The 57671-nt window shown below is 38.6% G+C and carries 44 protein-coding genes (2 of these 44 only partly in view); 28 read left to right on the forward strand and 16 right to left on the reverse strand.

Annotated elements, in window-relative coordinates; translation table 11 throughout:
- On the reverse strand, nucleotides 1-450 hold the 5' portion of the coding sequence (locus A6749_RS14830) for an OsmC family protein (RefSeq protein WP_066390974.1). It extends 3 nt beyond the left edge of the window; 450 of the gene's 453 nt are visible here — the first part of the coding sequence; it begins with the start codon at nucleotides 448-450; the stop codon falls past the left edge of the window.
- A gap of 145 nt (nucleotides 451-595) precedes the next feature.
- Between A6749_RS14830 and A6749_RS14835 the strand changes: the two genes are divergently transcribed.
- The gene (locus tag A6749_RS14835) at nucleotides 596-952 is read left to right on the forward strand and encodes a cupin domain-containing protein (RefSeq protein ID WP_066390975.1); all 357 of its coding nucleotides are present in this window, start codon (nucleotides 596-598) and stop codon (nucleotides 950-952) included.
- Between the two features lie 75 nt (nucleotides 953-1027).
- Here the strand turns inward: A6749_RS14835 and A6749_RS14840 are convergent, their stop codons facing one another.
- The gene (locus tag A6749_RS14840; RefSeq protein ID WP_066390977.1) at nucleotides 1028-1276 is read right to left on the reverse strand and encodes a hypothetical protein; all 249 of its coding nucleotides are present in this window, start codon (nucleotides 1274-1276) and stop codon (nucleotides 1028-1030) included.
- 47 nt (nucleotides 1277-1323) lie between these two features.
- Nucleotides 1324-1644: an ArsR/SmtB family transcription factor gene (locus tag A6749_RS14845; protein ID WP_066390978.1), complete on the reverse strand. Its 321-nt coding sequence runs from the start codon at nucleotides 1642-1644 to the stop codon at nucleotides 1324-1326.
- A 162-nt stretch (nucleotides 1645-1806) separates the two neighbouring features.
- On the opposite strand from A6749_RS14845, the gene gatC reads away from it, so the two are divergent.
- The 3 genes from gatC to gatB are packed head-to-tail and all read left to right on the forward strand — an operon-like array spanning nucleotide 1807 to nucleotide 5009.
- A complete protein-coding gene (gene gatC, locus A6749_RS14850) occupies nucleotides 1807-2100 on the forward strand; it encodes an Asp-tRNA(Asn)/Glu-tRNA(Gln) amidotransferase subunit GatC (RefSeq protein ID WP_066390980.1) in 294 nt (97 codons plus the stop codon).
- A gap of 11 nt (nucleotides 2101-2111) precedes the next feature.
- Entirely contained in the window at nucleotides 2112-3569 is a 1458-nt protein-coding gene (gene gatA, locus A6749_RS14855) for an Asp-tRNA(Asn)/Glu-tRNA(Gln) amidotransferase subunit GatA (protein ID WP_066390982.1), read from the forward strand.
- 12 nt (nucleotides 3570-3581) lie between these two features.
- Nucleotides 3582-5009: an Asp-tRNA(Asn)/Glu-tRNA(Gln) amidotransferase subunit GatB gene (gatB, locus tag A6749_RS14860; protein ID WP_066390985.1), complete on the forward strand. Its 1428-nt coding sequence runs from the start codon at nucleotides 3582-3584 to the stop codon at nucleotides 5007-5009.
- 506 nt (nucleotides 5010-5515) lie between these two features.
- Here gatB and putP read toward each other — a convergent pair.
- On the reverse strand, nucleotides 5516-7012 hold the full coding sequence (gene putP, locus A6749_RS14865) for a sodium/proline symporter PutP (protein ID WP_066390995.1): 1497 nt from the start codon (nucleotides 7010-7012) through the stop codon (nucleotides 5516-5518).
- A 225-nt stretch (nucleotides 7013-7237) separates the two neighbouring features.
- On the opposite strand from putP, the gene A6749_RS14870 reads away from it, so the two are divergent.
- Entirely contained in the window at nucleotides 7238-7792 is a 555-nt protein-coding gene (locus A6749_RS14870; RefSeq protein ID WP_066390997.1) for a thioredoxin family protein, read from the forward strand.
- Nucleotides 7793-8665: 873 nt separating this feature from the next.
- Here the strand turns inward: A6749_RS14870 and plsY are convergent.
- On the reverse strand, nucleotides 8666-9292 hold the full coding sequence (gene plsY, locus A6749_RS14875; protein ID WP_066390998.1) for a glycerol-3-phosphate 1-O-acyltransferase PlsY: 627 nt from the start codon (nucleotides 9290-9292) through the stop codon (nucleotides 8666-8668).
- 107 nt (nucleotides 9293-9399) lie between these two features.
- Here plsY and A6749_RS14880 point away from each other — a divergent pair, with 107 nt between their 5' ends.
- Entirely contained in the window at nucleotides 9400-10182 is a 783-nt protein-coding gene (locus tag A6749_RS14880) for a class I SAM-dependent methyltransferase (RefSeq protein WP_066391000.1), read from the forward strand.
- A 40-nt stretch (nucleotides 10183-10222) separates the two neighbouring features.
- On the opposite strand, the gene ehuA is transcribed toward A6749_RS14880, so the two are convergent.
- From ehuA to ehuB, 4 genes are all read right to left on the reverse strand, one after another.
- Complete coding sequence (ehuA, locus tag A6749_RS14885; protein WP_236719797.1) at nucleotides 10223-11005, reverse strand: ectoine/hydroxyectoine ABC transporter ATP-binding protein EhuA; 783 nt, start codon at nucleotides 11003-11005, stop codon at nucleotides 10223-10225.
- A gap of 76 nt (nucleotides 11006-11081) precedes the next feature.
- Nucleotides 11082-11792, reverse strand: coding sequence for an ectoine/hydroxyectoine ABC transporter permease subunit EhuD (gene ehuD, locus A6749_RS14890; protein ID WP_066391004.1), 711 nt, complete (start codon nucleotides 11790-11792; stop codon nucleotides 11082-11084).
- Nucleotides 11789-12445, reverse strand: coding sequence for an ectoine/hydroxyectoine ABC transporter permease subunit EhuC (ehuC, locus tag A6749_RS14895; RefSeq protein WP_066391006.1), 657 nt, complete (start codon nucleotides 12443-12445; stop codon nucleotides 11789-11791). Before ehuC ends, ehuD begins: the two co-directional genes overlap by 4 nt.
- Nucleotides 12446-12528: 83 nt before the next feature.
- A complete protein-coding gene (gene ehuB, locus A6749_RS14900) occupies nucleotides 12529-13398 on the reverse strand; it encodes an ectoine/hydroxyectoine ABC transporter substrate-binding protein EhuB (protein ID WP_066391008.1) in 870 nt (289 codons plus the stop codon).
- 432 nt (nucleotides 13399-13830) lie between these two features.
- Between ehuB and A6749_RS14905 the strand changes: the two genes are divergently transcribed.
- The 7 genes from A6749_RS14905 (at nucleotide 13831) to A6749_RS14935 (ending at nucleotide 20303) form a co-directional block, all read left to right on the forward strand.
- A complete protein-coding gene (locus tag A6749_RS14905) occupies nucleotides 13831-14376 on the forward strand; it encodes an RNA polymerase sigma factor (protein WP_236719798.1) in 546 nt (181 codons plus the stop codon).
- The gene (locus A6749_RS14910; protein WP_066391009.1) at nucleotides 14373-14882 is read left to right on the forward strand and encodes an anti-sigma factor family protein; all 510 of its coding nucleotides are present in this window, start codon (nucleotides 14373-14375) and stop codon (nucleotides 14880-14882) included. The genes A6749_RS14905 and A6749_RS14910 overlap by 4 nt, the downstream gene beginning before the upstream one ends.
- A complete protein-coding gene (locus A6749_RS14915) occupies nucleotides 14879-15955 on the forward strand; it encodes a hypothetical protein (RefSeq protein ID WP_066391015.1) in 1077 nt (358 codons plus the stop codon). The genes A6749_RS14910 and A6749_RS14915 overlap by 4 nt, the downstream gene beginning before the upstream one ends.
- A gap of 88 nt (nucleotides 15956-16043) precedes the next feature.
- Nucleotides 16044-16949, forward strand: a complete 906-nt coding sequence (locus tag A6749_RS14920) for an ECF transporter S component family protein (protein WP_066391017.1) — start codon at nucleotides 16044-16046, stop codon at nucleotides 16947-16949.
- 152 nt (nucleotides 16950-17101) lie between these two features.
- Nucleotides 17102-18043, forward strand: a complete 942-nt coding sequence (locus tag A6749_RS14925) for a diacylglycerol kinase (RefSeq protein ID WP_066391018.1) — start codon at nucleotides 17102-17104, stop codon at nucleotides 18041-18043.
- 187 nt (nucleotides 18044-18230) lie between these two features.
- Complete coding sequence (locus tag A6749_RS14930) at nucleotides 18231-18776, forward strand: cysteine hydrolase family protein (RefSeq protein WP_066391020.1); 546 nt, start codon at nucleotides 18231-18233, stop codon at nucleotides 18774-18776.
- A gap of 63 nt (nucleotides 18777-18839) precedes the next feature.
- Nucleotides 18840-20303 (forward strand): nicotinate phosphoribosyltransferase, encoded by a 1464-nt coding sequence (locus A6749_RS14935; protein ID WP_066391025.1) that lies wholly within the window; start codon nucleotides 18840-18842, stop codon nucleotides 20301-20303.
- Nucleotides 20304-20638: 335 nt separating this feature from the next.
- On the opposite strand, the gene A6749_RS14940 is transcribed toward A6749_RS14935, so the two are convergent.
- Complete coding sequence (locus A6749_RS14940; RefSeq protein ID WP_066391027.1) at nucleotides 20639-21979, reverse strand: sodium-dependent transporter; 1341 nt, start codon at nucleotides 21977-21979, stop codon at nucleotides 20639-20641.
- A gap of 361 nt (nucleotides 21980-22340) precedes the next feature.
- Nucleotides 22341-22661: a hypothetical protein gene (locus A6749_RS14945; RefSeq protein ID WP_066391029.1), complete on the reverse strand. Its 321-nt coding sequence runs from the start codon at nucleotides 22659-22661 to the stop codon at nucleotides 22341-22343.
- A 360-nt stretch (nucleotides 22662-23021) separates the two neighbouring features.
- Between A6749_RS14945 and A6749_RS14950 the strand changes: the two genes are divergently transcribed.
- The gene (locus tag A6749_RS14950; protein ID WP_066391031.1) at nucleotides 23022-25388 is read left to right on the forward strand and encodes a bifunctional YncE family protein/alkaline phosphatase family protein; all 2367 of its coding nucleotides are present in this window, start codon (nucleotides 23022-23024) and stop codon (nucleotides 25386-25388) included.
- 774 nt (nucleotides 25389-26162) lie between these two features.
- The gene (locus tag A6749_RS14955) at nucleotides 26163-29294 is read left to right on the forward strand and encodes an efflux RND transporter permease subunit (RefSeq protein WP_066391032.1); all 3132 of its coding nucleotides are present in this window, start codon (nucleotides 26163-26165) and stop codon (nucleotides 29292-29294) included.
- Nucleotides 29295-29565: 271 nt separating this feature from the next.
- On the opposite strand, the gene A6749_RS14960 is transcribed toward A6749_RS14955, so the two are convergent.
- Complete coding sequence (locus A6749_RS14960) at nucleotides 29566-30033, reverse strand: cupin domain-containing protein (protein ID WP_161487147.1); 468 nt, start codon at nucleotides 30031-30033, stop codon at nucleotides 29566-29568.
- Nucleotides 30034-30275: 242 nt separating this feature from the next.
- On the opposite strand from A6749_RS14960, the gene rlmD reads away from it, so the two are divergent.
- The 3 genes from rlmD to A6749_RS14975 all read left to right on the forward strand — a co-directional run bounded on the left by rlmD (nucleotide 30276) and on the right by A6749_RS14975 (nucleotide 34511).
- Complete coding sequence (gene rlmD, locus A6749_RS14965; RefSeq protein ID WP_066391039.1) at nucleotides 30276-31649, forward strand: 23S rRNA (uracil(1939)-C(5))-methyltransferase RlmD; 1374 nt, start codon at nucleotides 30276-30278, stop codon at nucleotides 31647-31649.
- 368 nt (nucleotides 31650-32017) lie between these two features.
- Nucleotides 32018-33325: a hypothetical protein gene (locus A6749_RS14970; RefSeq protein ID WP_066391040.1), complete on the forward strand. Its 1308-nt coding sequence runs from the start codon at nucleotides 32018-32020 to the stop codon at nucleotides 33323-33325.
- The gene (locus A6749_RS14975) at nucleotides 33282-34511 is read left to right on the forward strand and encodes an SIR2 family protein (protein WP_066391041.1); all 1230 of its coding nucleotides are present in this window, start codon (nucleotides 33282-33284) and stop codon (nucleotides 34509-34511) included. Before A6749_RS14970 ends, A6749_RS14975 begins: the two co-directional genes overlap by 44 nt.
- 730 nt (nucleotides 34512-35241) lie before the next feature.
- Here the strand turns inward: A6749_RS14975 and A6749_RS28430 are convergent.
- The gene (locus A6749_RS28430) at nucleotides 35242-35403 is read right to left on the reverse strand and encodes a hypothetical protein (RefSeq protein WP_161487148.1); all 162 of its coding nucleotides are present in this window, start codon (nucleotides 35401-35403) and stop codon (nucleotides 35242-35244) included.
- A 98-nt stretch (nucleotides 35404-35501) separates the two neighbouring features.
- Nucleotides 35502-36290, reverse strand: a complete 789-nt coding sequence (locus A6749_RS14980; protein ID WP_066391043.1) for a hypothetical protein — start codon at nucleotides 36288-36290, stop codon at nucleotides 35502-35504.
- Between the two features lie 594 nt (nucleotides 36291-36884).
- Between A6749_RS14980 and avs4 the strand changes: the two genes are divergently transcribed.
- From avs4 to A6749_RS15015, 6 genes are all read left to right on the forward strand, one after another.
- Complete coding sequence (avs4, locus tag A6749_RS14985) at nucleotides 36885-41591, forward strand: AVAST type 4 anti-phage nuclease Avs4 (protein WP_066391044.1); 4707 nt, start codon at nucleotides 36885-36887, stop codon at nucleotides 41589-41591.
- A gap of 740 nt (nucleotides 41592-42331) precedes the next feature.
- Nucleotides 42332-42937, forward strand: coding sequence for a hypothetical protein (locus A6749_RS14990; protein WP_066391045.1), 606 nt, complete (start codon nucleotides 42332-42334; stop codon nucleotides 42935-42937).
- 623 nt (nucleotides 42938-43560) lie between these two features.
- Complete coding sequence (locus A6749_RS15000; protein ID WP_066391047.1) at nucleotides 43561-44829, forward strand: mechanosensitive ion channel family protein; 1269 nt, start codon at nucleotides 43561-43563, stop codon at nucleotides 44827-44829.
- Nucleotides 44830-45082: 253 nt separating this feature from the next.
- Nucleotides 45083-47362: an ATP-binding cassette domain-containing protein gene (locus tag A6749_RS15005; RefSeq protein ID WP_066391048.1), complete on the forward strand. Its 2280-nt coding sequence runs from the start codon at nucleotides 45083-45085 to the stop codon at nucleotides 47360-47362.
- Between the two features lie 834 nt (nucleotides 47363-48196).
- Nucleotides 48197-50482, forward strand: coding sequence for a M6 family metalloprotease domain-containing protein (locus A6749_RS15010; protein WP_066391050.1), 2286 nt, complete (start codon nucleotides 48197-48199; stop codon nucleotides 50480-50482).
- 124 nt (nucleotides 50483-50606) lie between these two features.
- Nucleotides 50607-51506 (forward strand): peptidylprolyl isomerase, encoded by a 900-nt coding sequence (locus tag A6749_RS15015; RefSeq protein ID WP_066391052.1) that lies wholly within the window; start codon nucleotides 50607-50609, stop codon nucleotides 51504-51506.
- A gap of 128 nt (nucleotides 51507-51634) precedes the next feature.
- Here the strand turns inward: A6749_RS15015 and A6749_RS15020 are convergent, their stop codons facing one another.
- A complete protein-coding gene (locus tag A6749_RS15020) occupies nucleotides 51635-52177 on the reverse strand; it encodes an ECF transporter S component (protein WP_066391055.1) in 543 nt (180 codons plus the stop codon).
- A 185-nt stretch (nucleotides 52178-52362) separates the two neighbouring features.
- On the opposite strand from A6749_RS15020, the gene A6749_RS15025 reads away from it, so the two are divergent.
- On the forward strand, nucleotides 52363-53211 hold the full coding sequence (locus tag A6749_RS15025) for a pyridoxamine kinase (RefSeq protein ID WP_066391057.1): 849 nt from the start codon (nucleotides 52363-52365) through the stop codon (nucleotides 53209-53211).
- 115 nt (nucleotides 53212-53326) lie between these two features.
- On the opposite strand, the gene A6749_RS15030 is transcribed toward A6749_RS15025, so the two are convergent.
- A complete protein-coding gene (locus A6749_RS15030) occupies nucleotides 53327-54769 on the reverse strand; it encodes a L,D-transpeptidase family protein (RefSeq protein WP_084797841.1) in 1443 nt (480 codons plus the stop codon).
- Nucleotides 54770-55098: 329 nt separating this feature from the next.
- Between A6749_RS15030 and A6749_RS15035 the strand changes: the two genes are divergently transcribed.
- The 3 genes from A6749_RS15035 to A6749_RS15045 all read left to right on the forward strand — a co-directional run.
- A complete protein-coding gene (locus A6749_RS15035) occupies nucleotides 55099-56082 on the forward strand; it encodes a tRNA dihydrouridine synthase (RefSeq protein WP_066391070.1) in 984 nt (327 codons plus the stop codon).
- Nucleotides 56083-56567: 485 nt separating this feature from the next.
- On the forward strand, nucleotides 56568-57023 hold the full coding sequence (locus A6749_RS15040; protein WP_066391072.1) for a GNAT family N-acetyltransferase: 456 nt from the start codon (nucleotides 56568-56570) through the stop codon (nucleotides 57021-57023).
- Between the two features lie 216 nt (nucleotides 57024-57239).
- Nucleotides 57240-57671, forward strand: the 5' portion of a protein-coding gene (locus tag A6749_RS15045) for a GNAT family N-acetyltransferase (protein WP_066391077.1). It continues 345 nt past the right edge of the window; only the first 432 of its 777 coding nucleotides appear in the window; the start codon lies at nucleotides 57240-57242; the stop codon falls past the right edge of the window.

Below are 57671 nucleotides of genomic sequence, written 5' to 3' on the forward strand. Positions count from 1 at the left end.
GTTAAGCCCTGCTGAAACAGTGGCCTGCAGTTCGATTGCTACGTTGCCCTGAATCGCTCTGCTGATCATGCAGGAGGTTTCGGCCTTCTTGGCAAGCCGATGGGCAAGCTGAATATCCCGTTCAGTGGCATCTGGTTTCAAAACAATATGAGGACGGTGGATAATTTTTTTATAAGTAAATACACCTTTGGTAACGTCAACGATGCCGTCTGATTCCATGGTTAAGCTTTCTTTTTCAAGACCGCTGCGCTGCATCATTGCCGCGAGTGTGATGATATAGCAGGTTGCTGCCGCCCCAAGCAGCATCTCATCCGGATTGGTGCCGACCCCTGGACCATCCATTTCCGGAGGGATGGAGATTTTCGTTTTCAAATTTCCAGCCTCAATCTCACCGACATCATTTCGTAAACCAGGCCAGTTTGCTGTTAAATGAAAAATATGTTCAGCCATGCTCATCCTCCCTTACGTATTCATCTATTTTTTGAAAAATATGGTATAGTTAGTTTAATAGATGTTCGGAAACGTCATCGGCTTTATTTTACCATTGTTAACTGGCAGGTTCCAAAAACTTATTAGTATTTGGGGAGGTAAATAAATGAAGTTTTTTCATTTTGGTCGTGAAGTGAGAAGGGAGATTACTGCATTTAATAGTATAAATGTTGGAATAACACCCATTGTTAAAAATGAAGCCCCCTCATCGATGGGCTGCATGTATTTGGATGAGGAAAGTGTTGTAGGAATGCATCCGGCTACGGTACCGCAGCTTTTTCTAGTAATAGAGGGTGAAGGATGGGTTCAGGTGGAAGGCGGCGAAAAAATAAAGGTTTCCAAAGGAACAGCTGTCTTCTGGGAAGACGGTGAGCAGCATGAGTCAGGAAGCAAAACTGGAATGACGGCTATTATTATTGAAAGTCCAAGCCTGAATCCGGAACAGTTTTTAAAAAGTATTTAAATAATAAAAATAGTGCATCCCAACTAGAGAGGATGCACTTGTAATTTTATTGTGGTCTGTCTATTTTGATTGATGCTAATCTACTTCTTTAAGCATTTTCTCAATATTTGTTAAACGCGCATTAAGATCATTAATGGCGTTCATTTGCTGTTTTAGCATGATTGAATTTTCCCTATCCAATTTTAGTCGTTCCTCCGCACGCCGCTCCGTACGGCGAACAATTCGAACGACAAAAATAATAAGAACAATAAGTAGGATAAGGGGAAGAAAAGCAACACCTAACCCAAACAATTGAAATAAAATATCCCCTGTATTTAAACCCATAAAATTGATCTCTCCTTTAATGTTTCCTGGTATAAAAAGATAAAGTATTACTCCTTCCTATTTTTTAAAGTTAAACTTTCTGCTAAATCGGCTATTAGCTGAGCATTAAGCGTGATGTTAAAAGAATTTAGCTCGTAGAATTTCATTGCTTTGCCATTCTCAGAAATTTCGTGATGACCTTTTATTAATTCCACGTCCTCTAATTTTTGCAGATGCAAATAAAGTAACGGCCTGCTGATACCTAACTCGCGAGCCAATTGGCTGACGTATTGTCTTTCTTGATGCAGGATGGCGATAATCCTGAGCCGATAGGGATTAGACAATGCTTCTAAAATCTTTAGTAACTCATTTCCATTTATATCTTTCATATGTAATAATTTTATTACAGGTATAATGAAATCACAACAATAAAATAAGAAAAATCTTAAAACTCATATAACTTGTCCATACTGAAGAAGGAATCATTGCGGTAAAGCGAAAAAGTTTGGTATTATCAATAGTAAAATAAGATTGGATCGGGGGGGACCGAAATGTCACGAATTTCAACAGAGCAGGTAAAGCATGTGTCCAATTTGGCAAGGCTTGCGATTACAGAAGAAGAGGCTGAAAAGTTTACAAAGCAGCTTGATTCCATCATCGCCTTTGCGGAGCAGTTAAATGAACTGGATACCGAGAATGTTAAACCTACATATCATGTGCTCGATATGAAAAATGTCTTGCGTGAGGACATTCCAAAGCCGGGATTACCGCAGGAAGAAGTATTGAAGAATGCGCCTGAACACAAAGATGGTCAATTTAAAGTGCCGTCGATTTTAGCGGAGTAGGAGGAAATATTGTGAGTTTATTTGATCATAAAGTATCAGATCTTCATGAGCTTTTACATAAAAAAGAGCTGAAAGTATCTGACCTTGTCGACGAATCGTATAAACGAATCGCTGAAGTAGACAACAAGGTCCAGGCCTTTTTAACATTAGATGAAGAACGGGCACGGCAGACAGCACAAGCCCTAGATGAAAAATTCAGCACCGATGCGGCCAAGGGGCTGCTGTTTGGCATGCCTATCGGAGTGAAAGACAACATTGTCACAAAAGGCTTAAGGACAACCTGTGCCAGCAAAATTCTTGAAAACTTTGACCCGATTTACGATGCGACTGTCGTACAAAAGCTAGCTCAAGCTGAAACAGTGACCATCGGGAAATTAAATATGGACGAGTTCGCGATGGGATCTTCAAATGAAAATTCCGGCTTCCAGAAAACACACAATCCATGGAATTTAGAGCGAGTTCCGGGTGGCTCTTCAGGCGGTTCTGCTGCTGCAGTGGCTGCGGGTGAAGTGCTATTTTCCCTTGGTTCTGATACAGGCGGTTCGATTCGTCAGCCGGCTGCTTTTTGTGGCGTCGTTGGTTTAAAACCAACATATGGCCGTGTTTCCCGTTTCGGACTCGTAGCATTTGCTTCCTCCCTTGATCAAATCGGGCCAATCACGAGAACGGTTGAAGACAACGCGTATTTGCTGCAAGCAATTTCGGGACTTGATCCAATGGACTCAACGTCTGCCAATGTAGACGTTCCTAATTTCACCGGCAGTTTAACTGGTGATGTCAAAGGTTTGAAAATCGCGGTTCCGAAAGAGTACCTTGGCGAAGGTGTTAGTGAATCTGTACGTCAATCCGTTATGGATGCATTAAAGGTATTAGAAGGTCTTGGAGCGGTTTGGGAAGAAGTGTCGCTGCCGCATTCTAAATATGCGCTGGCCACTTATTACCTATTATCATCATCCGAAGCATCAGCAAACCTTGCCCGCTTTGACGGCGTGCGCTACGGTTACCGGACACCAAATGCCGACAACCTTTTAGATTTATATAAAAATACGAGAGCAGAAGGCTTTGGTGATGAAGTCAAGCGCCGTATTATGCTCGGTACTTTTGCGTTAAGTTCAGGTTATTATGATGCTTACTATAAAAAGGCGCAAAAAGTACGTACTTTAATTAAGCAAGACTTTGAAAATGTGTTTGAAAAATATGATGTCATTGTTGGACCGACTACACCGACACCAGCGTTCAAAATTGGGGAAAATATCGAGGATCCAATGACAATGTACGTCAATGATATTTTAACGATTCCAGTAAACCTAGCCGGTGTACCGGGAATTTCAGTGCCATGCGGTTTTGATGGCGGACTTCCTCTTGGTCTGCAAATTATCGGCAAGCATTTTGATGAAGCAACGATTTATCGCGTTGCGCATGCGTTCGAGCAGGCAACAGACTATCATAAACAGAAGCCACAATTGTAGGGGGTGAATAGAATGGAATTTGAAACAGTGATTGGACTTGAAGTCCACGTAGAGTTAAAAACCGATTCGAAAATTTTCTCGTCCAGCCCAAACCATTTTGGTGCGGAGCCGAACACAAATACAACCGTAATTGATCTGGGTTATCCAGGCGTGCTTCCGGTTTTAAACAGGAAGGTCGTTGATTACGGAATGAAAGCAGCAATGGCGTTGAATTGTGAAATCGCAACGCACACAAAATTTGACCGTAAGAACTATTTTTATCCAGATAATCCAAAGGCCTATCAGATTTCGCAGTTTGACCAGCCGATTGGTGAACATGGCTGGATTGAAATTGAAGTAAATGGTTACACGAAAAAGATTGGAATTACCCGCATCCATTTAGAAGAAGATGCCGGTAAGCTAAATCATGAAAAAGGCTATTCATTGGTGGACATTAACCGTCAGGGAACACCGCTGATTGAAATCGTATCGGAACCCGATATACGCACACCGGATGAAGCCTATGCTTATTTGGAAAAATTAAAATCGATTGTTCAGTATACTGGTGTATCCGATTGTAAGATGGAGGAGGGGTCATTGCGCTGCGATGCCAATATTTCCATACGTCCTGTGGGACAAGAAGAATTTGGTACGAAAACCGAGTTAAAGAACTTAAACTCATTCAACTTTGTCCGAAAAGGTCTTGAGTTTGAAGAGAAGCGTCAAAGAGAAGTTGTATCTGCTGGCGGAAAAATCGAGCAGGAAACACGCCGCTTTGATGAAGCAACCGGTGCTACAATCCTGATGCGGGTAAAGGAAGGTTCTGATGATTACCGTTACTTCCCTGAGCCAGACTTACTTGAGCTTTATATTGATGAGGATTGGAAGGCTCGTATCCGTGCAGAGATTCCAGAGCTTCCGGATGAACGTCAAAAGCGCTATGTAGAAGATCTGGGGCTGCCATTGTATGATGCCAAGGTGCTGACGGTCATCAAAGAAACAGCTGACTTCTTTGAAGCGACCGTTAATGCCGGTGCTGATGCTAAACAGGCTTCCAATTGGATCATGGGTGAAGTTTCCGCTTATTTAAATGCCGAAGGAAAAGAACTGCACGAGGTTGCATTAACCCCGGAAGGTCTTGCCGGCATGATTAAATTGATTGAAAATGGCACTATTTCTTCAAAAATCGCTAAGACTGTTTTTAAAGAGTTAATCGAAAATGGTGGGGATGCTGAGAAGATTGTGAAAGAAAAAGGACTTGTCCAGATTTCAGATGAAGGTACACTTCTAAAAATCATTTCTGAGGTTTTGGATGCAAATCCAAAATCGATTGAGGACTTCAAAGGCGGTAAAGCAAAGGCTGCCGGCGCCCTAGTTGGTCAGATTATGAAAGCTACAAAGGGACAGGCCAATCCGCAAGTAGTAAACAAACTATTGCAGCAGGAATTACAAAAACGCTAAGATGATGGCTGGCAGAAGACTTTCTGCCGGCTGTTTTTATGCTAAGGATGTCGATGCGGGTTTCGACATCCTTTTTGCTATTTCCCGGGAAAAATCCTTTTGCAGTTGTGGGTTTATTGAGTTTTCAACTAAACGTTTGTTTGATATGGAAATATAGGAGTGTTTGTCGAATGGTGCTGGATGCGGGAGAGAAGGTTGTTTTTCAACAAATTACATGGGGAAATGAAATATTTCCTGGTACATAATCGACAATGTTTTACCGGATTTTGTGTGAGAAGCCTTATCATAATAGGTATTAGAGGGAATCTATTCAAACGTTTGAGTGAAAGTCATATTATGACAAAATTCAGTGGTGTTTTAAGGGGAGAAGCTTGATTTTTACAGGGAAATGTCTTTTTTTAATCAAACGTTTGTATGACGTAGAAATGTCGGAATAACACTAAGGAAATTTTTCGAAAATAAAAACACCCGAACGGGAGTAATAATCCCCGTCCAGGTGTTTTTGATTAGTTTTCTTCTTTTAACAAACGGATACTTTCATCAAACTCTTTTTCAATCTCTTCGTTTTTCTTATAGGTGATCAAGCTGACTACCACAGCAACGATGAGGTTGAAGACGAATCCCGGAACGATTTCATATAACGATTGCCCAAAGAATACTTTTCCAAGGTCGGCATTTTTCCAGACGATAACGGTAATGGCACCGACGATCATTCCGGATAATGCGCCCCAGTTCGTAATCTTTTTCCAGAATAAGCTTAAGAGAATAATTGGACCGAAGGAAGCGCCAAAGCCTGCCCATGCATAAGCAACAAGGTTTAAGATCGTGTTATCTTGCTTAAAAGCAAGTAAGGCGGCAATTACTGCAACTAGGAGCACGGCCATTCTTCCTAAGAAAACAAGACGGCGATCTGTCGCGTTTTTATTCATAACTACTTTATATAAGTCCTCAACAAGCGCACTGGACGTTACGATTAACTGTGATGAAATCGTACTCATGATGGCAGCAAGTATCGCTGCTAAAGCAAATCCCGCAAATAAGGGATGGAAGAAAATTTGGCTCAATGAAATGAACACTGCTTCCGCATTATTTAGGGTATGAGCTGTATTATTGTGGAAATAAGCAATACCGATTAAGGCCGTAAAGATTGTACCGATTAATGAGAAAATCATCCAGCCCATTCCAATACGGCGGGCGCTTTTTGTTTCTTTTACGGTTTTAATGGCCATAAAGCGGACAATGATATGCGGCTGGCCAAAGTAACCAAGTCCCCAGGCAGCGGCAGATACGATGCCGATAAAGGTTGTGCCTTTAAACAAGTCTAATAGAGTTGGGTCGATTGCCCGGATGGTATCAAATGTCTCAGCAGGGCCTCCAGTTTTGAAAATACCAATTGCCGGAACAAGGAGAAGGGCAATCAGCATCATCAATCCTTGAATAAAGTCCGTATAGCTGACGGCAAGGAAACCGCCGAACAGAGTGTAGGCAACAACAACGCCGCCGACAATGAGTAATCCAGTATGATAGCTGGTTCCAAATGAGTTTTCGAAAAAGACTGCGCCGGAAACCATTCCGGAAGAAACGTAGAAAGTAAAGAATAACAGGATAACAATACCAGAAACAATCCGTAATAACTTTGAATTGTCTTTAAAGCGGTTTTCTAAAAAACTAGGAATGGTAATGGAATCATTTGCAACTTTCGTGTAAGAACGTAAGCGCGGTGCAACAAACAGCCAGTTCAGATAAGCACCGATTGTTAACCCGATAGCAATCCACGCCTCAGCTAAACCGCTTACATAAATAGCTCCCGGCAGTCCCATTAACAGCCATCCGCTCATGTCAGCCGCACCGGCACTTAAGGCGGTTACTGCAGGCCCTAACGAACGGCCGCCAAGCATGTAATCTGTAAGATTGCTAGTTTTTCGATAAGCATACCAGCCAATCAAAAGCATCCCAACAATATAGATGATGATGGACACAAGCTGTAAAGTTTGATGTGACATATAAATCCCCCTTTTTTCAAAATTCAAATAATAATTGCAATAATATTTCCCCTTTGCTTAATATTCTATCAATTAGGCGCTCTTAATTCTAGTGGTAAAAATTATTTTTTTACGATAGTAAAATATATTTGTAAGATAGTTTTGGAACTATTTGTAAGCACCATCATTGTATGCTGTTCATAAAAGATTTATTATATAAACAAGTTGAAAGGAGTGGAAAGTTAAATGGATTTAAATAGTTGGTTTCAAAAGGGAATGACGGTTGATGAGTACATAATTGGTATGACCAGGAATAAGGAGGAAATGCAGTCAATTTACGAGCAGTTTACTTTAAAGGATGATGATCGGAGTAAGCTGGAGGCATTGAAGGGGAAGGGATTACGAGTAATCGTTTTATCTGAAGATTGGTGCGGGGATGCGCTGCTGAATAATCCTGTTTTACTTCGGGTGGCTGAAGGTGCTGATATCGATGTTCGTTTCCTGCTTCGCGATCAAAATCTTGAACTGATGGACCAGTATTTAACAAATGGCACATCGCGGGCGATTCCAATTTTTGTTTTTATTGATCAGGACGGGAATGAGATTGGCGTATGGGGTCCGCGCGCACCTGAAATGCAGGCACTAGTGGAAAAAGAGCGGGCTACGTTGCCTGATAAGGATGCTGCGGACTTCCAGGAAAAGCAAATGGCATTGTACAAAGGCCTTGCGAAAAGGTATCAAACGGAACCCGAAATTTGGCAGACGGTAGCGGCTAGTATTATTGCTACGTTATTAAAATAGGCTGGGATTTGGATGAAGGACAAAATTGGCTGTGTGCCATGTGAAAATGTCCTTCATAAGCGGTATGAAGGCCAAAAAAGGCTGTGGCTGGAGAGAAAATGGTCTTCATAAGCGGAATGAAGGCCAAAAAAGGTTGTGGCTCGAGTGAAAATGGTCTTCATAAGCGGAATGAAGGCCAAAATCGGTTGTGGCTGGAGAGAAAATGGTCTTCATAGGCTGAATGAAGGCCAAAATTAGTTGTGGCTGGAGAGAAAATGGTCTTCATAAGTGGAATGAAGGCCAAAAAAGGCTGTGACTCGAGTGAAAATGGTCTTCATAAGCGGAATGAAGACCAAAAAAGGCTGTGGCACGAGTGGAAATGGTCTTCATAAGCGGAATGAAGACCAAAAAAGGCTGTGGCACGAGTGGAAATGGTCTTCATAAGCGGAATGAAGACCAAAAACGGTTGTGGCTGGGGAGAAAATGGTCTTCACAAGCGGAATGAAGACCAAAAAAGGCTGTGACACGAGAGAAATGGTCTTCATAAGCGGAATGAAGACCAAAAACGGTTGTGGGGCCATCTCACAATGTCCTTCTTAACCAAGATAAAAGACAAAATTGCTCCAAAACCAAGCAAAATGTCTTTCATTAATGCTGTTTTGTAAAATTTGCTGTTTTCACTTTAGTTTGGACGCAAAAAAATGGTAACCCTTGGCGTAAAATTACACTTTTAAAATAAACTTCAAAATTTATCAGCGATTTTTTGAACGATATCAGCGAATCTAGGCTTTATCGGCGATTCAGCCAGTCTATCGGCGAATCACAAAACAACAATTCTTTAGAATAGAGCTTTCATTAAAAAGAGGGCGCATTTAGAATGCTGGCCCTCTTTTCTTACACCTTAAATCCGCTGCCCTTTGGCGGGATCAGGTCATTTTTTAAATTTTTATCATTAATTTTCGGCTCGATTCCTAGGATGAAGTTTCTGATATTGGAACGGTGAAGATAGATTAAAAAGAATGAAAATAATAAAAAGATTAGTTCAAAGTTAAAGTTAGCAGAATAGAAATCATAGATAAACATACTGAATCCAACAGAAATAGATCCTAAGAATACATATTTAGTTAAAAAGATGACCAGAAAGAAGATCAGATAAGCAATAATTAATAACGACAGGTCAGCAATTAACAAGGCCCCGGCGGTTGTTGCAATCGCCTTGCCACCCCTAAATCCGGCGAATATTGGGAAACAGTGACCGACAACTGCAGCCAGGCCAAAATACAATGGTTCCGCGTCGAGATGGAAAAACAGCGGAAGAGATGCTGCAAGGGCCCCTTTTCCAAGATCAATCAGCAGAACGAAGATAGCTGATTTTTTTCCAAGAACTCGGAGTGTGTTGGTCGCGCCCGGATTTTTGCTGCCAAGCTCACGGATATCTACTCCAAAGAATAACTTGCCCACAATTAAGGCAGTAGGAATGCTTCCTATTAAATAGGAAACAAAGAGGAGCAGCCAAAACATATGAATCATTCCCTTATTTAGTAAATTTGTAGTATGATTGTAACATGAAGAAATGGTAGAATTTTGTTGCAATTTCACGAATTGGAAAATTAAAAGGAGCGCTTTACATGGAAAAAGTAGATTTTGGCCAAGTTGCTAATAGTTATGCCCGCTCAAGAGAAGATATTCCAATTGCCTTGATGGAAAGCTTGCAGCTGCGCAATTTTATTTTTGAAGGGAAAAAGGTTGCTGATATTGGCTGTGGAACGGGTGCGTTGACGAGAAAAATTGCCATGAGAAGAGCGGATATTGTTGGGGTTGAACCATCGGAACACCTGCTGGAACAAGCAAAGGTTTTGAATAAGGTTAAAAATTTTACAATACCTTATCTCCAAGGATCCGCGGAGAATACCGGCCTCATAGATTCACAGTATGATATTGTAACCGTTATGCGGGCATGGCATTGGTTTGACCGCGAAAAGGCAATACGTGAAATGAAACGGATTTTAAAAAAGAATGGAACCATGATTGTGATCGATTCCGGGTTTCTGTCAGGGGCTCCCGTTGTTGAGACAACCTATAAAGTATTACATACATTTGTGGATAGCGGTTTAAAACCAGCCGGCTCGAAAGCGGCATCCAGGCAGCGTATTAATGGTTTTCCGGTAGAGTGGTTTGCAGAATGGCAGGCGGCCGGCTTTGAACTGCGGGATTTTTACAAACTGAAATATTCGGTAGAGTTTACAAAGAATGAATGGGTAGAGCGAGTGGAATCGATATCCTGGCTAGCGGGACTGGATGAAGCCCGCCGAAAACTAACACTAAATGAATTATCTAGCTCCCTTAAGGAAGAGGCCTCATTCACAATACCTCATGAATGCAATGTGTGTATTTTAAGATTAGCTGATTAGCATAAAAAAGGAGAGAACAAAAGTCTCTCCTTTCCCTATATTAGCCTTTCAAAAAGCGGCTTAAGAAGGTCCGCAGCCGTTCGCTTTTTGGTTTTTCAAAGATATCTTTTGGTTTTCCTTCTTCTTCAATCTGTCCATCATGTAAAAAGACAACGCGGTCAGCGATATCACGGGCAAAGTCCATTTCATGAGTGACTAAAATCATCGCCATGTCTGTTTCTTTCGCCAGGTCTTTGATAACCTGCAGTACCTCGCCAACAAGCTCCGGATCCAGGGCAGAGGTGACTTCATCAAACAGCATCACTTTCGGCTGCATCACGACGGCCCTTGCAATCGCAACCCGCTGTTTTTGCCCGCCGGAAAGCTGGGAAGGGTAAGCATCCAGCTTGTCACCGAGACCGACCTTTTCAAGCATATCCACTGCCCGGCGATTGGCTTCTTCTTTTGGCAGGCCGAGGACATGGATCGGTGCCTCGGTTACATTCCGTAATATCGTCATATGGGGGAAGAGGTTGAAGTGCTGGAACACCATACCGATATTCTTGCGCATTTCACGTAAATGCTTTTCATCAGCCGGCACCAATTTTCCGTTAACCTCCTTGTGCCATAGATGCTTTCCCTCGACTTTAATCGTACCTGAATCAGGCTGTTCCAACGTCATTAACATACGGATGATGGTCGTTTTTCCGGAACCGCTTGGGCCAATTAAGGCAACCTTTTCACCAGGAGAGATTTTCAAATCCACCCCTTTTAAAACTTCAACGTCACCGTACGTCTTTTTAATATTCTCATAGGCTGCAATTGGTACCTTTTTGTTTTTCATAGGATATATATTAGAGGTTTCTAGTTTCCTTTCTGGTAAACTCATCTTCTCATTCCTTCCTTTTTGTATAGAGTTATTACATTTCCGACCTTGCCTGGAATCGTTTCTTTACTCGCTGTTTTTTCTTTGGGCTGAAGGCCTGTTTCGACCGCTGCTCCAGCTTATTCATCAACAGGGCGGATGGGTAACTAAGTAATAAGAACAATAATCCGACAATCGTAATTGGCTCGAGATATTTAAAGCTTTCGGACCCAATCAGCTGTGCTTTTTGCAGGAACTCTCCAATGCCAATAGCCATTAAAATAGGTGTTTCTTTAAATAATACAAGTAAATAATTGCCCAGCATTGGAATAACCGGGGGAATTGCTTGCGGTAAAATTATTCGGAACCACGTTTGCGTCTTCGAGAAGTTCATCGTTTTGGCAGCCTCCCATTGACCATTAGGAACGGCTTCAATCCCTGAGCGATACACTTCGGATATATACGTGCTGTAATGGATCCCTAATGTAAGGATTCCGGCCGCATACTTGTTAATGGAAATGCCTATGGCAGGCAGGGCAAAATAGACAAAGAATAATTGAACAAGCGGGGGAGTACTTCTAATAAATTCAATACAACCACTGGTAAGCCATGATAATGGTTTAAATCTTGTTCTTCTGGCAAATGTCAGACCCAATCCAAGGATTAATGCGACCAAGAAGGCTCCGAATGTGATGGCAATAACAAGCCAAATGGCCTCGGAAATTTCAGGGAAAACATCAATCGCGAATTTCCAATCCCAGTTCATGCATTAGCCACCCCTTTCGCATAACGTTTCTCCAATTTCTTAGCAGTAATAATCAGCGGCAGCGCAATGATAAAGTAAACAATCAAAAGGGTGGTGAAAACAGGCATTGTATAGCTGATGTTGGCATTTTGCAGAATTAACCCTTTGTAGGTTAAATCCGTTAACGTAATTAAGGAAACAAGCGATGTTCCTTTTAACAGCTCGATGGAAATATTTCCGAAGCCCGGAAGCATCATTCGGAAAGCCTGCGGAAGAATGACAAGTCTCATGCGCTGGAAATGGGTCATATTTAACGCAATCGAGGCTTCTGTCTGCCCTTTGGGGATTGCTAGAATGGCACCTCGGACGACTTCGGAGCCATAGGCGCCGTAATTCAGCCCAAGGGCGACGACACTGGCAAGAAAGGGAGTGAATTGGATACCGAAAGCTGGAAGGGCAAAGAAAACCCAAAATAATTGCACCAGCAAGGAGGTTCCTCGAAAAAGTTCTACATAAAAGGCTGACACTTTCCGAATGAAGGCGAACTTCGAAACGCGGCCAAGCCCGGCAATAAGGGCAACCGCAAAGGCTAATACGGCCGATGCAGCTAATATTTCAATGGTAACAAGTGCACCGGGTAAAAGTTTTGAAAATATATCTACATAAGTACTGATGTTTCATCCCTCCAAAGTTGGTAGTTTTTAAGGTTACAAGAAAAGGCACTCTTTAGACGGAGTGCCTCTATTTTTCATAGTGATTACTTGCAAAGTTCCTTCGCTGTTACATCACCAGGGATTTCTTTTTCGGTAAAACCGAACTCACTGATAATGTCCAAAAGTTCTCCGGATTCTTTTAACTTTTTAAGTTCTTTGTTATAGGCTTGCAAAATTTCGTCATCACCAGGTTTAAAGGCAGCAGCCCCATACCCGCGGACACTTTCTCCGTCAACAACAGGCTGGGTGAAATCTTCGACGATTTCAATATTTTTAGCATTGGCTGTTTCAAGAGCGGATTTTAGTGTAGGCCCTGTCATGGTAATCGCGTCTACACGCTTCGATTCAAGTGCGGTGATGTTGGATGGAATATCGGTGACAAATTCCATCTGGCTTTCTTTCACACCTGCAGCTTTAAGATACTCAATTTCAATTGCCCCGTTCATGACAGATACCTTAACGTCAGGATTTTTTGCAATGTCCTTGTAGTTGTGGATATTTTTGGGGTTTCCCTTTTGAACGGCAAGTGCTTCACCAATCGTATAATCCGGTTCCCCAAAAGCTACTTGTTCACAGCGTTTTGGTGTTATATACATTCCAGCTGTAATAACATCAAATTTCCCAGCCTTTAGCCCAGGTATGAGTGAGCTAAATTTCGTTAACTTTCCTTCCATTTCTTCAATACCCATTTTCTTAAAGATGGTACGGGCAACTTCAACGGCTTCACCTGTCAGGTTCCCGTTTTCGTCTTCGTATGCATATGGTTTTTCGCCGGCGAAGCCAACGACAATTTTTCCTTCCTTCTTTGCCTTTTCAAGGGTAGACATATTCTTATCCCCTGAAGTGGTGACCGAACATGCGGCAAGCAATAGAGCTGATAGACAAAATATCATAATGGCTTTTATTTTTTTCAAATCAATCCCCCTCAAATTTTGTATTTCCTGATTGGAGAAATGGAAGAAAACTGGGCATGTGGGTATGTGTTTCATTGTAACGGATGGAAAATATTCAGACAAATCGGATATCTTAGGGTTATTTGGAGTGAGACTGTCTTACACGGTCTCTTGTCAAAAGAGCGGTTATTTACATAGTTATCCTCCCGGATGCTCCTGAATGCTATACAATACTATGTATATTCGGTTAATTTATCCTAAAATAGAAAATGGAACCAAAGTCTCAATAGGAAACTTCAAACACGCATCATACCAACGTTTTAGTGTGGGTGATGTGCTGGTATATGAAAATCCAAATAAAACTTTAAAAAATTATTAAAAAAAGTGTAGGGTTATTGCAAAATCATTTCGTCTATTACAGTGAACAAATCAAAAAGAAGGGGGGAGAGAGTGATTACGGACACTGTGTTAATTGAAGAAGTGCTGCAAGGCAATGACCATGCCTTCCGTTTGTTGGTTGAGAAATACCGTAATGATGTGTTCCGGACCGTCTTTGCGGTGCTTCATGACCAAAAGGAAGCAGAAGATGCGGCACAGGAAGTGTTTATAAAAATTTATACCTCTCTCCCCCAATATGAATATCAAGGCTTTAAAACATGGATGACACGAATTGCTGTAAATCATGCGATCGATGTGAAACGAAAACAAGTGAGAAGAAAAGAGGAAATCATTGAGACGATAGAAGAGCAAGTGGTTGGGACGCCGCGGGATGATGTAGAAAAAACGATTATCGAAACGGACCGGCGCAGGCTCGTTAGAAAAAGGCTGGGGGAGCTGCCGGAGAATTACCGTGATGTCATCTACGGATTTTATATCGAGGAAAAAAGCTATCAGCAAATGGCCAAGGAACAGAACGTGCAAGTGAAAACAATTGAAACCAAATTGTACCGGGCGCGAAATTGGATGAAGAAGAATTGGAAGGAGGACGATTTTTCATGACGCATTACACCTATGAAGAATGGCTGAAATACGTACGAAATGAACTAGAAAGCAGTACTCGTGAAAATCTTGAAACCCATTTATACACATGCGACCAATGCTTAGAACACTACCTGCAAGCCGTAGAAGCAAACGAAACATCGCTCCCAACCCTTTCAAACGAACAAAACTTCACCGACCTCGTCATGAAGCAAGTTTCGGCAGTACCGGCAGCGGTGCCTGACACTAATTCGGAAATAGTTCGGGAAATGGTGCCTGACACCAAAGATGACACCAAATTACAAAAAAGGCCATTTTATCAGCAGGCGGTGTTTCATTATTTGCTGGCGGTGGCTGCGACGTTGTTGTTGATGTTTTCTGGGGCGTTTCAGTCGCTGGTGAAGTATGCGGCAGTGTTTGATTCGCAGAGTGTGCAGGAAAGGAAGCCTTCGGTGACGGAAGGTGTTATGAATAAGACATTTGCATGGATGGACTCTTTGGAGAAGAAGGAGGCAATTAAGAAATGAAAAACTCAACGAAGGCATTAACATTATCGTTATTTCCGGGCCTCGGTCATATTTACTTCGGTAACGTGGTTCGCGGTGGCCTTTATTTACTATCCGTTGTCGGCTTGGCGTTTGCTACCGTCATAGGAATACTGACAGGTAACCAGCCGCTCCCTATTTTTACCTTTATGGCAGGGGTCTTCATTTATATCATCAGCTTTATTGACATGGGCGTCCAGATTTCGAAGCAAAAGAAAGCCCTTGTGGCGGCGGACCCCGATTATCAACAGTCAAAGGCGGGACAAGATTCGGAACGATTCTATACGATCATCCTTTCCTTTATTCCAGGCCTTGGTCATTTTCAGCTTGGGTTGATGAACCGCGGGCTTACTTTATTGGCCACCTTCTTGGGACTTGGTGTCATGGTGATTTTCATATCGGTCCTTTCGAATCGCGGGGAGTTTCTTGTGTTCCTTGCTGCTTTGCCCATTATCTGGTTGTACGGATTTTTTGATGCCGTCCAGCAGGTGAACAAGAAGCAACGCGGAGACGAGCTGGTGGATAAGACCATTTACGAGGACTTTGAAACTCTTCGGGAAGACGGGAAAAAGAGCAAAGCCATTGCCACTTTTCTGTCGATTTTTCCGGGAGCCGGCCATCTGTATTTAGGTCTGCAGCGCCGTGGGATTCAATTAATGGCTGCATTCCTGCTTTCGGTATATATCTTAGATGTGTTAAGGCTTGGCATCTTTCTGTTCCTAATCCCAATTATCTGGTTCTACAGCTTCTTTGACGGCTTGCAGAAGGTTTCCCGATATGGTGAGGATGAAATGGAAGATGTACCGATTATCCATTATTTTATGAATCATCAAAAATGGGTCGGAATTGGACTTATCGTAATGGGGCTCTACTATTTAGCCATGAACATCCTGCTCCCTGCATTTCGTCCGATGTTAACAAGATTTTTTAATGACGATATCATGTATTGGATTCAAGAGTATGTGCAAACCGGGATTATTTGTCTGTTATTCATCGGCGGCGGCATTAAACTTTTATCCGGCAGTAAACAGAAAAGAGAGGCGAAAAAGTCATGAAAAGATGGAAAAAACGAGCAGCTGGCGTCATTGTAATTGGTGCAGGTATTGGTTTTCTTTTTAGAAAACGAAAAGGGGGAATAAAAGCATGAGGACGTGGAGGGTAGGTACGTTTTCGATGGGCATCCTGCTCCTGATGCTCGGACTTTTTCTCTTCTTCTCAAGGTTTCTTGGGATGGATCTGATCCAAGTCATGTCGGCGTGGTGGCCGGTTATCTTAATTGTTCTTGGGATTGAAATTCTGATTTATTTGTTTTTAGCACGGCAGGAAAAACCAATCCTCCAATATGATTTTTTAAGTATTTTCTTTGTTGCCATCATTGGTACATTAGGAATCGCTTTTGCGGTGTTGAGTTCAACCGGCTTGATGGGGAAGGTAGAGGAGGTCGTTGCCAGAGAAGAACAATCGTTTGACCTGCCTGGTTTTTCTCATAAAATAGATGATCGTATTCATCGAGTTGTTGTTCGAAATGTTGGCTATGATACAACCATTGAAGCAACGGATGCCAAAGAGGTTTCGATGTTCGGGACATACCGGGTGCAAGCAGTGAAGAATAAAGAACTGTTAAAAAGTGCAAACGATTATCTTACCGCTAATCAAAAGGGCGACACACTTTATATCAATTTAAAGCAGCTTCCGAATGAATCTGGCCCATTTTATACGCAAGCGATTGTTGCGGCAACCATCCTTATTCCGAAAGATGTGAAATTGGATTTAGTTGGGACCAGTGAGTCTCTTACATTAAAACCGCGGGCCCTTTCGAATGATTGGAAGATTGAAAATGCTTCAAATGTTACGGTAGACTCCTCGGAAAGCAAAGATTTAAAGCTTGCCGCAAACAGTGAAGTGTTTAAAGGGAAAGAGTGGAAGGTTTCTAATAAGGATGACCAAGATGAATCAGGTGAAAAAATGGGTGTTTATCAGTCTGGGGAAGGAAAATATCATATAAATATTGTTAATTCCTATCATGTAAGTCTATTAACTGGAAAATAATCCATCTGTAATTTTTGCAAAATGGGCAAAAAAGGTTATGATAGTAAATGGGCTTTTGCCTGCATATTATTTGTAACTGTTAGTGTTAATTGGTAAAATATTGAATTGACTAATAAGCCATTGTTGATTTTTAAAAATAGGTGGATGAATTTATGAAAAGAGCAAGACTGATTTACAATCCTACATCTGGACGCGAAATGATTAAGCGTCATTTGCCGGAAATTCTTGAAAAATTAGAGAAGGCCGGATATGAAGCATCCTGCCATGCAACGACCGGCGCCGGTGATGCGACACAAGCAGCGCGAATTGCTGTTGAGCGTCAATATGATGTTGTCATTGCTGCAGGTGGAGATGGTACCATTAATGAAGTGGTGAATGGCCTTGCGGAGCAGGAGTATCGCCCGAAATTAGGTATTATCCCTTCAGGCACGACAAATGATTTTGCCCGCGCCCTTCATATCCCAAGAGATGTTTCTTCCGCTGTTGACATCATTACAAATGGGGAGTTGATCCCTGTCGATATCGGCCGGATTAATGATAAATATTTTATTAATATTGCCGGCGGCGGCAGATTGACAGAACTTACGTATGAAGTGCCCAGCAAGTTAAAAACGATGTTAGGTCAGCTTGCCTACTATTTAAAAGGGATGGAAATGCTGCCTTCGATTAAAGCATCTCATTTGCGGATTGAGTATGATGGTAAGCTATTTGAAGGCGAAGCGATGATGTTTCTTGTCGGGCTGACAAATTCCATCGGCGGGTTTGAAAAACTGTCCCCGGACTCTTCGATTAATGATGGGTTATTTTCCTTATTGATCTTGAAAAAGGTTAATCTTGCTGAGTTTGTCCGTGTGTCTACGTTAGCGATCCGCGGCGAGCATGTGAATGACCCGAACGTGATTTATACAAAAGCCAACCACATTAAAGTGCAATCCGCTGAAAAGGTTCAGTTAAATCTAGATGGGGAATTTGGCGGCTTGCTGCCAGCTGAATTTGCGAACCTGTACCGGCATTTAGAGGTATTCGTGCCGCTGGATGATATCCGCCCTAACGACCGTCCAACTGATTGGACTTCTGGGAAAAGATATAGCTAAGACAAGTTCGTTCCTTACGGGGAGCGGACTTTTTTAATGTCCTTTTTTGGAACGCGGATAAAGTGCTCGAATTAGCGGATAATACCTTTCAAATCGCATATATATTACCCAGATTCGCGGATATAAACCAATATGATATAATGCTGTTAAAGACAACAGTAAAGACATATGAAAAGGAGCGATAGGGATGAGGGCGTTAATTAATGTGGACTATACTTATGATTTCGTAGCGGATGCGGGAGCACTGACATGCGGCAAGCCGGGGCAGGACATCGAAGGGAAAATTACCGCACTTACAAAAGAATTTATTGAAAATGGTGATTATGTAGTATTCGCCATAGATGTTCATGATCAAGGCGATGAATTCCATCCGGAAACGAAATTGTTCCCGCCGCATAATTTGCGCGGCACGGAAGGCAGACATTTATATGGCGCGCTGCAGGAAGCATACGAAGAGAACAAGCAGCGAAGCAATGTTGCTTTTATGGATAAAACAAGATACTCCGCTTTCGCCGGAACCGATCTGGAAATTAAACTGCGTGAACGGGGAATTACCGAAGTTCATCTAGTAGGCGTATGTACCGATATTTGCGTCCTCCACACGGCTGTCGACGCCTATAACAAAGGCTTTAAAATTGTTGTTTACAAGGATGCCGTAGCTTCTTTTAATCCAGCGGGACACGAGTGGGCGCTGGGACATTTTGAAAAAACGCTCGGGGCTATGGTTAAATAGTTTTATAAATGGTATGATTGTAAAAATAGTGTAAAGCTGTAATAGTATTTTGGAGGGCACATTATGAAACACATTTATCACGATGATAGTTTCACTCTGCATACAGATCTTTACCAGATTAATATGGCAGAGACGTATTGGAGGGATGGCATACATAATAAACGTGCAGTCTTCGATCTTTATTTTCGTAAGCTTCCGTTTGGAAATGGTTATGCTGTGTTTGCCGGTCTTGAAAAAGTCATCCAGTTTATTCAGAACTTCCGCTTTAGTGAAGAGGACCTTGAGTATTTAAAAAACGAAGTCGGGTATCAGGATGATTTTTTAGACTATCTAAAAGATCTGCGTTTTACGGGCACGATTCGAGCAATGAGAGAGGGAGAGCTTGTTTTTGGCAATGAGCCGATGTTACGAGTAGATGCCCCCCTGGCAGAAGCTCAATTAATTGAAACAGCTTTGCTTAACATTGTGAATTACCAAACATTAATCGCCACCAAAGCAGCGCGTATTAAACAAGTTGTCGGTGATGAACCGGCTGCGGAATTTGGGACAAGACGGGCCCAAGAAATGGACGCGGCTATTTGGGGCACACGGGCTGCGTATCTAGGTGGCTTTGAATCAACAAGTAACGTAAGGGCTGGTAAACTATTCGGCATTCCCGTCTCAGGAACACACGCTCATTCCATGGTTCAAGCCTACAAGGATGAATATACAGCCTTCCGCAAATATGCCGAAGCACATAAGGATTGCGTATTTTTAGTGGATACGTATGACACGCTTCGCCTTGGCGTGCCAAATGCGATAAAAGTGGCCAAAGAATTAGGTGATAAAATTAACTTTATCGGTATCCGCCTTGATAGTGGAGACCTAGCCTATCTTTCAAAAGAAGCACGCAAAATGCTCGATGAAGCCGGATTTAAGGAGGCAAAGATTTTTGCTTCAAGTGATTTGGATGAGTATACGATTATCAACCTTAAAGCACAAGGGGCTAGAATTAACAGCTGGGGAATTGGTACAAAACTAATTACTGCTTATGATCAAGCTGCCTTGGGAGCTGTTTATAAAATTGTTGGAATCGAAAATGAAGCAGGGCAAATGGAGGATACGATCAAAATTTCCTCTAACCCAGAGAAAGTAACGACTCCAGGATTAAAACGGATTTACCGGATCATTAATAATAAGAACCATCATGCTGAGGGCGATTATATCGCGATGGAGGATGAAAAGCTTCCGGAAAAACGTCTGAGCATGTTCCATCCAACCCATACGTATATTAACAAGGTGGTAACTAACTTTACAGCAAAAGAACTCCACGAGGATATTTTCGTCAACGGGGAGCTTGTCTACGAAATCCCTTGTTTAGAAGAATCGCGCGAGTATGTAAAGCAAAACCTTAATGCCCTCTGGGAAGAATACAAGCGCATCATGAACCCGGAAGACTACCCAGTCGACCTCAGTAAAAAATGCTGGGACAACAAAATGCATAATATAGAAGAAGTAAAAGAAAAAGTAGCTGCGATGAAAGAGTAGCACTTGCTGTATTTAACAACGCTCAGAGAATCACATGCTCTGAGCGTTGTTTTGTAATTGTAGATCGGGAGTTCTTGGAAGATTTAGGTGCTAGATCATAGTTGTGAATAATCTGTAGGGTAAGGTAGAGAGGTTCTACGTGCCCGAAAATAGAAAAAGGAAGTACTTTGGGTAACGTAGAGCAGGTCTACGTGCCCGAAAATAGAAAAAGGAAGTACTTTGGGTAACGTAGAAAGGTTCTACGTGCCCTAAATCAGAAAAAAGAAGGCAGCTGGGTAACGTAGAAAAGTTCTACAGATCCCATCCACCTTATTCTAAAAAAATCTTTACTTAAATTAACCTTTTATTACATAGATTGTCACGATGATAATGGCAATCGGAGCTATATAGCGAATTAAGAAGTACCATATATTGAATAGTCCCATTGAGAACCCGCCGCCAGCTGATAATTCTTCATATAGGGCGGATTTTTTTATTTTTAACGGTACAAAAATGGCAATTAATAATGAGCCGAGCGGCATCAGGACATTGCTGACTAAATAGTCGGCGAGGTCAAAGATGGTTTTTCCAAAGATCAAAACATCACTTAGGACACCATATGACAACGCTGATGGAATCCCAAAAAGAAAGATGGCAATTCCGATGATCCATGACCATTTTGTCCGTTTCTTTACATCACCTTTCGAAATGACCGATACAATAATTTCAAGCATGGAGAACGCAGACGTTAAAGCTGCGAACAAGAACAACACTAGAAAGGCAATAAAGAACACCATGCCAAACGCCATTTTATTGAACACATTTGGCAAGACATTAAACAATAATACTGGTCCAGCATCAGGCTTTAAGCCGAATGAGAATACCGCCGGGAAAATCGCCAGCCCTGATAGGACAATAATAAAAATATTCATCCCGACAATCGATAAAGCCGAGCGGAACAAGCTCTCTTTTTTGGACAAATAGGAGCTGTAGGTTACCATTACAGAAACCCCGACACTCAAGGCGAAAAAGGATTGGCCTAAAGCAAACAGTATCGTTTCCGCGGTGACTTTGCGGAAATCGGGCTGAAATAAGAATGTAACGCCTTTCATTGCTCCATCTAATGAAAGAGATCTGACAATCAGCGCAATGAATAGGATGAAAAGAACCGGCATCATAATTTGGCTGGCTTTTTCAATCCCTTTTTGAATTCCTTTGGCCACGACAATGATGGTAAGGAACATGAAAATAAACTGAACACTCAAACTTATAGAAGGATTAGCGATAGTCTCGCCAAATAACTGCTGAAATCCAGCTTGATTTAATCCGTTCAGCTGCCCGGTAACCGCCTTCCAAATATAGATAAGGATCCAGCCGCCAATTACGCTGTAGAATGAAAGTAAGATAAAACAGGTGACGATCCCTAAATATCCAATCCAATGCCAGCCAGCATTAGGGGCTAACGCTTTATAGGCTTGAACGGCGTCCTTCTGCGTCTTGCGCCCAATGACGAATTCCGCCATCAAGAGCGGCAGCCCTAAGATCAAGGTAAATAGAATAAAAATGAAAAAGAACGCTCCGCCGCCGCTTACTCCGGCAATGTAGGGGAACTTCCATATCGCTCCGAGCCCTATTGCCGACCCGCCGGCTGCTAAAATAAATCCAATCTTCGATGACCACTGTTCCTGATTTTTCAATGCCTTGTTCCTTTCGAATAATATTTTGAATGAAAAAAGCCCTTCAACGACAATCGTGGGGCCGATTTTTAACGCTGTTTTATTAAATTGTGGTTACTTCACAATGTAATAGTAGAATAACTTATAATTTTCATATTGTCTAATCAATTTTGACATTATGACCAAAAGAAAAAGCAGGAACATGCTGTGTTCCTGCTTTCCCTTTAAAATATATTTATTTTTGTTTGAAATAGTCCATAAAGGCATGGAAAATTTCTATTCCCTGGAATGTAAACATACTAATTGCTGATAGAGAAAAGAAACCGATTAATAAGAAACGAATCCACATAATTTTGTTCCTCCCTTGTTATTATTATTAAATTTAATAACGTGGGAGTGAGATTAAATAATTCGATTGATGAAAAATCGGGATTAGAAAGGACTTGGCGCGGATCAAGCTTGATGTAAAATGCGTTACTGTGATTCCGATAGTGGATAAGATGAAAAAGAATACAAGGAGGTCTGGCAATTTGATGGGCTGCTTCTTTTCATCGTCCCACTGTGCCTTCACTTTCCAATCATCAATAAAGATAGTGGCTTTGCCTTCCGGATGATGGTTCGGAGGTGTTTTTGGTACATGAAAAATATTGAAAGCCAGGAAGGTAAGGAGCAGGCTGATCGCTAAGCTTTTTGTGATCCTCATCATTATCCACTCCTTTCTTTTGGGGATATTTATAATCATATACACTTTTATTATATTTGAAAACAAAAAAGATCTGACAAATTTCCCACCTATTTTTAGCGGAATTTTATATGGTATCCATTTTCATTAATTTTATTAAGAATATCATTTCTTTTTTATCAAATTGCTTATGTATTAGAAGGCTCTTGCATCAAGATACCATAGCATATAAGTTATGGGGTAAAAATACTACTATTTGGAGTCAATGCATAATTATTCCTATTTTAATTTATATTTACTTTAATTCTGCTTAACCTTTAATTTACAAATCAGGAGTAGGATTAACAGTGTAAAAAGTCTATTAAAAAGGGAGAGGTTTTGATGAAAAAGAAAAAGGTACTCGCAGTATCGCTGGCTGCCCTAATGTTGGGATCTACATCAGCATATGCCGGCTATACACAATTGGTTGGTCCGAAAACAGATGGTACAGCGGTCACACCCCATGGATGGGAAGTAACTCCAGCGGGAACTCACGTGACACTAGGGGATTTTCCGATGGGTGGTGCAATAAGCCCGGATCACCGTTATCTTATTGTTTCCAATGATGGTCAAGGGGAACAATCGCTTCAAGTGGTGGACCTAAACACACAGAAGGTCATACAGACAGTTCCTTACAAATCTCCTGAAGCTCTCTATTTAGGGGTCGCGTTTAGCCCGGATGGGAAAACCGTCTATGCATCGGCAGGAGGCAATAACAAAATCCGTACGTTTCAATTTGAGTATGGAACATTAACGGAGCAAGCGCCGATTATGCTGACAGACGCTAAGAAAACAAATTTCTATCCAGCAGGAATTTCAGTTTCGCAGGATGGTAAGTCGCTCTACGTAACTAATAACTTAAATCACTCTGTTTCCAAAATAGACCTCACAACTAAGACAGTCCAAAAAACCACGGCAGTTGGTCGAAATCCATACACAACACTGTTAAGTCAAGATGAGAAGGCCCTTTATGTCACCAACTGGGGAGAAAGCAGCATTAGCGTGTTGGACCCGCAAACTCTTACACTTAAAAAGACCATTCCAGTTGGTCTCCATCCGAATGCGATTGTAGAAAATCCTTCAAACGGAATGATCTATGTATCGAATTCCGACAGCGATTCAGTTTCCATTATTGACCCGAACCAGCAAAAAGAAATCAAAACCATTTCACTCAGCCCATATAAAAATGCACCGATGGGAAGCCAGCCAAATGATCTAACGTTAAGCCCTGATGGAAAAACCCTATACGTTGCAAATGGCGGCAATAATGATGTGGCCGTCGTGGATTTGAATAAAGAGGAAGTGGCAGGGTTAATTCCTACTGCCTGGTATCCAAGCGGCATCTACATACATGAGAATCAACTCCTAGTTTTAAATGCCAAAGGCCTGGGAGCAGGCTCCAATCGAGAAGGGCAATACATTGGCAATATGATGAAGGGAACCATGTCGTTTATCGACGTCCCTAACAAGACGCAGTTGAAAAAGTATACGAAACAAGTGGAAAAAAATAATGAAATCTATCAACCGAAGGGATTCAGCGCCAGCGAGAAGTTTCCGATCCCTCGCTTTGAAGGGCAAGAATCGCCAATTAAACACGTGATTTATGTTATAAAAGAAAACCGCACCTATGACCAAGTATTCGGCGATATGGAAAAAGGAAATGGCGACCCAAGCTTAACCATTTTTGGGGAGGACATTACGCCAAATATTCATAAGCTAGCAGACCAATTTGTTCTGTTAGATAACTTCTATGCCAACGCTGAAATCAGTGCGCAGGGACATAACTGGTCAACAGCGGCACAAGCCAATGACTATGTGGAGAAAACCTGGCTGGCCAACTATTCCGGGCGGAACCGCGGCTATGACTATGAAGGCGGAAATGAAGCAGCTTATCCAAAAGCCGGGTTTTTATGGACCAATGCCCTTCGCTCAGGTGTGACCTTCAGAAATTATGGCGAGTTCATCAATTATGACAAAAAGACAGGGAAATATGTAGCGGCTGAAGCCAGTATGGGTAATAACTTTGATCCGGATTTCCCTTCTTATGATCTTAAAATCTCGGACCTTGACCGCTATGCAGCCTGGGAAGAGGAATTCAATGAATATGTGAAAAATGGCAACCTGCCGCAGCTGCAAATCGTCCGCCTGCCTAATGACCATACGCTCGGAACAAAAGTAGGAGAACTAACTCCGCAAGCGATGGTAGCCCAGAACGATTATGCGCTTGGAAAATTGGTGGAAGCGGTCAGTAACTCTCCATATTGGAAAGACACGGCTATTTTTGTAACAGAGGATGATGCTCAGAACGGCTGGGATTCCGTTGACGCACACCGTACGACATCGCTGGTGATCAGCCCTTACACACAAACCGGTAAAGTAGACAGCACTTTATATGATACTACCTCGATGCTTCGGACAATGGAAATGATTTTAGGCATGAAGCCGATGACCCAGTTTGATGCTTCAGCAGTTCCGATGGTCAACTCGTTTACTCACAAGCCCGACTTTAAACCTTTTGAACTGGAAGAGCCAAGATATCCGCTAGATCGTAAAAATGGCCAAAACGCCCCGATGGCAAAGGAATCAGCAGAGCTTGACTTCTCCGGTGTCGACCACGCTGACTCTGATAAACTAAACAAAATTCTTTGGAAGGCAACAAAAGGGGACAAGCCATATCCTGGCGAGAGAAAAGGCCATAACAAACAATAGGAAAATAAAGCTCATAAAGACAAAACTCTTAAATTTCACAAGAGTTTTGTCTTTTATAAGGGCTCTTGGGGACAAATGAATAGTAAAGGTTGATAGAACTGTCCTTATGAAAGGCTCTTAAGGACAGAGCGCTGGTGAAAATCAGTAGAGATGTCTTTAAGAAAGGCTCTTAAGGACAAAACGCTAGTAAAAATCAGTAGAAGTGTCTTTAAGAAAGGCCCTCAAGGACAAAACGCTACTAAAAATTAATAGAAGTGTCCTTAAGAAAGGCTCTTAAGGACAAAACGCTGATGGAAATCAGTAAAAGTGTCTATAAGAAAGGCTCTCAAGGACAAAACGCTAGTAAAAATTAATAGAACTGTCTTTAAGAAAGGCTCTTAAGGACAAAACGCTAGTTCGAATTAATAAAACTGTCTTTAAGAAAGGCTCTCAAGGACAAAACGCTAGTGAAAATTAGTAGAACTGTCTTTAAGAAAGGCTCTCAAGGACAAAACGCTAGTAAAAATCAATAGGAATGTCCTTAAGAAAGGCTCTTAAGGACAAAACGCTGGTGAAAATTAATAGAAATGTCCTTAAGAAAGGCTCTTAAGGACAAAACGCTAGTAAAAATTAATAGAAATGTCTTTAATAAAGTCTCTTGAAGACAAAACTCTAGTAAATAATGCTAGAACTGTCTTTAAGAAACACTGCGAGTGGCCCTGGCGGCATTATCATGAAACTTGCCACTGTGGGCCGCACGTTATTACATACTTTTCTAAAGGAAGGTACAATCCTATGATTCGGTTTATTGAAGGTACGATGAAACGGTCGGTTTTGATTCTTACATGCGTAGTACTGATTATTGCGTGGGGGGCCATGTCGGCGTTTCAGATGCAGCGGGATTATCTGCCGCCGATTAATAACACGGCGCTTATGGTTACCATCCAAGCGGATTCCTATCAAGCGGCACAAGTCAAACAAAGCATCACCGCCAAAGTGGAAGAAGCGGTCCGGTCTGTTGATAAGCTTGATTATATGGAGAGCAGCTCCTTTGACGGGGGCTTAATGGCGAGCCTGTTTTTTCCAAGTCATACCGATATGGAAAAAGCTGAAGCAGATGTCAGGGCGGCGGTTGAAAAGGTAGATTTCCCTGAAGCTGTGAAAACCCCTGCGATTACCAGGCTGAGCACGAACTCCTTTCCCATCATGCGGTTAAGTTTAACGGCGGATTCCGAAACAATCGACGAAAACGAGTTACGTACGTCCATTCAAGAGAAAGTGGCCAATGAAATAGAACGTGTCCCAGGAGTAAGGGAAGTACGTGTCACAGGTGCTGGGACTGATGGTTATGTTGTGACATTAAAAGCCGATGCGTTAAAAACTTACGGAATCACCATCAAAGACGTTCAAGAAGCACTTGCTTCGATGCACCCAGTTTGGCCTCAGGGAACCATTAAAGAACAAGGCGGACCGACTGGGCAAATCACCATGCCTATCCGCGTTACAGGCTGGACGATCAATAGTGAAGATTTAAATCAAGTAACCATTCCTATTCAAGACGGGGAACCAATAAGACTGCCCGAAATTGCCAGCATCGAATCCAGCATTGTGGACTTACAAACCATTTCCCGAACAGGCGGGCAGGCCAGTGTCCTGTTGGATGTCTTAAAAACCCCTTCTTCAAACGTTACTGATGTGACCGAACGAATCAACGAAAGAATAAAAGATATACCAGAAATCCAAGCTAATTCTGTTAAACTATCTGTTTTGGTGGATCAGGGACAAGATATCAACGCTGCTTTAAAAGGATTAATCAAAGAAGGACTATTAGGTATTATTTTCTCGGTTGTCTGTGTGTTTTTATTTTTCCGAAATGTACGCTCCACTTTGATTATTGCTTTAACCTTGCCGATTTGTCTTCTGTTTACAACGGCCATCCTGAAAACGATGGACGTCAGTCTTAATATCTTAACTATCTCAGGATTAATTGTGGCGATGGGGCGGGTGGTCGATGACTCAATTGTCGTCATGGATAATATGTATCGAAGGCAGATGGAAAAACACAACGGACCAATCACGGCACAGGAATTGGCGGGAGGGGCAGCCGAAATGATTCCGGCCATTGTTTCGTCTACTGCTACCACAGCTGCTGTGTTTGTACCGATTTCCATTATCGGGGGCATGATTAGTTCGGCTTTTTCCGGATTTGCCTGGTCCGTGGTGATTGCCCTAGCAACATCGTTAGCCGTTTCAATTATTGTCGTCCCGGCTTTAGCCCATCTATTATGGAAACATAAGCCTGCAGCAAATTCATGGGATATCGAGCCAAAAGCCAAAAAAATCATTCAGTGGGCATTTTTAAAGAAAAAAGTAGTGGTCGGGTTGGCATTGTTGATATTTGCTGCGACGATTGTAGAAGCCCTGTTCCTGCCGGTTAACTTTTTTCCAAGAGGCAGCTCAAAGGATGCCGCCATTCAGGTCGAGCTTCCGGAAGGAGCTCAGCTCTCTGAAGTGGATGCAGAGGTTAAAAACATCGAAACAATCCTAAAAAATAATCCGGATGTCGAGACATATTCTTCGACGCTTGGTTCGACCTTCACGCCGATGTTTGATGATGTGTTTGATGAAGGCGGCGGCTGGATGCAAAAACAAAATATTGCTTATGTGAATGTTGGGATTAAGGATGAAATCGATATTGATACCTTCGTAAAGGAGCTGCGGGGAGAGCTTGGAAGATTGTCCACTTCCGCTGTCTATACCGTTTCGAATCAAAATATTTCCGGCGATGATTCCCGCTTAAAAGTAATTTTAACAGGGGGAAACCAGCAGGAGTTAGCAGCAGCCAGCATTTCAGTACGAAGCAAGCTGCAGATGATTCCCGGCTTAAGTATCGAAGGAGCAGCAAATGATGCTGATGCTCCCATCAAACATTACCTTTCGCTAAATCAGGAAAAAATCCAAAGATTAGGAATCAATGTAGATGAGGTTCTTAACAGGATTCAAAATTATTTACCTCAGGATGTGAGAATGGATGCTTCCTCAGGTGACGTTCATACACCTATCGCTATCAAGCTGGACAATAGGAATTTTCAAATTTCCGCTGCGGACCCAAGCCCTGAAACCACTATTTTATCGGAAATTGGTCATGAAATGTTCAAGGCCAAGGATGGTTCTCAGGTATCATTGGCTGAAATTACAACGCTGGAAACCAGCAGCCAAACGGTAATCAGCGAGCGGGATGGCTCTCCGTTTGCCGCGATAACGGGTAATATTATTACAAGAGATATCGGCAAGGTAACCAAACAGGTCAAAGCGACTATGAATAAATTGGATCTTCCACCAGGTGTAGAATACTCGCTGGGAGGAATTTCACAGCAGGTGAAGCAAATGGTTGTCGAGATGAGCCTTGCTCTCGCTTTATCGATTTTAATCGTCTTGATGATTGTAAGCAGTGTGTTCCGCAGCTGGTACGCCCCTGTTGCTGTTCTGATGTGCGTGCCAATGGCGCTAATTGGATCGGTGTGGAGCATGGCTGTTTTCGGAATGGAATGGAATCTGGCTGCATTGATCGGCGTGTTGATGCTTGCTGGAATTGCAGTGACCAACGGAATCGTGCTGGTTGATAAAATTGAACGGAATCTTGCCGGTGGGATGGAAGCGAAGCAGGCGATTTTGCTCGGAACGGCGACAAGGGTCAGACCGGTATTGATGACAGCGGGGACAACCATCTTAACCTTGCTTCCATTAGCATTCTCCAATAACGCTAATACCATTGTGTCTCAAACACTGGGAGTTGTGGTGGTAGGAGGAATGATTAGTTCTACGCTGATCTGTCTCTTGGTGGTTCCGATTATGTATGAATGGCTTGGCGGGAAAGTGCGGAAACCTAGAAAAATGAGATCCAGCCAGCGGGAGTTGTCTGCTTAATTTCAAAATATGGTTGTAAGAGGGCTGTTGATAGTAACGGGTTCCGTTTCCTATCGCAAAACCCTAAAATGTAACCGAATTTGTACCTTGTTTAGTATCTGTTTTTTCTATTAAAACTAAAATGGCTCAGTTCACTATACTGAGCCATTTCTTCAGAACTAGGCATCCATAATAAAAATTCCCATTCGATTTAAATTGAGGGTTTTTGGAATTAGACCTCTATACAATGCATTTAATTTCCACTGAAATGAATAGTAAGCTATATCATTCTTTATTTCATTTCAATCCCATATTTCGCAGCAATTGAAGTCAAGGTTTTAATCGCTTCAGGGCTAGGTGGACCATCCGGAACTGGAGGTAATTGTTGAGGCACAGGTTCACCAACTTCATTAATAAACTGCTCAAATCCAGAGGGATATACAGTTAGTAACACTTTTGCAGTTTCTGTGTTAACTTTAAAAGTATGTTTAATCCCTTTAGGAGCAAATACATACGTTCCTGGTGTGGCGTGAATAACGGTATCGTCTATGTAGTAAGTTATTTGACCTTCAAGAACGAGAAAAGTTTCATCTTCTTTCTTATGAATGTGCGGTGGCGGTTCAAACCCTTGTCTTTCCTCAGTTAAAATTGTTGCATACCTGCCTTCTGTATCCTCTCCGCTAACTAAGACAGAAACTATGTTTCCTAAAAATAATATTGTATTGTCGTCAGATACCTGACGAAAAAATGGTTTATCCAATATTTCAACCTCCCCCCGCGATTTAAACCTTGGAATAATAATATGCTTTCTGATAAGCTCTTATTCTTTTTGTACTTTTTTAATAAATAATTACAATTCCCTGCATCGGAAATTGAAAACCTTGTTCAGCAGCGGATGTTAAAAATCCTGAAAAAATTAGGTTGTCCTTCCATCGACTTTCGCATTGTGAACCGCTTTGTGTTACAATCTCTCTAGTTATTACGGAGAAAAGGAAGAAGCAAATGAGCAGAACATTGCCAGTTACGAAAAATGATTACATAGATGTCGTGTTTGAGGATTTAACCCATGACGGGGCAGGGGTGGCAAAGGTTGACGGTTATCCCTTGTTTGTTGCAAACGGCCTGCCCGGTGAAAAAGCGAAGGTAAAGGTCATCAAAACGGGAAAAAGCTACGGTGTTGGGCGGTTGATTGAGCTTTATGAAAAGAGTCCCTATCGTGTGGAAATTCCTGAGAACGAAAAACACAAATACGGCGGCTGCCAGCTGGAGCATATCAGCTATGAAGGCCAGCTTCAATACAAAGAAAACCAGGTGCGGCAGGTGCTTACCCGGATTGGTAAACTGGAGGATGTTGTGGTGCATCCCATCTTAGGAATGGATCATCCGCTTCACTACCGCAACAAGGCACAGGTCCCTGTGGGTGAAAAGGACGGAAAGCTTATTGCTGGATTTTTTAAACCAAGAAGCCACGAAATTGTCGATACAGAAGAAAGCTTTATTCAGCTGCCGGAAGTTAATGAAGCTGTTCAAACCGTAAAGGAGATATGCAGTGAATTAGGGATTCCGGCGTACCATGAAGAATCGCATAAAGGGGTCTTGCGCCATATTATGGCCCGTTACGGAAAGCAAACTGGCGAACTGATGGTGGTCATCATTACAAGAACAGGGGATATTCCTCACAAAAATAAGCTTGTAGAGGAAATCATTGCAAAGCTTCCTAAAGTAAAATCGATTGTTCATAATGTCAATTCAAAACGGACGAATGTCATTCTTGGTGAAAAAACAACAGTTCTTTGGGGCAGCGAGGTCATCTATGACTATATCGGTGATGTGAAATTTGCTATTTCTGCTTTATCGTTTTATCAGGTCAATCCAGTTCAGACAAAGGTGCTCTATGACAAAGCGCTTGAATATGCCAACCTGAACGGCGAAGATAGTGTAATTGATGCCTATTGCGGCATTGGAACGATTTCATTATTTCTAGCTCAAAAAGCCAAGAAGGTATTCGGGGTAGAAGTTGTCCCAGAAGCGATTGAGGATGCAAGACGAAATGCCAAGCTAAATAGTAAGACAAACGTAGAATTTGCAGTCGGAGAAGCGGAGACTGTAATTCCAAAGTGGTATAAAGAAGGTAATGTTGCCGATGTATTGGTGGTTGACCCGCCGCGCAAAGGCTGTGATGAAGCATTACTGCAAACGATTATAGATATGAAGCCGAAAAAAGTGGTGTATGTATCATGTAATCCGGCGACATTGGCACGTGATTTGCGGATTTTAGAAGATGGGGGATACAAGACACTGGAAGTGCAGCCAGTGGACATGTTCCCGCATACTACACATGTGGAGTGCTGCTCACTACTTGTAAGAAAAGATTAAAATACGAGATGTACCGTGTGTAAGTTAAACCTTCCTTTTTCGGAAGGTTTTTCTCTAAACCATACTCTTTCCTTTAACATATATGATAAAGCGAGGTATATCTGTCATTTTAAAATATCATTTACGGTTATTCTATTTGTCTCGCGTTGATTAAAAAAGTTTCAAAGACTTTTTAACGTCCTCCTTAGTTTTCCAACACGTCCCAAATGTTTCCTTGTTTCAAGTCTAAGGCTAACTATATTTCTACATGATGGAATCCACTATTTTGACCTTAAATAACATATTTATATATTTAATAATCTCTTAATATTCCAATATATATCATTAATTGATAAAATTATACAAAGAGAATGTAAGGGGAAAAATATATGGATAATCAAACTTACCAGTTTCTAGGTAGATATTTTTTGGAGTACGTAGATACTAATTCGTTTAAAAATAAAGTTAATACAGAACTTAATTATAATCCTGCAGAATTTAGTGTCGAAAAAGCTTATGAGGATATAACAGAGAACGCTATTAGTAATAAACTTAAGCTCGATAATATTCTCTTTGAAAATATTTTGTACAGTGACTTAAAAAATGTTTTTATAGAGAATCTTGAATTTAATCCTAATCTTGATGCTACCATTTTTAGAAGTAGAATGGAAACCTTTATTGAACATGTCAACTTTGGAAAGTTATCAAATGACTTAGAGCGATACATGAGTCCGGATGGATTCTTATTAATGGAAAGTATATCAACTTCTAAGTTAGGTACTTTCTTTCTTGCTGGCTTTGATTTTGTAGCAAATGAAGATGGGAAAGTAAAATCAATCCGTATGTTATTTGCTAATGTTGTACCTCTAACAAGTTCCCCTAATTTAGGTTATTTTTTAGCAGGTCTAGATATTGATCTAGAAAATAAAGTAGGTCTAGTTCTGCTTAAGAATATATCTAATGATATAGATGATAAGGTAGAGGAAGAAGAGGAAGCCAAATGGGAAAAATCAATCATAAAATATTTTAATAAGGTTAGAAGATTAGTTTATCCTATCTTGGGAGTAAGAACTTCCATTAGTTACAAAAATGATAGAAAAGCAATGTTTAAAATGTGTAAAGAGTTAGAGGCAGATTTACTTGAAGAGTCTAGAGATGAAATGTCACGAAGACTTGGAGATGAAGGTGATGTTTCAGTGTCTGTTGATACATTACTTTTAAAATTACTCCCAAGATCTGTGGTGCCTAATAGAGAACAACGTGATAAGTTAATTAAGAGATTTCAAGCGTTACTTCTAGGAACATACATAAATACTGTTACGGATGATGATGGTTTAATAGAAATTGCTAAAGAAAGAGGTTTGGTAGGGTTTGCCACAAATATATCGTTTAGATCCGGTAATGCTTCTAAAGGAGCTACAGGTACCTCAATAAAGGATAAACCTATTGCTGGAGAAATAATGTTCCATAGCCTATATACCGACTTCAGCGAGTCCCTAGAGCTCCCACAATGGTCTGTTTCTTGGTTCGCTGATTACGAACAGACAAACTCTACAGATATAGAGGTTATACCTACAACAATTAAGTCAACTAAGAACTACCTTTTATTAACTTTTAAAAATCGAAACTATTTAAATAAGGGGTTGATAAAACATGTCGTTAATTACATTCTTAAATACCGCAACCAAGGAACTTGAAATAACTGAGTACAGAGTGTTGGAGAAGGTATTAAATATAATACATCAAACCGGTGATAGATTTAACGAATTTAAATATAAAGATGTTATTAAAAACGAAATGGACTTATTTATTATTAATGAACTAATAAAAAACGAAGTATTAATAAAAAGTCTACTCTGCGAATGTACAACAAACGATATTAGCGCTTTTATTGGTTATGAAGATAAGAACTGTCCAACCTGTGGTAAGTCTGTACTAGATAATAATCATGAAACAATAGATTATTATTCAATAAAGGAAAAATCAAAGATAGAAAGTTTAATAAACGAATTATCAATAATTGAGTATGTTATCGATTTTACAATGGGTAATCTTACCGATTTAATTAAGAAAAAGGAATCTATAGTACCTTTTATTGGGTCTGGTGTTTCTATTCCGTTAGATTTACCTTCTTGGGGTTCGATGATAAAAGATCTTAAAGATGAGATGGAAGAAATGTTTAGACCTGCTTTTTTAAGATATATAGACTCAGGAAATTACCTAAAGGCACTTACATATCTCCAAGAGAATTCGCTTCTGGATAAAGACCAAATTAAAGAAAAAATTTATGGGGAATTTGATAAAATACCAAAAGACATTTTATACAAAGAAGACAGCAACTATCCAGATTTATATAATTTAAAACCACCATTCTATATAACTACTAACTATGACAATTTTTTAACTGATTATATAAGCAAGATAGAAAGCAATGTAACTGTACCTTATACCTGGAAAGATATTATTAATACACAAAATTTAATACTCGAAAATAAAAAAAGAGTGTTTCATATTCATGGTCATATCCAAAAACAAGATACAATGATTGTAACTGATGAGGACTATATTGATCTTTATAATCAAACAAATCTTAAGGATAAGTTATTAGGAATAATGGGTTCAAATTATTTGCTATTTATTGGTTTTTCTTTTAATGATGAATTCTTTAAGAAGTTATACATTGATATAACATCTTCTATTAAAGGTATCCATTATATTATTCTACCAAACATATCTTTAGAAAACGCAAAAAAAATAAGTGCTAAAGCTCCAGGTCTTAGAATAATCGGGATTAATGTACAAAAAGATGAAAAAGGTAAATATATTGTGCAGGACTATGTAAGAGCTGTAAGAACTGTTATAAATACGTTAATAAATCGCTAATAAATATCTATCTTGTATGGACCAATAAATTTTTTGTAAACATCATTACACTAATATATCTGCGATCACTATCCAAATCAAGAAGAGGCTACAGATAAATCAACATGCAAACATATGTATGTTGAACCCTTGAAATATTCGAACAATATCCAATAAAGCACCAAGTGAATATTCTATATAAAACTCACCAACACCCCATGAGTTACCACATACACTCCGCGCACGTGGAGTGTATGTGGTAACTCATTTTAAAAGAAGGCAACTAAAGAATGGCAAGTTGCCTTTGTATAGAGTTTTTACACTACTTGTAAAGGGTTAATGAAGGTGGATTGGATATGGATCTCACCATCGTTTGTACAAGTAATTTTCTCAACTAATGAAGGAAGAATTTGAGGTGTTAGTTCTTCTTATGAAAGAACATTTGTAGTTCTTTGATTTTATTATCTGTTAGTTCGAGCTACTCAATTAACTCTTCCCTTGAGATAATATCATCAGTGAACAAATTGACGTAACTTAATTTCTTTTGCTTTAAAGCATCAATTTCTGAGTGGATTTTTTTCAGCTCTTTCTGAAATTGATGCTTTTTATAATTGAGTTTTTTTAATAAATTTATGCACAAAACTTTCTTCCTGTAGGATATTGTACAGAGGTTTTAAATCATTCATGATAATTTGCAATAACTCTATTTCACGAACTACCGTCTTATTTAAACAGAATGTATCACCATTTCTCAGATTTCCTTCACATCGATACCTTTTTGATTAGCCTTATACCACATCCCTTTATTGCATTCATCGCAATAAAGCAAATTAGTAAATAGATGTTTATATTGCGCCGTACCTGTTTTAATAAACGGTAGGATAAACCCGCCAGCATCATTGTGTTGCCACATACACTCTACACCCTGCGAAGTGTGGTGTGGTTGGAGTTAGTGTAAATATATTAGAAGAAATGAATTCTGAATGTAGAATTCGTTCTTTTTCCATGTTACTAAGAGTGTGTTTCGCAACTCATTTTCAAAAAGTATTTTCTCTCAGCCTCAGTAATAATTCTTTGGTGTGCAGGTATACAAATAGTTAGAAGCGCAAGGAAAATAGAGAATAATCCTATTGCATTTGAAAGGTTAATGAATGTAAATTGTTTAATCATTGAATGTAATTCGTTTAAGAAAATCCATTTTGAGAAATCAGTTAATTTAAATGCCAGTAGACAAATAAATACATAGTATCCGTAAATCGTTAAATTAATACCATAATGAATTAGTAAGTATGCAATTTGTTTTTCTACAGACAGAAATGGAGATAAATTTTTTAATTTCACTTCGGTAGTGTGTTCTTTTTCCCCATGCGTAGGAAAAATCCTTTTCAATCTCCAAAAGAAGCAAAATTTTATCGACATACTTAAATTTAAAAATCCAATAAAGAAAAAACTTATTACAAAAATAATAACAAGTATATTATGGATGATCACAAGGTTGATTAGTTCTGTTAAAAATAGAGCTACAATAATTACTAATGAGTATTGAATGAAATACAATGTCAACAAAATAAGATATTTAATGTTGTATTTAGAGAATGTGCGTCTAATAGAGAAAATAACTACTTGAATAATAGATGTTGCCATATAGACTAGTAGGAAATATGCCTTGATATCCTCTACTGTGTATGGGATTGAAATAATAATTAATAAAATAGTTTGTAGAAAAACTAACTTAAGTTCAATGATAGATAGGTAAGCTACATTAGCTAAATTCATCACTTTTAAATATATATTTTTCAATTTTGAAAACGCTCCTCAAACAATAAATATTGATATATAGATTTTTTATAAATATAAACATAATATCTTGTATTTTATATCTTCTTTTTGTGGAAAATTTTATTAAGGTGTATTATAACTTTAATAAGAATAAATGTTCGATAAATATACTCATACTTTCAAAAAAGGTACATATATCCAAAAGTCAAAATATATATTAAGCTAAAATTATTAGTTTATTTAATTATCTCAACATGAAACAAGTGATGCAATGGAGGATGAAAATAAAAAAAGTAGAAATAGCTTTTTAATACCGGATTTCCTTCAATTTGTAACTAACAACATAGCAATTTCAGCTAGTAGGAAATCTTTATTTTAACTCTTGCAAAAGAATGCTGGTTTGAAGTGGATCATTTCTGAAAGGTCTATTTTAATTGTGCATATGCGGATAGAAGAAATTAATTTGTAATAATTATTCTATAATATAAACATCAACTATAAATTTTTTTATTCATATCAGTTTTATAAAATTGCTATTTTATTAAAAACTCCTCATATTAGTTTTATTTAAAAGATTATGAAATGGTTTTACTAAATCAAAAACGAGGTGGAACTATGATTAAACCAGATTGGAATATCTTTAAAGCAAAATTTAGTGAGAACCCACAAAGTAATTTTGAATGGTTATGTTATCTTTTATTTTGCGTAGAGTATGGAAAAGAGTTCGGAGTTTTTAGATATAAAAATCAGTCTGGAATTGAGACTAATCCAATTTCGGTAGATAAAGAAGTTATTGGATGGCAAGCAAAATTTTATGAAACAACTTTATCAGATCATAAGGGTGAATTGATTACAACTTTAACAAAAAGTAAACGAGATTACCCGGATATAAATAAAATCATTTTTTATACTAATCAAGAATGGGGACAAAGCCATACTTCCGAAAAACCTGAACAAAATGATCCTCAAGCAAAAATCGATATTGAAACTAAAGCTAGTCAACTTGAAATTCAAGTTGAATGGAGAACAGCGAGCTTTTTTGAATCGCCATTTGTTACTTTGGAAAATGAGCTTATTGCTAAACATTTCTTTAGTTTTGAAAAGGGCATCTTCCAACTTTTATCGGAAAAGAAATTTCATACTGAGGCTATTTTAGAAAGTATTCAAACATCTATTAATTATCAAGATAAAATTTTGGAGATTAATAGAAGTAATCTGCTGCAAGATATTCTAGGCCAAATTGAACGAGAACAAGTTCTAATTGTGACAGGTATGGGTGGTGTTGGGAAAACGGCTGTTATTAAAAAACTGTATGAAAATGTGAAGGGAAATACTCCTTTCTATATTTTTAAAGCAAGTGAGTTTGAAATTAGTAACATTAATAATTTATTTGGTGGAAATAGTTTTAATGATTTTATTGATGTTCATAAAGAAGATGCAAGAAAATTAATAGTGGTTGATTCTGCTGAAAAGATATTAGATATAGAGAAAACTGATCCATTTAACGAATTTATATCTACTTTAATTAAGCATGAGTGGAAAATTATATTTACTGCCAGAAGTAATTATTTGTCTGATTTGGACATGCAGTTTATAGGTCACTATAAAGTGAAGCCTTTCAAATTCTATGTTGAAGCTTTATCAATGAAAGAATTAGTGGAATTTGCTCAAGAGTATGATTTTAATTTACCAAGTGATGAGAAACTGCTAGAGGTACTTAGAAATCCGTTTTATTTAAATGAGTATTTAAGATTTTATGATAATGAAGAAGTAGTTGATTATCTAATTTTTAAAGAAAAATTATGGAATAAGTTAATAAAAAAATCGAAGCCAAATAGAGAACAATGTTTTATGAAAATTGCTTTTCAAAGGGCAAGTGAGGGACAATTTTTCATTTCATCAAACTTTGATGAAGTGACAATATCTTCTTTAGTACAAGATGGTGTTTTAGGTTATGAAGTTGCAGGTTATTTTATAACACATGATATATATGAAGAGTGGGCTTTGGAAAAAATAATAGAGTCTGAATATATCAAAAGAGTAAGTTTGCATGAGTTTTTTGATAAAATCGGAGAATCTTTGCCTATTCGTCGAAGTTTTAGAAAATGGGTATCTGATAAACTTTTAATGGAGGATAGTTCGATTGAAAATCTTATTGAAGAAGTTTTTGGAGCTGAAGATATCCCATATTTTTGGAAAGATGAAATGTTAGTGTCAGTTTTGCTTTCACCATACTCTGATTATTTTATTAGTTTATTTGAAAGTGAAATATTAGAAAATGATCAGAAATGGTTAAAAAGAATAACCTTTTTATTAAGGTTAGCATGCAAAGAAGTTGATGAGGATTATTTAAAATTAATAGGTTTCGATAAATATTCAATATCAGAAATGAAGTATATAGTTACTAAACCAAAAGGACAAGGTTGGGAAAGTGTAATTAAGCTAATTTATAATTACAAAGATTCTTTTGAAATAGAAACAGTAAACTACATACTACCTGTGATTTATGAATGGAATAATAAATTTAAAAATGGTGAAGCAACTAGGCTAGCAGCTTTGATAGCTTTGAAATATTACGAAGTAATTATAGAAAAAGATAATTATGCTTATAGAGGGAATGATACTGAAGAGAAAATAATTCAAACTATTTTATATGGGGCAAGAGAAATTAGCGATAAACTTTCAGGGATTTTTTCAGAAGTAATTAATAATAATTGGAGGAAATACAGAGATCCATATTATAGCCTAGTAAATGCTATTTTATCTAAGTTAGGTGATAATCAAGAAGTATTAAGAATTCTACCTGATTATGTATTACAGTTAGCTGAATTGTATTGGGTTAAACCTAATAAAGTGCCACACCCCTTTAATAATAGGTTAGATGTTTCAGATGATTTCTCTATAGAGGGAGATAAAAGTGTTTATCATCCTTCTAGTGCATACCAAACTCCGATTTATTGGCTTCTAAAGTACTCTTTCAAAGAAACTGTAGATTTTATTCTTAGATTTGTAAATAAAACTGTAGAAAGCTATGTGGATTCTGATTTAGCCAAAGGGGAAGTAGAAGAAATCGAGGTTTATATTAACGATAAGGTAATTAAACAATATATAAGTAATAGGCTGTGGACTGCCTATAGAGGAACACAAGGTTCACCAGAAATTTTTGAGTCCATACATATGGCATTAGAGAAATTTCTTCTTGAAAGAGCGGAGAATACGGATTCAAAAATATTGGAAAATGTTCTACTGTATCTAATAGAAAACTCGAAATCTGCGTCTATAACGGCGGTTGTTTCAAGTATAGTTTTAGCTAATCATGAAAAAACTTTCAATATAGCTAAGGTTTTATTTCAAACTAAGGAATTCTTTTTTTACGATAGTAGTCGAAGGATATTGGACCAAACTGCAAAAAGCACATTTATGATTGGATATGGATTGAATTATAAAGACAAGATCCATAAAGAAGAAAGAATTAATAGTTGTGATGATAAGCATAGAGAAAAAAAGCTTGAAACGATTGCACTGATGTACCAGTTTTTTAGAAATGAAGATACAACAGATGATGAAGCAATTAATAGAATGGAAGATTTATGGGCTATTTTTGATAAGTACTATGAAGAGCTTGAAAATCCTTCCCTTGCAGAAAATAAAACTTGGAGACTTTTTTTAGCACGTATGGATAGAAGGAAAATGAACCCTACTGTTGAAAAAGTGGATCAAGGTATAAAGATTGATTTTAATCCTAAAATTGACTCAGACTTAATGGAATACAGTGAATCGGCCCTTCAAAAAAGCTCTGAGGCAACTAAGTACCTTCCGTTAAGATTATGGTCCGATTATAAATTTAAAAAGGACGTTAAGTCTAGTGAGTATACTAAGTATGAGGAAAACCCCCTATTAGCTCTAAAAGAAATTAAAGAAATGTTAGAAGAATTACAGAATGGTTATGATGAAGATTATATTTTTGCAAAAGGTATTCCACCATATGTATGTGCTGTATTACTTCGAGATTATTTTAGTCTTCTTTCACAAACTGATAAGGAATTTTGTAAAGAAGGTATTCTAACTTTTGCATCATCGTCTTTAGGACCTAATTATGTTTATCAGATTGGAGATGGCGTAGAAGCTGCTATCTCAAGCTTACCAGTTCTGTTGAAGTATTTTCCAGAAGAAGAGGAAAATATTAAAGGCATTTTATTATTTACCTTGTTCGATAATCATCCTATAGGAATATCTATTGAGTTTTCGGACTATTCAACCAAAACAATCTTAAATGAATTATGGACTATAAATTTTGAAGATGCACAATCCTTGTTATTAGGATATTTATATTTAAAACCTAAGTATGAAGATATGAAAGGGCGATTACGCATAGAGAGTTTCGAAAATTGCAGACGTATGGATGTTGAAGAAAATTTTTTGGAAAGATTCTTAGAAGAATATGAGGCGGACATAGAGAAAGTTATAGGTAACGCAATTACTTTAGAGGGAATTGGAAATATAAACGATATTCATCCGCGGGTTTTAAAAACAGCATTTCAATTAATACCGTTAGAAACCAATAATGACGTTCATAAGTATTTAATCAAAAATATTATAACCGTTTTTGCTGAAAAGTTATTATTAAATGATGGGAGTAATAGATTGGATTATGAAGTTAGTCATGATTTCATAATAAAATTTGCAGAAATTATTTTATCTTCTTCAAGTGATGACATACCAGAATATTTAAGCCCGTTTATTTCAAAGTTTAATAATAGTGAATCAATGGCTGATTTATTTAAAGAATTTATTTATGTAGAAGATAGTCTAAAAAGATATGATAAATTTTGGTTAGTGTGGGAGTTATTTTTTGAAAAAGTTGTTGAATTAAATAATAAACGGAAAAATAGTTACAGCAATTCTCGCATCATCAAAAGTTATCTTTTTGCCGATACAATATGGAATGAGAACGCAACAGAGTGGCATACCCTAACCGAGAAAAATAAAAGATTTTTAATGAAAGTTACAAGGGAACTAGGGGATTCACCAGCAGTTCTATATTCGGTTGTAAAATTATTAAATGGAATTGGGCAAAGATTTATTAATAGCGGAATTTCTTGGATTTCACATATGTTATTAGAACATCAAAGTTTATGGAATATTGAACTAGAGGACCATACCATATATTATTTAGAAAATGTTATTAAAAGCTATATTCATATTAATCAAGAAAAAATCCGAAGAGAAGCTAGATTAAAGCGAGAGGTTTTAATCGTATTAGATTTCTTAGTTGAAAAGGGATCAGTTGCTGGATATATGCTAAGAGAAAGTATTTTGTGAAAATAATACATTTAAATTACTTTAGAAAAGAACTGATAATTTATATTAAGCCTTTACTTGATAATCGTTAAAATATTTACTTAGTAGTACTAATTCTATATATATAAACTAAAGTAAGGTAAACACCACTACATCCAGATACATCTGCCATCACTGTTCAAGCCATTGTGAAGCGGTCGCGCAAATGGTGTTGAAATAGTATATAATTGCTATACAGGCCAAGTCAAAACGGTATCGAATTGATGAAATCAAAACCCAAAAATAAAAAGTCAAAAAGACTCTGAATTCGTAAAAAAACACTACGAATTCAGGGTCTTATTTATAGTATACATAGGTTCTTATAACATGGATTATGTTTCCTACCATTTATTTCTTTTAGTAAAAAGGAATGTATTCCTATTAACATTGTTAGAGGATTTTAGCAAATTTTGTCGAAATTTATATACTGACTATTTTAGCTTAATAATAAGGTAAGCTTTTTTACTAGTAAGTAATAAGTTTATTAGCAGAAGAGAATTACCTTTTTATTAGGGAAATAAGAAAAAAGAATGGTGATGTTTATGGAACGTATAAGACCTAAAGTAAAAAATAAAACCGAGATTCCAGTTAACATTTTTAGGGGAAAGGAATTAATTGCCAAATGTTCTAGTATCCAGGAGGCAGTTTGATTTTTAAAAAAGTTCAGCTAACTAAATGACAAACTAACTATTGATAGTCTTTTAAGTAGGAGTATTTAATTTATGAATAAAATAAAGAAATTTATTAGAACATTTCACGCATCATTAATTGAAACAGATCAAAAAAGGTGGATAAGCCATATCTTTACTACTCTAGTTATTTTGGCGGGAGGGTTTACTTGGCTTCGTTATACTTTAACAGGAGTTGATAGGGGAAATCTACCTGATTTATTATATACCAGTGCAGCTTTGTTTTTCTTACTTGGGGACATTATACTAGAAGTTTATAATATCAAAATGGAAAAAGAACAAAACGAATTTCAAACTTTAAGAGAAACGCACCTAAGTAGACCTATACGAGAAATGGATTTTAGTCGTGATAAGAATATTATTGCCAAAAATGTTGATCAAATAGATGAAAATTATTCCAAGGTGAAGAAAGAGTGGGAAGAAAGAAGATTAACTACTAAATTGAAGATTATTCGTTTTTATGTTCTATTCTTTGCTTGTTTGCTAGTTGTAATAGGAAATGGATCTTACGCGATAAATATTGAACTTTTACCAACAATCGGTTCTTTAATAACTTTTTTCAGCATATTAATCTATATCTTTTGGACAGTTTTCAAAACATTTATATTGGATTTAATAACTAGAATATGGTTCGATTAGACATTTACAATAATATTTTAATGGACGTATGAATTTTTTAATAGATAGGTGGTTTAATGAGTGTTGATTTAGAGATTTTAATAGATGAGCATATTAGTAGAAGAGTGTTGGAGGAAGTATTATTCTCGCTAGGATACTAGAAAGAAAAATTCGAAAATACTTATTACTGGTTTGACCATGATTATACCTCCACAAGAGGAAGTGGATTCACCTTTGGATACGATGTAGAAGTTTATATTGAGGAAGAAGCTAAAGTTTTTAAAACTGTGTGTAAGGTTTACACTCAATCTGCAAGAAGTTTTGCCGATTTTCAAAAGCAAATAGATACTATAAAAATGATAGAGGAACGGTACGGAGGAACTGTATATACGGATGGAGAATACGGCTATTTTGAAAATGACTTGCCAAATCTATCTAAAGCGGAAACTAACCCTCACGGTTGTTGCCTTTTAACGTTTCCTGCAACGTATGACCACTTCCTTTTAACTGCCCCCGCTAAACTTAAGCATTACAACTCAGGGGCTAAGGTACCATTTTTTCGTTATTGATAAAGTAGGAATTGACAGTTTAGATACTTACCCGTAAAGTTGCTTATGATGCAAATTAAGACGGAGGAGAGCTAGATGCAATTCATTAATAATCTACTTCTGGATATGGAATTAGATCCTAGATTAGTAGAATATCTTTCGATAATAATCAAGATTCTGCTAATAGGGCTTATCTGTTTCGCAGCAAATTTTATTACAAAGAAAATCGTGATCAGGATCATCACTCGTATTGTTACGAACTCCAAAGTGGAGTGGGGTAAAATCATATTGGATAGACAAGTTTTTCGAAAGTTATCCCATATTGTTCCTGCGATCATTATTTATTCGTTTTCTTCCACCTTTCCAACCTATCAATCAACCATCGAGAAATTGGCCATTACCTATATCATTATTGTAGCGTTAGTGTTTATTCAAAGCTTACTAAATGCATTTAATGATATTTATCAAACCTTTGACATATCCAAGGTTAAGCCTATAAAAGGATATGTTCAGGTGGTTAACATTATTATCATGACTCTAGGGTTCATCTTGGTAATCTCGAACCTTATAGGGGAGAGTCCTCTTATTCTATTAAGCGGGATTGGTGCTCTCTCGGCTGTTTTCATGTTAGTATTTAAGGATTCGTTATTAGGACTAGTGGCAGGAATTCAGTTGACGGCCAATGATATGGTTCGGGTTGGTGATTGGATTGAAATGCCGAAATTCGGAGCAAATGGTGACGTTATTGATATTTCTTTAAATACCGTAAAAGTTCAAAACTTTGACAAAACGATTACGATGTTACCAAGTTATGCCCTTATTTCCGATTCTTTTATCAACTGGAGAGGGATGCAAAGCTCAGGCGGCCGACGAATCAAGCGCTCTTTGTATATAGATACCAGTAGTATCACGTTTTGCACCGAGGAAATGATCGAGAAATTTATAAAAGTTCATTACCTTTCAGACTACATTATTCAAAAGGAAAGGGAGATTACTGAGTATAATGCCAAAAATGGAATCGATCGGAACAATCCTGTGAATGGTCGGGCCCTTACCAATATCGGTGTTTTTAGGGCATATATCAGTAATTACCTTAAGAATCACGAAGGAATCAATCAGAATATGACCGCAATGGTTAGACAGCTGGCACATAGTGAATACGGGTTGCCTCTAGAAATTTATGCATTTACAAATTCCGTACAGTGGGCAGTGTATGAAACTGTGCAATCTGATATCTTCGATCATCTATTTGCCGTTGCACCAGAGTTTGGACTGAGAGTATTCCAGAATCCATCTGGGGCTGATTTAAGAAATATGGTAGAAGAATCGAGCAGCAAAGCCTTGAGCGGCGAAAGAAGCTATTGAAATAATCAATCACCAAAACAAAACCGACTGTTTTAAATAACACAGTCGGTTTTTTCTAAAATTGTTTTATGAGATCCCTTTGGAAAAACATATTGAATTAATCACAGAGAAATGAAAAGGTATTCCCCCTGGAATGGTTGGCTAGACTTGTAGCGAACTGATAGAAGCTAGAAGTCAGCAACTACGACTAATTGCCGGTGTCTAAAGTGTTGAAGGCGCCTTCTTAGTAGATAAAATCAGAAAGGATAACAAAATGTCAGACATAAAAGACGAGATCATTTTAAGAGGGCTTAAAGAAAATAATTTAAAAAATGTAGATTTAAACATACCAAAAGAAAAAATCATCGTATTTACCGGTCTTTCAGGCTCAGGAAAGAGCTCAGTCGTTTTTGATACATTAGCAACAGAAAGTAGAAGACAAATGACTTTGAACTATCCTCTCTATGTCAGAAATCAAATGCCAAGGTATGAAAGACCCCACGCTGATCTTATGCAAAACTTAAGCCCGGTTGTAGTAGTGGAACAAAGACCTATAGGGGGCAATTCCCGCTCAACAGTAGGCACCTATATGGATATAAATCCTTTGATTAGACTTTTGTTCTCAAGAATAGGAAATCCATCAATAGGTTCTGCCACCGATTTTTCAAGTCAAAGTTCTTTTGGCAGATGTCCAGAATGTGGTGGGTATGGGGAGGTCATTACGCCTGATCTAAATAAGATGATTGATTATGATAAGTCACTTCGAGAGTATGCGGTGAAATTTAAGCCATTATCACCTGCCGGTTGGCAAGGTAATTGGATGATGACCTGCGGATTATTCGATCCAGATAAACCCATAAAGGACTATTCTGAAGAAGACCTCCACCTGCTATTGTATGGACCACGAGAAGGCGAAAGAGCCTATGCGCCGTTTCACACCAAAAATGGACCACACAACGCAGAGTGGGATGGATTATTGCCTAGATTTACTCGTCTTTATATAAATAGAGACATCTCAAAACTAAGGCAAGTATCCCAAGATGATGTCTTAGCAGTATCAACACATTCATTATGCCCAATCTGCCAAGGTTCAGGGCTAAATCCAAAGGTATTAGAATGTAGAATAAATGGTTTAAATATCGCAGAATACGATCAATTAGAGCTCCCAGAAATACTAGAAGAACTAAAGAACTTAAAAGATTCAATGGGAGAATCTATAGCACAACAAGCAATTCCACATGTAAAGCAGCTAGTCGACATGGGACTAGGATATTTGAGCCTATCAAGAAAAATGGGCACCCTGTCCGGCGGAGAAGCTCAAAGGGTGAAAATCGCTCGTCATTTAGGGAGCAGTCTAAACAATATTACATACATTTTCGACGAACCAAGTGCAGGACTCCATCCGGAAGAAGTGGATATGTTAATTATTATGCTAAAACGGATAAAAGCCCAGCATAATACTGTCATCGTAATCGAACACAATCTATCAGTAATAAAAGCAGCGGATGAAATAATAGAAATGGGACCAGGAGCAGGTGTAAATGGAGGAGAAGTGATCTATCAAGGAAAATTAGAAGGGTTAAAAAACTCGCCCACCGCCGCAGCCCTAAACCACAAGCGAAAAATAAATAAAAAGCCAAGGAATATAAAAAGTTATTTTACAATAAACAGAGCAAGTAACAATAATTTAAAAAATATAAGCGTAAATATTCCTAAAAATGTCTTAGTCTCTGTATGTGGAGTATCAGGTTCAGGTAAAAGCTCCTTAATATTGGAAGCATTCACGAAAAAGTATGCAGATACCATAATGGTAGGACAAGCCGGCATAGGAATCTCCAACCGTTCGACCTTAGCAACATATATGGGAATAATGGATGATATTCGCTCAATACTTTCAAAAGAAACAGGACAACCCGCAGGTTTGTTCAGCTTTAACTCCTTAGGAGCATGTCCTGTCTGCAAAGGAAAAGGAGTTATAACGCCGGAAGTAGCATTTGCCGATCCGGTGACAATTCCGTGTGAAGCATGTGGCGGTACGAAATATTCAGACGAAGCACTTGTCTATCGATATCAAGATAAAAATATAGTAGAGATTTTAGATTTAACAATAGACGAGGCTATTAATTATTTTGAAATACCAAAGATCATAAAAAGAGTGAATACGCTAAAAGACGTAGGACTAGGGTACCTAACCTTAGGACAGACAACAAGTTCTCTAAGCGGAGGAGAAATCCAACGTCTAAAACTTGCGAGCCACTTACAAAAAGAAGGACAAATTTACCTATTAGACGAGCCATCCTTAGGACTACACACAGAAGATAATGAAAAACTCTTAGACGTATTTCAAAGTCTCGTAAACAGAGGTAATTCTGTCATAATAATCGAGCATAACTTAAACTTTATAGCGGCGAGCGACTGGGTAATAGAATTGGGCCCAGGGGGAGGAAAACAAGGCGGACAAATTCTATTCGAAGGCACACCAGAAGAAATGTTAAATGCAGAAACCTTAACAGCGAAATGGCTAAAGGATGGAGTTAGAAAACATTTCACTTAAAATGATAAAATAGAAGAAATGCTAATAAATGCGTAAATTCTCACCTAGCACCTCATGTGTCTCTATATCCACTCCGCTCACGTGGAGTGCTGTGCGTTGATAAAATTAATTAAATAATTTGCAGATGGGTTCGAGAATCTTAAAAAGATTCTCGAACCCATCTGCTTTTATTTCAAGTCTATTGAGAATAACTAGTATTAAGTCAACTTCTATTGTCAAATAATCACTACAAGCATTAATACAATATTTATTGTAATTTCCACAAATATATCCTCGACAGTTCCTTTTAAATTGCATCATACGCCATCAGATATCTTTACAAAACAGGTCAAAATCCATGAACAATTGACAAATATTTTAAAAGGTAACCATTAAATACGTCGATTCCTAACTATTAAACAAGTTGCATGAAGGGTGTTGTCGATTAAAAAGTTTTTTATATTGACAAAAATGGTCAAAATATTCACAAAATAATGCTTAGAATTATCATCAAGGTTTAAAAGAATCTATTAAATATTTTATAGAGAAATCATCATATTTACGCGCATAGTAACTTCCGATGGTAGATTCTTTTTTTGCAATTGCCAAGCTAATAAAATAGTAGAGTTTATGAAGGAGTTGGCATTTTTTGCATGTGTTGTCCGATTTAAGGCTATATGGTTTATGGCTTTGAGGAGGGTGATAAACCTAGGCAAGGCATTCAAGCTGTGAAAGGGGGCGTTAATAGAGCTAATAACGATAAAGAAATGATGACATAGCGTAATCATCAAGGGGAGTTTGAAAACAAAAACCTACATAAAAGTAGGGAATGTTCCAAGAGGGAGGAGAATCACTTTGAAGTTTAGAGGTAAGATTGCTGCATTAACGACCACGATATTGCTTGCGACGTCTTCAACAGCCGTTTTTGCTGCGGAACCAGGGCTTGATAAAATGCCCGGCCCAGTAGATCCTCAGTCATGGGTCAACCCGGAGAATATGACGTGGAATGATTATAACCAAGTACCAGGTATCAACTGGAATAAAACGGATATTAAGCCACAAACAGAACTTAGAGGGGCCTTGATTTTGGTTGACTTTCCGGATCAGGATTTTATTCTGACAAAACCAAAGGGTTCAGAGCTCATCGGTAATCCCCAAGTCAACGCTGTTCCTCGTGAGCAACTTGGGGAATGGTGGAAGAATTTCTTGAATGTCCCAAGTGCACTCAACAACTTTCAGACCATAGATGGTTTTTGGAAAGAAAACTCTCATGGAAAATGGGGCGTATCTCTTGATTCCTATGGTCCCTACCGCTTGGATAAAAATGAATTTCAGTATGGGCTTGAAAACAGTATGAACCCGGGTGCCCGGCCAAGTAATTATCCTAGTGGGAACCTTTTCACGGATGGCGTAAATGCTGCTACCGCTGATATAACCGCCTCTGGAAAGGAATATGACTTTGCGTTCATCGTTCATGCCGGCTATGATGAATCAACTGTGTGGCAGGAACTCGGCGAAATGATGTTCTTGAATCAAGACTCGGTGCCTGATGAATTTGGTCCGCCGAAGGATATGCCTGGATTTGAAAACATGCCAAACTGGGCAAAAACTCGTTACGTACCATGGTCTTCCTGGTACGCAGCCAAAGCTATTTGGTCCGCCGCTTCTAGTGCAAGGATCAATGGCAAAACAATTCGTGTTTCCATTCAAGGGGAAAGTGATGGCATGGGCACATTTGCTCACGAATTTGGCCATCTCCGCGGTCTTGGCGATAACTACAATAATGCGGCTCTTGACCCTAGAACCTATTCAGGTTATTGGGAGACGATGAGCCGTGGATCATTCAATGGCCCCGGTGGCACGCACACCCGCTGGATGATTCCATCTACCCTTGGTGCTTCTTTATCGGCACCACATATGCTTCGTAATAAGATGAAACAGGGATTTGTATCCGATGATGAAGTCCTGCAGCTAAACCGTGATAACTTAAAAGAATCTGGACCGGTGTTTGCAGATATTGTCGCGCGTCAAGCACCAATTGGCAGTCAATTCGGCCGAACCGGACTCCACGGCATCAATATCAGCATGACTGATTTAACACCAACAGATTACCTTGCTGGTGACTGGCGTAACGATATGCCATCAAGAGCAGTATACAATAACTACACCCTTGAAGTGGTAGACCGTTTTGGTGCGGATTCCTTTGCAGCTGACTCCGGTGTATTGATTGCCAAAACGAAAAATGCGGAGACGGCACCGAATATTTGGGTAGTTGATTCACATCCCGAGGATATCAATCTGAAGGACTTTACTAGACCTGACGGCACAACAGCAATGGTTGGCAAAGGTGACCCCCGTCAAGCTCTTGATGCTTTATTCAAAGCTGGGAATGGGAAAAGTTTGGTCTCCGGGAAATTCGATGGTTCTATTGACAAAGAAACTATTGTCAGTGAGTACATTGATCCATACAATAAACTTCATTTCTACATTTTAGGGAAACACAAAGACAAAGACGGCGTACTTCGTTATCAGGTTGCTGTCCGTAACACGGAGGGCTCAGGTGCCTTTAAGCGCGGAGTAAATGTAAGCGCTGGCAATGTACAACCTGCCGTACAGGACAAAGTGGCGGTCTATCATTTTAATGTTACTAATACTGGCAATGCAAAGGATCTTATTCGCATCAACGCTTCTGCAGGTGATGATTGGACAGTTCAACTTGATCACAACGTACTGGCTGTGGAACCTGGAGCAACTGTTGATGTACCGGTATATGTGAAAATTCCGAAGGGCAAGAAAGCTCCAGCAAACCTTACCTTTAAGGCTACTTCAGAGACAGACTCGAAACAAAGCGGTACGGAAACCAATCTTATAACAGGTAATTTAAGCGCAACCGGTCTAAGTTCTGTTATTGATAGCTTTGCTAACGAGGGAGCCTTCAAAGCAGGTGCAGCGCAAGCATTGAAGGCACATTTGAATTCCGTCGATCAATTTGAAAAGAAAGAATCTGCGGATAAGGTTGTCAAACACCTTAATGATTTTAAAGGATTCCTGGATCTTAAAAAAGATGCGGATCAAATCTCCGCAAAAGTGTATAACAGCTTGAAGGCGTATGCCGATGCAATGATTGAGATCTGGCAATAGAATAGATTCACTGTTCAGAATATACCTCCTGTCCCGGGGCTGACCCTGGTACAGGAGGTAACAAACTCAAAAACTTTAGTCTGCAATGACTTTGGAAAGTTGTCAAAAGTAGGAGTGAAGATAATTGAAGAAAATAATCACAGTTTTAGGCATTTTATCATTATTTTTACTTAGTGCCTGTTCAGCTCTAACCTCTGGTGAAGGGAGCAAGGTACTTTTTAAAACAGACTATGGAAATATCACAAAAGATGATTTATATAAAGAAGTGATAAGTTCCGAGCGGGGAAAAGAATTGATTCAGAAGTTGGTCTATATGCAAATTCTGGAAGGTAAATATGAGGTATCTGATAAAGAGGTCAACCAACGGCTAGACGATATAAAGGAACAAGCCGGTGATAAAGATGGATTTACAATGTTCCTACAAAAACAGGGCTTTAATAACGAAAATGAATTAAAGGATCATATTAAACAATCTCTTTATTTCTTTAAAGCAACAACAGAAGGGGTGAAAGTCTCAGATAAACAAATAAAAGATTTCTATGAACAAAATAAAGACCAATACACGGAGGTGAGAACCAGCCATATTCTCGTGGATCAGGAGTCAACTGCTAAAGAAATTGAAGAGGAACTAAAGAAAGGAACCGACTTTGTCGAATTGGCAAAAAAACAATCGACGGATAAGGTGTCTGCAGCAGCAGGCGGGGATTTGGGCTATCTTTCCGGGCGAAGCCAGGAGATGGATCCGACATTTCTTGCAGCGGCTATGAAATTGAAAAAAGGTGAAGTGAGCGAGCCGGTCAAGACAGTATTTGGTTATCACATCATTAAGGCAACAGATAGAAAGGAGACACCATTAAGCGAGGTGAAAGATCAAATCAAACAAGCGCTTATGGGTAAAGACGCAAAACCAATACAGGAGATATTAAACAATTTGAATAAAGAAATTGAGGTTAAAGAGGATGCGTTTAAAGATGTATTTAAGGATGTAGAACCGCAACAACCACAGAACTCCCCTCAAAAATAAATGTTCCGTCATAGTAGTTGGTATGATTACTGTCGAACTTTACACCATTTACATAGTTAAAATTAAAGAGGAGGATGTTCCAAAAAGGCGTTAAATTAAGACCTTTTGGAACATCCTCTGTTTGTTTTTTACCGGTTAAAATAAGGAACCTTTTTCAATGCAACACATGCCGGAATGGCAATAATAACTCCTATTACATTTTGAACGAGGTCTCCAGGTATCGAAGCTGCGGGTGCAATCCAATTCCCGTATAGAAACCCTTCGCCAATGTAGTAAACAGCTGACATAAATGGAAATGAAACGATTGTTGCTGTTAAATTTAAAGCAATGCTATTACCTTTCCGACCATTTGACCAAGCAATTTTACCAACGATATATCCTTGCAAGGCACGCGCCACAACGGTGATCGGTGCCCATAGCGCCCAGCCTCCAGCAATATCAAATAATCCCATTCCTATCGCCCCAGCAAGTGCCGCCTTTTTAGGGCCAAATAAGATAGCTGCAATAAAAAGCATTGCTGTCCCTAGATGAACCAAGCCTCCATTTGCAGTAATTGGCAGCTTAATATTTAAAAAGAAAGTAGACAGGAAAACAAGTGCAGTTAACATCGCTGTAATAATTAAATCAAACGTTTTATAACCTGGCTTTGAATAACTTTGTGTATTTTGCATATCTCTGAACCTTCCTAACACGCTTTTCTATGATTTTAGCAAATGATAGGTAAATATATAAGTACCATTTAATAAAAAAATCTTAGCTGCCTAATATTTCATTTGCAGCCTGTCGGGATTTTCCAGATTCTTTATTTGTGGTAATATGAATAAAGTTAAGATGGACGGGCTTTATGGAGGTTAGTATGAAAAAAGTTGCTGTAATACAGGATTTATCATCTTTTGGAAAATGTTCATTAACAGCTGCGATTCCAGTTCTTTCGGTAATGGGTGTACAGGCATGTCCTTTACCAACAGCCATATTGACTGCGCAAACTGGCTATCCAAGTTTTTTTTGTGAAGATTTTACAAGTAAAATGAAATATTTCATAGAGGAATGGAGCAAGCTTAAGGCAGACTTTGATGGAATCTATACGGGTTTTGTTACTGGTGAAGAGCAGATCATTAATATTTTCCAGTTTTTAGATAGGTTTTATACGGAAGAAACAATTTTACTTGTGGATCCAGTAATGGGGGATTTAGGAGAGGTCTATAAGCTTTACACTGATGAATTGGTCGTACTAATGAGAGAACTTGTGAAGCGTGCAGATGTGATTACACCAAATGTTACGGAGTGCTGTTTATTAACTGGCATGTCTTATGAAAAACTTCATAGCTATTCAAATGAAAAGGACTATATTAAAGCGATTGAAGAGGCTGGGAATTTATTGCAGCTTGAAACTGGTGCCCAGGTTATCATCACTGGAATTAATCCACCGTCAGCTGATTTAGATAAGCAGTATATCGGAAATATGTATTTGGACGCAAGCAATACCTTTTACAGTGCGACGCCGTATAATGGTAAAAGCTATTCTGGTACTGGTGATTTGTTTGCATCTGTGATTATGGGAAGCATGATGCGTGGGGAGAACATGGAAAAATCCGTACAGCTTGCTGTGGCATTCCTGACAGCAGCCATCAATGATTCCTCCTTAGAGCAAGTTCCTAGAGTAGAAGGAGTTAATTTCGAAAAATATTTAAAAATGTTATTATGAAATGTCTAATATCAGTAAAAACCCTAGATAACTTCTAGGGTTTTTACTTACGCTTCAGTTTTATTATTCAACTTTTGCAGCAAAAATCATTAATGAACCCACAGTATGCTATGCCTCAATAAACAACAACCGGATCATACGCGCTAAGACTGTTATACACCGTTTTCATAATGCTTGGCGGTGTATTGACACAGCCATGCGATCCAGCTGTAAGATAGGCCTTGCTTCCCCAATTGCCCCGCCAGCTCGCATCGTGAATCCCCTGCCCGTCATTTGTAAAAGGAACCCAATAGTTAACAGGTGCCTGATAAGTGATTTTTCCGTTTTCTCTGCCTGTGAGTATGGCAGGAGATTGCTTATAAAGGATATACCACACTCCGGGTGTTGTATCATGACCGGTGCTATGTTTGCCTGTTACGACATTCGTTGTGGCGACTAACTTTCCATTTTTGTAGATCCACATTCGCTGCGCTGCAATGGAGACTTCAGCATACGTATGGCCAATGCCGTTGTTCGTGGTTGTTTCAAATCCGTAGCCTTCACCGTTCCAGCCATGTCCGTAAATATTAGAGGCAGAAACTGATTTCTTCCCATTTTCAAAAGCCTTCATAATACGGGGTACTTCTTTATCAACATCTATGGCCCAGCCATAGCCTTTACCTTTCACTGATATCACTGAACCTGAATGGGTCTTGAATTTGAAATCCTTATTTAATGTGGATTGGGCATTGTTAATTTCGGCTATTCTTTTCTTAATATCACCCGCATCATCCATCTTAATCTGTAAATCTTTTGAAATAGTTGCATTTTTAATTAATTCGCTCGCCTTTAACGTAAAAACTTTATTCTGCACCTTGTATCCAACGGTCTGGGCAAGGAATTCTTCAAATTTTTTCTGTTGATTTTTTACAAACTCGCTGTCTTCTTTAATTGGCTGTATGTAAACTGGATTGAGCCGGATTTCACTAATATATTTGTGCTGTTCGTAGTCCTTCAAAAGACTGGCGACATCATACTGCTCTCCGCTAATACTGCTTGTCACAGTAATTTTGCCTTGTTGCAACCGAACCACCGCATCTTGTGGAGCTTTTAAGCCTTTATTCATGGCTAGCAGCTTTTCTTCCACCTGTTTTTTCAACGTCTGATTTCGATACTGATCCTGATTGCTGGGCATTAATGAATAATCTTTCGCTTTTGAAGAAGGGAAAAAAGTCCACTGGTTCTTTAATAATTTTTTGATATTGGGCAAATCTTGGTCCGAAAATACCATTTTTGTATCTTGGCCATCTAATATTTGTTGATCTCCAACATAGATTACATTTGTTAATACAGTTGCTTTTAATTTTGTCAGTGCCTGTTCAGCGGTTATTCCGCCGACTTTGATGCCATTAATCTTGATTTGTGAATTAAAATGGCTTGCTTGATAGTAGCTGCCTGCTGCAATGAAGAGCACGATAATAAAGATGATACTTGCAGTGATAATCCTCCAGTTTGCATACCACTTAGGTGAATTTACGCGTTGTTTCTCTATTTCTTGATTATTTACCGTGCTTTCCATAAAGTATCCCCCCATACCTAATCTTCAGATGTTAATATCTTATGTCCTTAGACTATTAATATTGTGTCATGTATTACAAAATTTTTTCAAAAGTGTAAATTATAATACTATTCTACATAATGTCGTAATCGAACATTGTCGGTTTTTGAGTATGTTAAAATTTTTTAATTTGACCTTTTGATTAAGATTGATTTGCAATAAAATCAATCTTGTGTTTGATAATAAGTTATTAAGCATGATATAAGTGTAAAAGAAGTAGTACATTTGACTTTATATTTTTTGACCGAGAGTTTGAAATTGTATCCATACTGAGAGGATTTGAGTTTGAAATGATAGATAATTTTTGGCGTGATTTACCACGACCATTTTTTGTACTAGCACCAATGGAAGATGTGACGGATGTTGTTTTTCGTCATGTAGTAAGTCAAGCAGGTAGACCGGATGTGTTTTTTACAGAGTTTACAAACACGGAGAGCTATTGTCATCCAGAAGGAATGAAAAGTGTACGCGGCCGTTTGCTGTTTACAGAAGATGAACAGCCAATGGTTGCACATATATGGGGGGATAAGCCCGAGTATTTCCGTCAAATGAGTATTGGAATGGCAGAGCTAGGATTTAAAGGCGTAGATATCAATATGGGCTGCCCTGTACCGAATGTGGCATCGAGAGGGAAAGGCAGCGGCCTTATTCTGCGTCCAGACGTTGCGGCAGAACTTATTCAAGCAGCAAAAGCGGGCGGACTGCCTGTCAGCGTGAAAACACGACTTGGCTATAAGGAGGTTCAGGAGTGGGAGGAGTGGCTAACGCATATTTTAAAACAGGATATTGCGAACCTTTCTATACATTTACGTACAAGAAAGGAAATGAGCCAAGTAGATGCGCATTGGGAGCTAATTCCGGAAATCAAAAAATTACGTGACCGTATCGCACCAAATACACTGCTAACAATCAATGGAGACATTCCTGACCGTCAAACTGGGCTGCAGCTTGCTGAACAATATGGTATTGATGGCATTATGATCGGGCGAGGTATTTTTAAAAATCCTTTTGCTTTTGAAAAAGAGCCAAAAGAGCATAGCAGTAAAGAATACCTTGATCTTTTAAGGCTGCAGCTTGATCTTCAAGATCAATATGCGGAAGTACTGCCACGTTCAATGGCAGGGCTTCATCGCTTTTTCAAGATTTATGTCAAAGGATTCCGTGGAGCGGGTGAATTAAGAAATCAATTGATGAACACGAAATCAACAGATGAAGTGCGTGCATTGCTCAATAATTTTGGGTCAAAGAATCTTGATGGCATGGGGGAACAGTAGGAGTGTCCTAATTTAAGGTAAAAGAAAAGTAGGACGATAAACTGGTGTGCCCCCAAAATGTTAGAGGTTATACTAAGCAGTTAATTGGCTGGAGTGAAGGCTGTTTGAACCGGGCTCGAACTAACGGCTATGAATTAGAAAAAAGTCTTAAATAAACTTAATTAAAGGCAAGTTTACGCAGTAATTTTGAAGCATTTGTTTGCGTAAATATCTTTCGTTATCGGGCGCATTTCTTGAGTGAGAAATGTGCCCTTATTAATGAATTAAGTTTTTTAACTGAAATTGGCAATTTATATCGGTTTGAGACAGAAAATTATAGTATAATTAAATAGTCTAAAAATTCATTTGATTTATAGGCAATAGTTGATAGAGGAGGCGTTCATTATGAAAAATAAAAGAATTTTTATTATTAATGACTACAAGGGGATAACGCTTCATTAATAAAATTTGTTTAGCGTTTCCCCGAATTTTGGAAGGGGAAAATTATGAGTTCAAAAAATGTTAGAATTGTAGAATTAAACGCAGAAAATTGGTATGCATGTTGTGAATTAGAGGTTTCATTAGAACAAAAGGATTACATTGAGCCCAATGCTATATCAATAGCTCAGTCAAAGTTTGAACCTACATTAAAACCATATGCAATATATGCTGAAGAAAAAGTTGTTGGCTTTTTGATGTACAATTCTGTTCAAGAAGAACTTGAAGGTTATTGGGTCTATAGAATAATGGTCGATAAGGAATTCCAAGGCAAGGGTATAGGTAAAGCAGCAACTAATTTAATGATTTCAGAGATGGCTAAATTGCCTAATGTGAAAAAAATTGTTGTAGGTTATCATCCAGAAAATATTGGAGCACATAATTTATACTCAAGTTTAGGATTTATTGATCATGGGGACAGGTTTGGTAAGGAAATGGCAGTAATTAAATATATAACCGAATGATAAACCATAGATAAGGTTATAAAAAAGGTAAAGGGAACCATTTTTTGGTTCTCTTTTTATTGCGTTAATGGGCGCAATCCTGAAGCAAGAATTGTGCTTCTTCTTTTATGTTTTAACCATCTTGTGAAAAAGGTGATTGAGCAAGGTTCCGAAATTTGAAATAATTGTTAATAAGATAAAAGGAGCAATTCAGTAATATCGAAGGGTGTAATTATTATGATAAAACTTAATGTAACTGCTTTTGATAAAGTAATAAATGTAGTAGAAGGTAAAGCGAAGGCTGTTCCAACTTTCTCCTATTCAGTGTTGAATAATTATATTCGGGGAAGTGTTTATGCGGATTCTACAACCCCTGAGACAGTACTAATTGGAACAGAATCCGGTATTTATTTTGTAGCAGGAAAAGAGGATAATCAAGAATTTAATGAATTTCTTTTTAAATTATATTGTCAAAGAAAAAGTAAGAACTTACGATTCACTTTATTTTCTTCATCTGAATATTGGGATTGTGTCATTAATGAACTATTTAAAGAAAATATAAAGCAGCTGAGCAGGTATTCTTTTGTATTTGATAATAAGAAACAATTTCATGACAAGAACCTATTAGCTAATGGTTATTTTATTAGGAGAATAAACGAAGAGTTAATA

It is taken from the genome of Neobacillus mesonae (assembly GCF_001636315.1).
In the GTDB taxonomy this organism is placed as follows: Bacteria; Bacillota; Bacilli; order Bacillales; family Cytobacillaceae; genus Neobacillus; species Neobacillus mesonae.

Bases quoted from the DNA above. Each gene is read 5' to 3' on its own strand.
- A6749_RS14835 (WP_066390975.1), top strand. From the start codon at position 596: ATGAAGTTTTTTCATTTTGGTCGTGAAGTGAGAAGGGAGATTACTGCA.
- A6749_RS14840 (WP_066390977.1), bottom strand. From the start codon at position 1,276: ATGGGTTTAAATACAGGGGATATTTTATTTCAATTGTTTGGGTTAGGT.
- A6749_RS14845 (WP_066390978.1), bottom strand. From the start codon at position 1,644: ATGAAAGATATAAATGGAAATGAGTTACTAAAGATTTTAGAAGCATTG.
- gatC (WP_066390980.1), top strand. From the start codon at position 1,807: ATGTCACGAATTTCAACAGAGCAGGTAAAGCATGTGTCCAATTTGGCA.
- gatB (WP_066390985.1), top strand. From the start codon at position 3,582: ATGGAATTTGAAACAGTGATTGGACTTGAAGTCCACGTAGAGTTAAAA.
- putP (WP_066390995.1), bottom strand. From the start codon at position 7,012: ATGTCACATCAAACTTTACAGCTTGTGTCCATCATCATCTATATTGTT.
- A6749_RS14870 (WP_066390997.1), top strand. From the start codon at position 7,238: ATGGATTTAAATAGTTGGTTTCAAAAGGGAATGACGGTTGATGAGTAC.
- plsY (WP_066390998.1), bottom strand. From the start codon at position 9,292: ATGTTTTGGCTGCTCCTCTTTGTTTCCTATTTAATAGGAAGCATTCCT.
- A6749_RS14880 (WP_066391000.1), top strand. From the start codon at position 9,400: ATGGAAAAAGTAGATTTTGGCCAAGTTGCTAATAGTTATGCCCGCTCA.
- ehuA (WP_236719797.1), bottom strand. From the start codon at position 11,005: ATGAAAAACAAAAAGGTACCAATTGCAGCCTATGAGAATATTAAAAAG.
- ehuD (WP_066391004.1), bottom strand. From the start codon at position 11,792: ATGAACTGGGATTGGAAATTCGCGATTGATGTTTTCCCTGAAATTTCC.
- A6749_RS14910 (WP_066391009.1), top strand. From the start codon at position 14,373: ATGACGCATTACACCTATGAAGAATGGCTGAAATACGTACGAAATGAA.
- A6749_RS14915 (WP_066391015.1), top strand. From the start codon at position 14,879: ATGAAAAACTCAACGAAGGCATTAACATTATCGTTATTTCCGGGCCTC.
- A6749_RS14920 (WP_066391017.1), top strand. From the start codon at position 16,044: ATGAGGACGTGGAGGGTAGGTACGTTTTCGATGGGCATCCTGCTCCTG.
- A6749_RS14925 (WP_066391018.1), top strand. From the start codon at position 17,102: ATGAAAAGAGCAAGACTGATTTACAATCCTACATCTGGACGCGAAATG.
- A6749_RS14930 (WP_066391020.1), top strand. From the start codon at position 18,231: ATGAGGGCGTTAATTAATGTGGACTATACTTATGATTTCGTAGCGGAT.
- A6749_RS14935 (WP_066391025.1), top strand. From the start codon at position 18,840: ATGAAACACATTTATCACGATGATAGTTTCACTCTGCATACAGATCTT.
- A6749_RS14945 (WP_066391029.1), bottom strand. From the start codon at position 22,661: ATGAGGATCACAAAAAGCTTAGCGATCAGCCTGCTCCTTACCTTCCTG.
- A6749_RS14950 (WP_066391031.1), top strand. From the start codon at position 23,022: ATGAAAAAGAAAAAGGTACTCGCAGTATCGCTGGCTGCCCTAATGTTG.
- A6749_RS14955 (WP_066391032.1), top strand. From the start codon at position 26,163: ATGATTCGGTTTATTGAAGGTACGATGAAACGGTCGGTTTTGATTCTT.
- rlmD (WP_066391039.1), top strand. From the start codon at position 30,276: ATGAGCAGAACATTGCCAGTTACGAAAAATGATTACATAGATGTCGTG.
- A6749_RS14970 (WP_066391040.1), top strand. From the start codon at position 32,018: ATGGATAATCAAACTTACCAGTTTCTAGGTAGATATTTTTTGGAGTAC.
- A6749_RS14975 (WP_066391041.1), top strand. From the start codon at position 33,282: ATGTCGTTAATTACATTCTTAAATACCGCAACCAAGGAACTTGAAATA.
- A6749_RS28430 (WP_161487148.1), bottom strand. From the start codon at position 35,403: ATGTGGCAACACAATGATGCTGGCGGGTTTATCCTACCGTTTATTAAA.
- avs4 (WP_066391044.1), top strand. From the start codon at position 36,885: ATGATTAAACCAGATTGGAATATCTTTAAAGCAAAATTTAGTGAGAAC.
- A6749_RS14990 (WP_066391045.1), top strand. From the start codon at position 42,332: ATGAATAAAATAAAGAAATTTATTAGAACATTTCACGCATCATTAATT.
- A6749_RS15000 (WP_066391047.1), top strand. From the start codon at position 43,561: ATGCAATTCATTAATAATCTACTTCTGGATATGGAATTAGATCCTAGA.
- A6749_RS15005 (WP_066391048.1), top strand. From the start codon at position 45,083: ATGTCAGACATAAAAGACGAGATCATTTTAAGAGGGCTTAAAGAAAAT.
- A6749_RS15020 (WP_066391055.1), bottom strand. From the start codon at position 52,177: ATGCAAAATACACAAAGTTATTCAAAGCCAGGTTATAAAACGTTTGAT.
- A6749_RS15025 (WP_066391057.1), top strand. From the start codon at position 52,363: ATGAAAAAAGTTGCTGTAATACAGGATTTATCATCTTTTGGAAAATGT.
- A6749_RS15030 (WP_084797841.1), bottom strand. From the start codon at position 54,769: ATGGAAAGCACGGTAAATAATCAAGAAATAGAGAAACAACGCGTAAAT.
- A6749_RS15035 (WP_066391070.1), top strand. From the start codon at position 55,099: ATGATAGATAATTTTTGGCGTGATTTACCACGACCATTTTTTGTACTA.
- A6749_RS15040 (WP_066391072.1), top strand. From the start codon at position 56,568: ATGAGTTCAAAAAATGTTAGAATTGTAGAATTAAACGCAGAAAATTGG.